This is a genomic window from Diaphorobacter sp. MNS-0, from assembly GCF_019602835.1.
Lineage (GTDB): Bacteria > Pseudomonadota > Gammaproteobacteria > Burkholderiales > Burkholderiaceae_C > Diaphorobacter > Diaphorobacter nitroreducens.
This window is the reverse complement of sequence record NZ_CP080761.1, coordinates 3,873,274-3,920,452: the sequence shown is the minus strand read 5'-3', so window position 1 is coordinate 3,920,452 and position 47,179 is coordinate 3,873,274. Positions and strand designations below refer to the sequence as shown.

Genomic DNA, 47,179 nt, shown 5'->3' with positions numbered 1-47,179 from the left:
TTCAGGTGATTCTTGTTGTGGATAGGAGGAACGGTACAAGGCCCGCGATTCTAGCTTGTCAAGGAGTTATCCACAATCTGAGCGAGGCGGTAAGGGGGCATGCGCGGCGATACATGCACCGGACCGCGAAGTAGGCCGAGACGCCCCAGGCATTGCCAGGATTCACCGAGCCTGCAATAATCCGCGGTTTCCCTGAATGGTGTTCAGGGTGATCAAGCCCGGGCGGCTGCTTTTCGCGCATTCCATGCAGGATGCAGCAGGCCCGGCGGGTGCTGCCGATCGAAGCCGCGCCCGTAACTGAACCTTCAAGGATCGAGAACATGAAACGTACTTACCAGCCCTCCAAGACGCGCCGTGCGCGCACCCATGGCTTCCTCGTGCGCATGAAGACGCGCGGCGGCCGTGCCGTCATCAACGCTCGCCGCGCCAAGGGCCGCAAGCGTCTGGCCGTCTGAGGCCGGGCCGCTCGGCTTTCGGCCGCTTACGGGTTTGCACCGCCAGTTCCCTGCCGGGGACGCTGCACCCATGCATCGGCTGAAAACGCGCCCCCAGTTCCAGGCAGCCATGGCGGGAGGCACCGTCTCCCGCACGGCGCACTTCGCACTGCACCGGCTGGGTTTGCCGCCGGTGGCAACCGATGGAGTTCCGCCAGCCACAGGGCCCCATTCCTCGCCGCAGGCGCAGGGATCGCAGGCCCTGTTTCTCGTGGGGGGGCAGGCGGGCGGCGTGTGGCTGGGCGCCATGGTGCCCAAGCGCTGGGCCCGCCGCGCAGTCACGCGCAACACCATCAAGCGCCAGATCTACGCCGTGGCCAGCGGGTTCGAGGCGCGCATGCCCAGCGGCGCGCACGTGGTGCGCCTGCGCATGGGCTTTGATCGCAAGCAGTTCGTGAGCGCCACCTCCGAGGCTTTGAAGCAGGCCGTGCGCGCCGAACTGGAACAGCTCTTTGCCGCGGCCGAACGCCGCAGTAGGGTGGCCGCGACAGGGGCGCGACCATGATGCGCGCGCTGCTCATGGGGCTGGTGCGCGGCTACCGGCTGCTGCTAAGTCCCTGGATCGGGTCGGCCTGTCGCTTCGAGCCCACCTGCTCGGTGTACTCTCTGCAGGCGCTGGAGCAACATGGTGCCGCGGCCGGCAGCTACCTGACCGTGCGCCGCCTGGCGCGCTGCCATCCCTGGTGCGAGGGCGGGCTGGACCCCGTGCCGCAGGAGCTGCCGCGCGGCATGCGCCTGTTTTCACGGCTCACGCCTTCCGACGACACTCCCTCTTCCTCACGTAAGAAGACTTCATGAACGACATCCGCCGCACCATCCTGTGGGTGATCTTTGGCTTTTCCATGGTTCTGCTGTGGGACAAGTGGCAGATCCACAACGGCAACAAGGCCACCTTCTTCCCCACGCCGCCGACGCAGACGGCCAGCACGCCCGCGGTAGCGGCCTCCGGCGCTGGCGCTGCCGACGTGCCGGTGGCCGCCGCCAGCGCCACGCCGGGCGCGGCGCCGCAGCCGCCCGCAGGCGCCAGCGTGCCGCCTGCCGCCATCCCGCGCGAGCGTGTGACGGTGAGCACCGACGTGCTGCGCCTGAGCTTTGACTCCGAAGGCGGTTCGCTGGTCCACGGAGAGCTGCTGCAGTATCCCGAGATGGAGGACAAGACCAAGCCCTTCCTGCTGCTGGACGAGAGCGCTTCGCGTGTTTATGTCGCGCAGACGGGCCTCATCGGCAACGGCGCCGGCGGCGCCTTCCCCACGCACAAGACCCCCATGGCGGTCGTGCCCGGTCCGCGCGAACTGCAGGACGGCCAGAACGAGCTGACCGTGCGTTTCGAGTCGGCCGACATGGGCGGCGTGAAGCTGGTCAAGACCTGGACGCTCAAGCGCGGCGCCTACGACGTGGCCGTGAAGCACGAGGTGGTCAATACGGGCACGGCCCCGGTATCGCCCCAGCTGTACCTGCAGTTGGTGCGCGATGGCAACAAGCCGGCGGGCGAGTCGTCGTTCTACTCCACGTTCACCGGTCCGGCCGTGTACACCGAGGCGAAGAAGTACCAAAAGGTGGAGTTCAAGGACATCGAGAACGGCAAGGCCGAGATCGACAAGTCTTCCAGCAACGGCTACGTGGCCATGGTGCAGCACTACTTCGCCACCGCGTGGCTGCTGGGCGACGGCGTGCAGCGCGACAACTTCGTGCGCAAGGTGGACACCAACCTGTACTCGGTGGGCATGATCACGCCGCTGGGCGAGATCGCCCCCGGCCAGTCGAAGGCCGTGGACGCGCGCCTGTTCGCCGGCCCGCAGATCGAGACGCTGCTGGAAAAGCTGGCCCCGGGCCTGGAGCTGGTCAAGGACTATGGCTGGCTGACCATCCTGGCCAAGCCGCTGTACTGGCTGCTGGACCAATTGCACAAGGTGCTGGGCAACTGGGGCTGGTCCATCGTGGCACTGGTGTTCCTGTTGAAGATCGCCTTCTACTGGCTCAACGCCAAGGCCTACGCCAGCATGGCCAAGATGAAGGCCATCAACCCGCGCATCATGGAAATGCGCGAGCGCCTGAAGGACAAGCCCCAGCAGATGCAGCAGGAGATGATGCGCATCTACCGCGAGGAGAAGGTCAACCCCATGGGCGGCTGCCTGCCCATCATGATCCAGATCCCGGTGTTCATCGCGCTGTACTGGGTGCTGCTGTCCAGCGTGGAGATGCGCAATGCGCCGTGGATCGGCTGGATCAAGGACCTGTCCTCGCCCGACCCGTTCTTCATCCTGCCGCTCCTGATGACGCTCTCGTCGCTGCTGCAGACCGCGCTGAACCCCGCGCCGCCGGACCCGATGCAGGCCAAGATGATGTGGCTGATGCCGCTGATGTTCAGCGTGATGTTCTTCTTCTTCCCGGCCGGCCTGGTGCTGTACTGGCTGACGAACAACATCCTGTCGATCGCGCAGCAGTGGATCATCAACACCCGCATGGGCGTGCCGCCGCAGTTCAACCTGCCCAAGTTCCGCTGACGGAGCGCGGCCTTCCCGGCCGCAATCCCCTGCTCCCTGCAACGGCCGCTCAGCGGCCGTTGTTGTTTTCGGTACGATGATTGCTACTACGTGATCCGGTAGTAACCATCAACACACAGGAGCCAGACGGATGATTCAACGTACCACCTTCAAACTGGGCTTGCTGGGGGCCGCCGTGCTCGTGGCCATGGGCACCGCCCACGCCGCCACCATGCGCTGGGCCGGCGCCAACGACATCCTCACCGTGGACCCCCACGCGCAGAACCACCAGACCACGCACGCCTTCCTGCAGCAGGTGTACGAGAGCCTGGTGCGCTATGACGACAAGTACCAGATCGAGCCCGCGCTGGCCACCAAGTGGACGCAGGTCTCCCCCACACAGGTGCGTTTTGAACTGCGCAAGGGCGTGAAATTCCATGATGGTGCGCCATTCACGGCCGATGACGTGGTGTTCTCGCTCACGCGTGCCGGCACGGCGCCGTCCAACATGATGTCCGCGGTGCAGAGCGTCAAGGAAGTCAAGAAGGTGGACGAGCACACGGTGGACGTGTTCCTCAAGGGCCCCAATCCCATCCTGCTGCGCGAGCTGACCGAGGCGCGCATCATGAACAAGGTCTGGGCCGAGAAGCACAACTCGGTGAAGTCGCAAGACTACGCGGGCAAGGAAGAGAACTACGCCTCGCGCAATGCCAATGGCACGGGCCCCTTTGTCATGGTGGGCTGGCAGCCGGACGTGAAGGTCACGCTCAAGAAGAACCCCAACTGGTGGGACAAGCCCAAGGGCAACATCGACGAGGTGGTGTTCACCCCCATCAAGTCGGCCGCCACGCGCTCGGCCGCGCTGATCTCGGGGCAGGTGGACTTCGTGGTCGACCCGCCGCCGCAGGATCTGGCGCGCATGAAGGCCAACCCCGACATCAAGCTCATCGAAGGGGCCGAGAACCGCACCATCTACCTGGGCCTGGACCAGTTCCGCGACGAGCTGCCCGGCGCGGGCACGGCCGGCAAGAACCCGCTCAAGGACAAGCGCGTGCGCCAGGCGCTGTACCAGGCCATCGACTCTGCGGGCCTGCACAGCCGCACCATGCGCAACCTGTCGGTGCCTGCGGGCACCATGATCGCTCCCATGGTGCATGGCTGGACCAAGCAACTGGACGAGCGTGCCGCCAAGTACGACGTGGAGGCCGCCAAGAAGCTGCTGGCCGACGCCGGCTACCCGAACGGCTTCTCGCTCAAGCTCGACTGCCCGAATGACCGCTACGTGAATGACGAGGCCATCTGCCAGGCCGTCACCGCCATGTGGACGCGCATCGGCGTCAAGACCAACCTGCAAACCGCGCCCATGGCGCAGTTCGTCACCCGCGTGATGAACAACGACGTGAGCGCCTACCTGTTCGGCTGGGGCGTGGCCACGTTCGACGCGCTGTATTCGCTGGACTCGCTGATGTCTACCAAGGACGGCAAGACCTCGGCTGGCGTCTACAACGGCGGGCGCTTTTCCGACGCCAAGCTCGACGGCATGATCCAGCAGATCAAGGTCGAGATGGATGCCCCCAAGCGCGACGCGCTGATCAACGACGCGCTCAAGCTGGTCAAGGACGAGTACTACTACCTGCCGCTGCACCACCAGATCCGCCCCTGGGCGATGCGCAAGAACGTGGACACGCCGCATCGCGCGGACGATCGCCCCATGCCCGCGTGGACGACCATCAAGTGATCGCGGCAAGCCGAAGGCCTTAAAAACGATAGCTGCCAGCGCTTGGCTACAAAGGTTTTCAGATACAAAAACCCCTGAAACCGACGTTGGACAAGCGCAAGCAGCTATCAAATATGCGTGACCCACGCCCCAGGCCCGCCCCGCGCGGGCCTTCTTCATGGCGCCGGGCGGGGCGCGGCTATCATGCGCTGCCCCTCTCCACCGCACCTGTAAGCCCATGCTGCCGCGCCACTCCGACCCCATCGTTGCCATTGCCACCGCGCCGGGGCGCGGCGCGGTGGGCATCGTGCGGGTCTCGGGCAAGCAGATCGGCGCACTGGTGCAGGCGCTGTGCGGCCGCGCGCTCAAGCCGCGCGAGGCCACCTACCTGCCGTTTCGGGATGGCGCGGGCCAGGCCATCGACCAGGGGCTGGCGCTGTACTTTCCCGCGCCGCACAGCTACACCGGCGAGGACGTGCTGGAGCTGCAGGCCCATGGCGGCCCCGTGGTGCTGCAGCTGCTGCTGGCGCGCTGCCTGGAGGCGGCCACGGGCGGCGTGCTGGACCGCCTGCGGCTGGCCGAGCCCGGCGAGTTCACCGAGCGCGCCTTCCTCAACAACAAGATCGACCTGGCCCAGGCCGAGGCGATCGCCGACCTGATCGACGCCAGCACGGAGGCGGCCGCGCGCGGCGCCAGCCGTTCACTGTCGGGCGACTTCTCGCGCGAGATCCACACGCTGCGCGACGCGCTGGTGCACCTGCGCATGCTGGTGGAGGCGACGCTGGACTTTCCTGAAGAGGAAATCGACTTCCTGCGCAAGGCAGACGCGCGCGGGCAGCTATCGAATTTGCAGCAATCGCTGGCCCGCGTGATGCAGCGTGCCAGCCAGGGCGCGTTGCTGCGCGAGGGTATCAAGGTGGTGATCGCCGGGCAGCCCAACGCGGGCAAGAGCTCGCTGCTGAACGCGCTGGCAGGGGCGGAACTGGCCATCGTCACGCCGATCGCCGGCACCACGCGCGACAAGGTGCAGCAGACCATCCAGATCGAGGGCGTGCCGCTGCACGTGATCGACACGGCGGGCCTGCGCGAAAGCGACGACGAGGTCGAGCGCATCGGCATCGCCCGCGCCTGGGACGAGATCGCGGGCGCCGACGCGGTGCTGTTCCTGCACGACCTCACGCGCTGGGGCAGCGCGCAGTACCAGGACGACGACGCCGCCATTGCGCACACGCTCTCCAACCGGCTGCCCGCGGGCGTGCCGGTGGTCGACGTCTGGAACAAGGCCGACGCCGCCCCGCAGGCGGCGGCGCCTGCGCGCGAGGGTGAGAGCCAGGCGGTGCTGCTGTCCGCGCGCACCGGCCAGGGGCTGGATACGCTGCGTCGGCAATTGCTGCAAATCGCGGGTTGGCAGTCGGCTGCGGAGGGCGTGTACATCGCCCGCGCGCGCCACATCGAAGCCTTGCGCGCCGTGGACGCCCACCTCATGGAGGCGGCCGCGCAACTGGAAAGCGACGGGCCGGCGCTGGACCTGCTGGCCGAGGAGCTGCGCCTGGCGCAAAACGCCCTCAACACCATCACGGGCGAGTTCACGTCCGACGATCTGCTCGGTGTCATCTTCTCCAGCTTCTGCATCGGCAAATAGCCGGCGCGGCGGGCGCGCAACGCCATGTGTAAGTAAGGGTAATGAGTGCTTGTGCAGATGACGGCGGCGCGTTACCGTTCGCGCCCGATGAATGCCATCACCGCTCCCTCCTCCAAAGTCGACCTTTCGGGTCTGATCCAGGCCATCACCCACGCGACGGCGGACGACAGCATGAACAACGTGCTCACCGCCGAGCAGTGGGATTGGCTGTCCGCCTACCTGTTGCCCATCAGCATCCCCTCGGGACAGGTGCTGTTTGCCAAGGGCACCAACGACCGCACCTTGTACCTGGTGGAAAGCGGCTCGCTCAGCGTGCACTTCGAGGACGAGAAGCAGCGGCTGCGCCTGGCCATCGTCGGCCCCGGCTCGATGGTGGGCGAGGGGGCGTTCTTTTCCCATCAGCCCCGCAGCGCCACGGTGCAGGCGGGCGCGCCGAGCAAGCTCTGGAGCCTGCCCGCTCTGCGCTTTACGGAACTTTGCAATCGCCAACCGGCGGTAGCGCTGCACTTGGCGATGGCGGCCGGCGCCGTGCTGGCCAAGCGCCTGGGCAACCGCCGCCGCCGCATCGCGGCGACCTGAGCGCGGCGCGCGAGCGCCACGCTTTGTGACCACAGCGCCCATCGCGGCGCGGCCGACCCTGCAACTGTCACGCCTCGGCCGAGGCGCGCGCAGTACACTTGCCGACGTTTTTTGAGCGCTTCTTCGCGAAGGCAAGCATGTCATTGTTCAGCTGGTTCACCCGCAAATCCAAGCCTCCGGTCGCGCGTGCGCGCCCCGCACCCGCCGCTGCTGCCCAGACCAACGGCGCGGCCCCGGCGCGCGCAGGCAAACCCCTGCTGGAGCCCCAACCCGCCGCGGCCCCCGAGCCCGCCACAGGCCGCAAGAACGAACGCATGGAGCGCCGCGAGCTGCTGTACACCGTGGTGCGTGACGCCATGGTGCGTGCCGGCGTGCTGTCGGCGGGGTACAAGTTCAAGGTGCTGTCGCTGGACCAGCGTGGGGCGCAGTTCCTGGTGATGATGGACTTGGCGCCGGAGTATGGGCGGGACATGGCGCGGCTGGGCGAAATCGAAACCCTGGTGACGCAGACCGCCCGTTCTCGCTTCGACATCCTGGTGACCGCCGTGTATTGGCGCACCAACGACCAGATCAGCACGGGCGTGCAGCCGCGCACCCCGGCCGCCCAGGCGCCCGCGCCGCAGGCTTCTGCCACCCCCGCATCGCCCATCATTTCCGGGACGCCCCGGCCCGCCGCTGCCGCGTCGCAAGGAGCGGCACTACCCTCGCGTCCAGCGCCGCTGGTGCCACCCGCGCCCGCGCGCGCGGCGCCGCGGTTCGAGCCTATCGAGGCCGACGAGGTGGCGGCGTTCAAGCAGGCGCTCACCAGCGCTGTGGCGCGTGCGCCCGCGGCCGCGCCGGCTCTGGGTGTTACCACGCGCAGCGGCCCGCTGCTGCCGCCAAGCCCCGCGCCCACGGGGTTCGAGGACACTGTCATGCCGGGGCAGGACGGCCGGTCGTCCGACCTCAGCTCCACGCAATACGGCGACCTGCGCTGAAGAACCGGCTGCGGGGACTGCAGCAGCCCAGCGGTCTAGGGCCTGTTCACACTATTTTTGCCAGTGCGAATGGCGTGAAAACCGCGCCAATCTAGGCGCGTGACGACGCCAAGGCCGGGGCCTTGGCTAGGAGGGCAACGACGAATGGCGCGGTTTTCACTCCGTTCCCTCCGGGTTGCGATCAAAAAGGGCCATTCGCGGCGTTGCCAAGCCTCGCTGGGGTAGCACCCCAGCTTCGTTTGGCGCCTTGCGCCTGGCCCTTTTTGATCGCAACGCATCTGGCAAAAATAGTGTGAACAGGCCCTAGTGGCCGCTGAAGTCCACCAGCGTGTACAGCGGCAGTCCGCTGGCACGCAGGCGTGCCGAGCCGCCGAGTTCCGGCAAATCCACGATGGCGGCGCCCTCCATGACGGTCGCGCCCAGTTTTTCCAGCAGTTTCTTGCCGGCCATCATCGTGCCGCCGGTGGCGATCAGGTCGTCGATCAGCAGCACCCGGTCGCCGGGCTGGACCGCGTCCGCGTGCAGCTCCACGGTCGCGCTGCCGTACTCGAGTTCGTAGGTTTCCTCGACGGTGGTGAAAGGCAGCTTGCCCTTCTTGCGAATGGGAACGAAGCCCACATTCAACTCATAGGCCACCACCGCGCCCAGGATGAAGCCGCGGGCGTCCAGTCCGGCCACCACGTCGGGGCGCAGCGCGCGGTCCATGTAGCGGTGCACGAAGGCGTCGATCAGCACGCGGAACACTTTGGGGTTTTGCAGCAGGGGCGTGATGTCGCGGAACTGCACCCCCGGCGCGGGCCAGTCAGGGACGGTGCGGATGTGCTGGCGCAGGTAGTCGTTGACGCTAAGGGCTGTCATGGGTGGGGCAAAAGAGAGAACGATTCGGATGTGCAGACCCTGCCGGGCACCGCCAGGGCGCACAGTGTAATCAGCCGCGCAGCAGCTTCTCCTCTGCCAGGCCCAGGGCGGTGGGATGGCCGGACAGCACCAGCGTGTCGCCTTCGGCCAGGGGCGTGCGGTCGTCGGGCGGGGACATGGCGCCGCTGGCGCGACGCACGTTGACCAGACGCACGCCGATGCCATGCAGGGGCAGATCGGCCAGCGGCTTACCCACCACGGCGGCGCCCGCGGGCAGGGACAGGGAGTACAGCCGCTCCTGGTCGCGTTCGGACGGCGTGTCGTCGTCCGCCCCGTGGAAGTAGCCGCGCAGCAGGCCGTAACGTGCATCGCGCTGGTCTTGCACCAGGCGCAGCACGCGGCGCATGGGCACGCCCACCAACGCCAGTGCGTGGCTGGCCAGCATCAGCGAGCCCTCGATGGCCTCGGGCACCACCTCGGTGGCGCCGGCCTCCTGCAATTTCTCCAGTTGAGAGTCGTCCTGGGTGCGCACGACCACGGGGAGCTGTGGCGCGTGGGTGCGCGCATGGTGAATCACCTTGAGCGCGGCGGGAGTGTCCAGGTAGGTGACGACCAGGGCGGCCGCACGCGCCAGGCCCGCTGCCTTGAGCGCCTGCAGGCGCGTGGCGTCGCCGAACACGACCGAGTTGCCCGCGGCGGCGGCCTGCCGCACGCGGTCGGGGTCCAGGTCCAGCGCCATGTAGGCGATGCCTTCGCGCTCCAGCATGCGTGCCAGATTCTGCCCCGAGCGGCCGTAGCCGCAGATCAGCACGTGCCCGCTGGTGTTGATGGCCTGGCGCGCGATGGTGGTCACCTGCAGTGACTGCTGCAGCCAGTCGCTGGCCACCAGCTTCATGACGATGCGGTTGCTGTACTGGATGAGGAATGGCGTAGCCAGCATGGACAGCACCATGGCCGCCAGCACCGGGTTCATCAGTGCGGGCTGCAGCAGGCCGTGGACCTGCATGAGCGACAGCAGCACGAAGCTGAACTCCCCTGCCTGCGCCACGTACAGCGCGGTGCGCAGCGATACGCCCGTTGTCGTCCCCAACCCGCGGGCCAGCGCGACGATGATGGCCGTCTTGATCAGCAGCGGCGCGGCCAGCAACACGAGCACCAGCGACCAACGCTCCACCAGCACGTGCCAGTCGAGCATCATGCCCACCGTGATGAAGAACAACCCCAGCAGCACGTCGTGGAAGGGGCGGATGTCGGTGCCCACCTGGTGCCGGTATTCGGTCTCGGACACCAGCACGCCGGCGATGAAGGCGCCCAGGGCCAGCGAGAGGCCTGCCAGTTCGGTCAGCCAGGCCAGCCCCAGCGTGACCAGCAGCAGGTTGAGCATGAACAGTTCGTCGCTCTTGCGCCGCGCCACCTGCGTGAGCCACCAGCGCATCACGCGCTGGCCGCCAACCAGCAGTACCGCCACGAGTACTGTGGCCTTCAGCAGGGCGACCGCCAGCGCCGTCAGCAGTTGCTCGGGCTCGGACCCCAGCGCAGGCACCAGCACCAGCATGGGAACCACGGCCAAATCCTGGAACAGCAAAATACCCAACACCCTGCGCCCATGCTCGCTCTCCAGCTCGCCGCGCTCGGACATCAGCTTCACGACGATCGCTGTACTGCTCATTGCCAGCGTTCCGCCCAGCGCCAGTGCGGTCTGCCAGCCCATGTCCCACACGCCGCCGGTCAGCCGCGCCAGCAGCAGCAACCATGCGGAGAAGGCCGCCATGCACGCCAGCACCTGCAGCAGGCCCAGGCCGAACACGTGGCGGCGCATGGCACGCAGCTTGGGCAGGTTGAATTCCAGGCCGATGGTGAACATGAGGAACACCACTCCGAATTCGCCCAGGTGGCGCACGCCTTCGGAGTTCTGCGTCAAGGCCAGGGCATGCGGGCCGATGAGGATGCCCGCCGCCAGATAGCCCATCATCGGCGGCAACCGCAGGCTGCGGCATGCCACCACGCCCAGCACGGCGGCCAGCAGGTAAAGCAGGGTCAGGGCGAGAGAGGACATGTTTCATCGTAGCCGAGCCGCAGGTGGGCCGACCGATAGAATTCATCCATGCCTGTCGCTCCTGCCGCTTCCTCGTCTTTCAATGCCGAACAGGCCCTGCGCCTGGGACGCGAGACCGTCCGCACGGAGGCCGAGGCGCTGCATGCCATGGGCGAACGCCTGGGCGGCGGCTTCGTGCAGGTGGTGCAGCGCGTGTTGGCAACCACGGGCCGCGTTGTGGTCATGGGCATGGGCAAGAGCGGCCACGTGGGGCGCAAGATCGCCGCTACCTTGGCCTCCACCGGCACGCCCGCGTTCTTCGTGCACCCCGCCGAGGCCAGCCATGGCGACCTGGGCATGGTGACCAACGGCGACCTGGTGCTGGCGCTATCCAACAGCGGCGAAAGCAGCGAGATCACCGTGCTGCTACCGGTGCTCAAGCGCCTGGGCGTCCCGCTGATCGCGATGACGGGCGGGCTGCAGTCCACCCTGGCGCGCCACGCGGACCTGGTGCTGGACTGCAGCGTGCAGCGCGAGGCCTGCCCGCTGAACCTGGCGCCTACCACCAGCACCACGGCGCAGCTGGCCATGGGCGACGCGCTGGCGGTGGCGCTGCTCGACGCGCGCGGCTTTCGTCCCGAGGATTTCGCGCGGTCGCACCCCGGCGGTGCGCTGGGCCGCAAGCTGCTGACGCATGTGCGCGACGTCATGCGCGCGGGCGCCGACGTGCCGCACGTACCGCCCCATGCCAATTTCAGCACCCTGATGCGCGAGATGAGCGCCAAGGGCGTGGGCGCCACCGCGGTGGTAGACGATGCGGGCCGGCCCGTGGGTATCTTCACGGACGGCGACCTGCGCCGGCGCATCGAGGCCGGCGTGGACCTGCGCGAGACGCGCGCCCAGGACGTCATGCATGCCAGCCCGCGCACCATTGCAGCCGATGCCCTGGCGGCCGATGCGGCGCAGGCCATGGAGCATCACTCGATCACCAGCGTGCTGGTCACGGACGACGACGGCGTGCTGGTGGGCGTGGTGCACATCGGCGACCTGATGCGAGCCAAGGTGATCTGATGTCCCAGTCCAACGCCACGCCGCTGCCCCCCCTGCAACCGGCCCTGCAGTTCGATCCGCAACTCCTGCTGCTGGCGCAGCCGGTGCGCGTCGCCTTCTTCGACGTGGACGGTGTGCTGACCGACGGCGGCTTGTATTTCTCTGAAGTGGGCGAGACCCTCAAGCGTTTTCATACGCTTGACGGACACGGCATCAAGCTGCTGCAGCAGGCGGGCATCACGCCCGCGGTGGTCACGGGGCGTGATTCACCGGCGCTGCGGCTGCGCCTGAAGGCGCTGGGGGTGATGCATGCGCGTTTCGGCACCGAGGACAAGCGCCCGGCGGCCGAGTCCATCCTTGCCGAGCTGGGCCTGTCGTGGCCTCAGGCCGCCGCCATCGGAGACGACTGGCCCGACCTGCCGGTGATGCGCCGTGTGGCCTTCGCCTGCGCGCCCGCGCAGGCCCACATCGAGGCCCGCGCCGTCGCCCACCATGTCACCGCCGCGCCGGGTGGCGCGGGTGCGGCGCGGGAGTTCTGCGACCTGCTGCTGGTCGCCAGTGGCCGTTACGCCGGTCTGTTGGCCGCGCATGCCGCATGACCTCACGCCTACACCTGGCGTGGGAACGCCTGTCGCTCTACCTGCCCGTGCTGCTCATGGGGCTGCTGGCGCTGGGCTCCTGGTGGCTGGTGCGCAACGCGCCGCGGCCGCAGCAGCCGGCGCAGGAGCGCCCCGTGAGCCACGAGCCCGACTACTACATGCGCGACTTCGCGGTCAAAAGCTTTGATGCCACGGGCCGACTGCAGAGCGAGATCCGCGGCACCCTGGCGCGCCATTACGCGGACAACGACACGCTGGAGATCGACCAGGCGCGCATGCGCTCGGTGAACGAGGAGGGGCGCGTCGTCACCGCCCGTGCGAATCGTGCCCTGTCCAACGGGGACGGCAGCGAGGTTCAGCTCTACGGCAATGCCATCGTTACGCGCGAGGCGTCTGCCCCCGAAGGCCGCGCTCCGGTGCCGCGGCTGGAGTTCCAGGGGGAGTTCCTGCATGCATGGGTGAATGAAGAGCGCGTGCGCTCCGACCAGCCCGTGACACTCAAGCGCGGCGCCGACACGTTCACCGCCGACAGCATGGACTACGACAACCTGGAGCAGGTCATGCAACTGCGCGGCCGCGTGCGGGGCACGCTGATGCCGGCACCCGTGCGCCGTTGACCGAGATGTCACGTTCGGCTCCGCAAGACCGCCCGCTGGTGTTGATCACTGGAGCCTCCAGCGGCATCGGCCAGGCGCTGGCCGAGCGCTACCACCGGGCAGGGTGGCGGTTGGCCCTTGTGGCGCGGCGCGTCGATATGATCGAATCTTGGGCTAGGGCAGTAGGGATAAGCGCAAGTAGCTATGAAATATATAGCGCAGATGTAGCGCAGCCTGACAGCGTCATCGCGGCGTGCCACGCTTGTCTGGAGCGCCAAGGGCTGCCCGATGTGGTGGTGGCCAACGCGGGAATCAGCGTCGGGGTGGACACGGCGCAGCGCGGCGACCTCGATGTCATGGCGCAGACCTTTGCCACCAACACCCTGGGCATGGCGGCCACCTTTCATCCGTTCATCGATGCGATGGTCCGCCGCGGCGGCGGGCGGCTGGTGGGAATCGGCAGCGTGGCGGGTATCCGGGGCCTGCCTGGCCATGGAGCTTATTGCGCGAGCAAGGCGGCGGTGATCAGCTACTGCGAAAGCCTGCGGGGGGAACTGCGCGGCACCGGCGTGCAGGTGGTGACGATCTGCCCGGGCTATGTGGATACGCCGCTGACGCGGGAGAACCGGTATGCCATGCCCTTCCTGTTGCCGCCGCAGGCTTTTGCGGACCGCGCGTTCCGTGCCATTGAGGCGGGGGCGACATACCGGGTGATTCCCTGGCAGATGGGCGTAGTGGCCAAACTGCTGCGCATATTGCCGGATGCGTGGTTCGACCGGCTGCTGGCGGGACGGCCACGCAAGCATCGCGCGGGGCAGGGCCGATCTTCCAATCCCTGAGGCCTGGAAGGACAAAAGGCTCCCGAGGGAGCCTTCTGATGGTGGAGCGCGCTTTTACCCGCGCCTGCCAAAATCAATATCCGTTGTTGCCGCCACCGCCGTAGCCGCCACGGCCACCGCCGCCGCCACGTGGACCGGAGCCGTAGGGACTGCGAAAGCCGCCTTCGCTGCGGCCACCACCGCCGCCGCCGTAGCCGCCACCACCGCCGCCGTAGCCGCCACCACCGCCGCTGCGGCCGCCGCCGTAGCCGCCGCCACCACCACCAAAGCCGCCACCGCTGCGGGGGGGGCGCGCTTCCATGGGACGGGCTTCATTCACGACAATGCTGCGGCCGCCGAGGGACTGGCCGTTCATGCCATTGATGGCCTCCTGGGCTTCGGCATCGCTGCCCATTTCCACGAAGCCAAAGCCTTTGGAGCGGCCGGTGTCGCGCTCCATCATGACCTTGGCGCTGGTCACCGCACCGAACTGGCTGAAGGCTTGCTCCAGATCTTGGTCACGCACCGAGTACGGCAGATTGCCGACGTACAGTTTGTTGCCCATTAAGGGACTCCTCAAAAACAATGGAATGAGCGACGGAGTCCCGAACCCGCAGCCAGTTAATCACAATGACGCCCTATGCGCGAAAACTCACGGATCACCGCAACCTCTACGAGGCAATAGCCTCGTCAAAACATTATGCGCCAGAACCTTTGTAAAGATGCAAGGGGTTTTCAACGCACGTGTCGTCAATCTGACGCAAAAAAAGGAGCCCTAAGGCTCCTTTTTTTGACTCAGCGGAATATCAATAGCTGGAGCGGCCGCCACCGTAGCCGCCGCCATAACCACCGCCACCGCCGCTGCGGCCACCGCCGTAGCCACCACCGCCACCAAAGCCGCCGCCGCTGCGGGGCGGGCGGGGTTCCATCGGACGGGCTTCGTTGACCACGAGGTCGCGGCCGCCGTAGTTCTGGCCATGCGCGCCGTGGATGGCGGCCTGGGCTTCAGCGTCGCTGCCCATTTCGACAAAGCCGAAACCTTTGGAGCGGCCGGTGTCGCGTTCCATCATGACCTTGGCGCTTTGCACGGCGCCGAATTGGCTGAAGGTCTGCTCCAGATCCTGGTCGCGGAAGGTATAGGGCAGGTTGCCCACGTAGAGTTTGTTGCCCATGATCGGACTCCTAGAAAAAACATGAAATGCGATGGAGCCCGACGCAATCAACAAACCTGTGACGACTTCAAAGACGCGAAACTGACCAGACACCGCAGCGTGCACTTCCGCATGGCAGAACTGCAGGGCCATTATCAAGCATTGCCATAACCCCAAGGATGTCGTAATTGCGCGCCAGCAACACTTTCCAGGGTAACTACTGTGTCTAGCTGGGCAAAAAGGTGCCTTCTTCCGCCGGATACAATCCTCCGCTGTCTTTGGGGAGTAGCCTGCCCCGCGCTAGTCCGCTGCGACTGCGACGCGAGAGGATGCATGCATCAACAGACTTGGGGCCCTTGGGCGCCATGGTGCATGGGACCCGCTGCCACAGCGGGTCGGGCGAGACCATTGACCGCGTACCGATCCATCAGGCCGGAGTCGGGGCGTGGTCAATGCTGTCCGATGTACTTCCGGCCGGAAATCTATTACGACCGCCCCATGGAAGCCTTCCTCGTCTCCACCGCCATCGTCACCCTTGCCGAGATGGGTGACAAGACCCAGCTGCTGTCGCTGGTGCTCGCCGCACGCTTTCGCAAGCCCTGGCCCATCGTGCTGGGCATTTTCGTGGCCACGCTGGCCAACCACGCGCTGGCAGGCGCGGTGGGGTCGTGGGTGACTACCGTGCTGGGGCCGCAGGTGCTGCGCTGGGTGCTGGGTCTTTCCTTCATTGCCATGGCGGTGTGGATGCTGATTCCCGACAAGCTGGACGACGACGGTGACGGTGCGGCGCCGCGCTTCGGCGTGTTCGGCACGACGCTGGTGGCGTTCTTCCTGGCCGAGATGGGCGACAAGACGCAGGTCGCCACCGTCATGCTGGCTGCGCAGTACAGCGCCTACTTCTGGGTCGTGGCGGGTACTACGCTGGGCATGATGCTGGCCAATGCGCCCGTGGTCTGGCTGGGGGATCGGCTGGTGAAGAAGGTGCCGATCCGCGTGGTGCATCTGGTGTCTGCGTTGATCTTCCTGGTCTTGGGCCTGCTGGCGCTGTTTGCGGGAGATGCGACGCCTTTGGCATAATGGCCCGCAGACGCGCCGATTTGCACCGCTTGCGGGCGCTTTACAAATCCAGCTAAAGACGTGACCGATCGACACGCCTGCCACCCCAGCACGCACCCGGACCCGGCCTCGTTGTTTAGCGAAGCCGGGCTTTATCATGTCGTTCATCGCCACACCGCAAACCATGCACTTCGCCGAGCCCCTGCCGCTGCAGTCGGGGGCCTCGATCCGCGACTACACCTTGGCCTACGAGACCTACGGCACGCTCAACGCCGACCGCTCCAACGCCGTACTGGTATGCCATGCGCTCAATGCCTCGCACCACGTCGCAGGCAGCTACGCAGGCCAGCCCAGGAGCGAGGGCTGGTGGGACAACATGATTGGGCCGGGCAAGTCTGTCGACACCAACCAGTTCTTCGTCATCGGCGTCAACAACCTGGGCTCGTGCTTCGGGTCCACGGGGCCCATGCACCGCCACCCGGACACGGGCGAGGTCTACGGTGCGGACTTCCCCGTCGTCACGGTGGAGGACTGGGTCGATGCGCAGGCGCGCCTGCTGGACCGCCTGGGCATCGCGCAACTGGCGGCGGTAATGGGCGGCAGCCTGGGCGGCATGCAAGCGCTTTCCTGGACGCTGCAGTACCCCGAACGTATGCGCCACGCCGTGGTCGTGGCCAGCGCCCCCAACCTCACGGCCGAGAACATCGCCTTCAACGAAGTGGCGCGCCGGGCCATCGTCACTGACCCGGACTTTCACGGCGGGCACTTCTACCGCCACGGCGTGATCCCCAAACGCGGGCTGCGCATCGCGCGCATGATCGGCCACATCACCTATCTGAGCGACGACGTGATGAACGAGAAGTTCGGGCGCCAGTTGCGCGAGGGCATGGACCTGAAATACAGCACGCAGGACATCGAGTTCCAGATCGAGAGCTACCTGCGCTACCAGGGCGACAAGTTCAGCGACTATTTCGACGCCAACACCTACCTGCTCATCACGCGTGCGCTCGACTACTTCGACCCCGCGCGCCAGCATGGCGGCAACCTGGCCCAGGCGCTGGCCGTGGCGCGTGCCAAGTTCCTGCTGGTGAGTTTCACCACCGACTGGCGCTTCTCGCCCCAGCGCAGCCGCGAGATCGTGCACGCGCTGCTGGAGAACCGCCGCGACGTGAGCTACGCCGAGATCGACGCCCCGCACGGGCATGATGCGTTCTTGCTTGATGACCCCCGCTACATGGGCGTGGTGCGCTCTTATTTCGATGGTATTGCCAAGGGGCTGCAGGGAGGACAACCATGAGCGACCACGCCACCATGCAAGCCATTGCGCGCCTGGTGCCCGAAGGCGCGCGCGTGCTCGACCTGGGGTGCGGTGATGGCGCGATGCTGGACTACCTGCAGCGCGAACGCGGCTGCAGCGGCTACGGCATCGAGATCGCCGACGCCAACGTGCTCGCCTGCGTGCGCCGCGGCGTGAACGTGATCCAGCTCAACCTCGACGAGGGGCTGGCGATGTTCGGCGATAACAGCTTCGACGTGGTGCTGCAGATCGATACGCTGCAGCACCTGCGCAATGCCGAGGTGATGCTGCGCGAGACTGCGCGCGTGGGCAAGAGCGGCATCGTCGCCTTCCCCAATTTCGCACACTGGCCCAACCGCGTGTCGGTGCTGCGCGGGCGCATGCCCGTCACCCGGCGCCTGCCCTACCAGTGGTACGACACGCCCAACATCCGCGTGGGCACGTTCAAGGACTTCGAGGTGCTGGCGCACAAGAACAAGCTGCGCATCCTGGACGCCTTCGGCCTGCAGGACGGGCGCGAGGTGCGCTGGCTGCCCAATGCGCGTGCGGGCACGGCAGTGTTCCGTTTCGAGCACGACTGATCGCACCGTCCAGCCCGGCGCGCAGGGGACATTTCTCGCCGGCGGGGTTTGTTGCTATTGAAAATATAGCTGTTAGCGCTTGATGGATAAGCGCTAGAGGCCAAAATTCCTCTGTTCCCGATGCCGGGCCTCTGGGCGGGATGCGTGGTACGTGAGACCGCGTAAGGGATATTGTGAATAGATGTAACGGCAGGCCTGCCGTAGATTTCCAGACAGACCGGGACGACCCGGCGCACCCCTTTTTCTGGAGACATGCATGGCCGCCGATTCGCTTGCCCACCATTCCGTTGCCCGCCGGGTCACGCTGACCGCCCTGGGGCTTGTGGCCCTGGTGCTGGTGGGCGTGGGGCTGGCCCTGGCGGTTCTGACCGAACGCAGCACGCGGGCGCAGCTGGTGCAGAGCATTGGCGGCACCACCCAGGCCGTCGCCCATTCGCTGGATGCGGCGGACAACACCAACCGTGAGCTGGTCCAGGCCACCATGCGCGGCTTTCGCCGCTACTTCGAGGCCACCATGCAACTCGACGAGGGCGCGGGGGAGCTGCGCAGCTTCGGCGCGCTGGTCAACGAGGACTACAGCGCGGTGGACAAGTTCGCCAACGAGACCGGCGGCGTGGCCACCGTGTTTGCGCGCAAGGGCGACGACTTCGTGCGCATCACCACCTCAGTGAAAGATGCGCAAGGTCAGCGCCAGCAGGGCATGCCGCTGGACCGTGCCGATCCTGCCTACGCGGCAGTCGTCAAGGGCGAGCCCTACACCGGCATCACCGTGGTCGCAGGCAAGCCCTACATGGGCCACTACCTGCCGGTCAAGGACACGGCGGGCAAGGTGGTGGCGCTGCTGTTCATCGGCAATGACGTCAGCATCTTCCACGCCATGCTGCAAAAGCAGGTGGAGCAGACGCGCTTTTTCGAGCACGGCGGCGTGTACGTGATCAACCCCGGCGCCGGGCTGGAGCAGGCCGGCTTCGTGTACCACCCCACGGCGCGGGGCCAGCGGGTGCTGGAGGCCTTCCCCCAGTCACGGGCCTTCTTCGAGGCGTTGGTGGCTGTGCCAGAGGGCTTCGTGCGCGACGCGGCGGCGGTGTATTCGCCCGGCGCGCAGGACCCTTGGGCGCTGCTGCGCAAGACACAGGGCGGATGGTGGGTGGTTGCCGAGGTGCCGGACGCCGAGGCCATGGCCGGCCAGCGCCACGTCACCTGGGCCGTGTGGGGATTGATGGCATTGGCCGTCGGCTTGCTGGGCGTGGGTCTGTTCGTGATGCTGCGCCGCGGCGTCAGCCAGCCGCTGACCGGGCTCACGCAGGCCATCACGCTCGTCGCGCAGGGCGACCTGACGCAGAGCTTCGAGACCACGCGGCGCGACGAGATCGGCACGCTGGTGCGGGAAGTGGAAGGCATGCGCCTGCGCTACGTGCAGATGCTGCAAGAGGTGCGCACGGCTGTGGACAGCATCGACACCGCCAGCGCCGAGATCGCCAGCGGCAACCAGGACCTGTCGGCACGCACGGAGGCCACCGCCGGCAGCCTGGCGCAGACGGCGCAGAGCATGGACCAGCTCACGGCCACCGTGCGCCAGTCCGCCGATGCGGCCCACCAGGCCAACCAGCTCGCGGCCTCCGCCGCGCACGTGGCGGCCCGCGGCGGTCAGGTGGTGGGCGAGGTGGTGACCACCATGGACGACATCAACCAGAGCTCGCGCAAGATCGCCGACATCATCGGCGTGATCGACGGCATTGCCTTCCAGACCAACATCCTGGCGCTGAACGCCGCCGTGGAGGCTGCACGCGCCGGCGAACAGGGCCGCGGCTTTGCCGTGGTGGCGGGCGAGGTGCGCAGCCTGGCGGGCCGCAGCGCTGAGGCGGCGCGCGAGATCAAGCAGCTCATCCAGGCCTCGGTGGAGAAGGTGGAGACGGGTGCGCGCCTCGTGCAGGACGCCGGCAGCACCATGGGCGAGATCGTGGGCAGCGTGCAGCGCGTGGGCGACATCATTGGCGAGATCACGGCCGCAGCGTCCGAGCAGGCCGGCGGCATTGGCCAGGTCAACCAGGCCGTGGGCCAGCTGGACCAGATGACGCAGCAGAACGCCGCGCTGGTGGAGGAGTCCGCCGCCGCCGCGCACAGCCTGCGCGAGCAGGCGGCGCGCCTGGCCGCGGCCGTGCAGGTGTTCAGGCTGGGGCCGGCCCTGGGCGACGCGTCCCTGATTGGGGCACCTGCGCATGCACCCGCGCCAATGGCTGAGGTGGCCGACCTGCGCGTGGGGGCCCTCGCGCTTAGCTGAGTGCGGGCCCCGCCGGGGGCGGGGCGGTTATCCTCGCGCGCTGCTCGCCTGGCCCGGGGCGCGCCCACCCTTGCCGTTTCCATGCCATTCCTCGATGTGCCCACCATGCTGCTGATGACCGGGGCGGCTTCCCTCACCATGGCGGCATCCCTGGGCGCAGTGCGGCCGGGGCGCCGCGAGGGCATCAGCCTGTGGGCGCTGGGGCTGATGATGCACACCTGCACGTACGTGCTGTACGCCCTGCGCGGCCTGGTGTCCGACTGGGCCAGCATCGTCCTGGCCAACACGCTGCTGTCGGGCACGTTCGCCATGGTGCTGGCGGCCGTGCACCAGTTCCAGGGGCGGGCGTTGCCGTGGCGCCGCATGGCGGTGCCGGTCGCGGCGACAGCGCTGTTGTTTGCGTTCTTCATTGACGACTACCGCGCACGCATCGTCACCGCGGGCGTGGTGCCGCTGCTGCAGCTGGGCATGGTGCTGTGGTCCCTGTGGCGCGAGCGGCCGGCTGCGTCCCTGCGCGGCGCGACGCTGCTCAGCGTGGGCCTGGTGATGGAGGTACTGCTGCTGGGGGTGCGCGGAATGCTCGCCGCCACGCGCGACATACCGGCCGAGGGGCTGATGCAGGGCAACGCCATGCAGTCCATCACCTTCATGGCGGCCTTCGTGGTGGTGATCCTGAGTTCGCTGGGCTTCATCCTCATGGGCAAGGACCGCTCCGATGCCGACAACCGCTATTTCGCCGCGCACGATGCGCTCACGGGGCTGGTCAACCGCCGTTCGCTCATCATGGCGCTGGAGCGCGATGTGGCCCGCGCCGTGCGCCTGCGCGAGCCTTACGCGGTGATGCTGGTGGACATCGATCACTTCAAGTCCGTCAACGACAGCCATGGCCACCTGGCGGGCGACAGCGTGCTGCGCCATGTGGCGGACCTGCTGTGCACGCGCCTGCGGGCGCAGGACCTCGTGGGCCGCTACGGGGGGAAGAATTCATGGTCCTGTTGCCGCACACCCCGCTCGGCGGGGCCCTGGAGCTTGCCGAGACGCTGCGCCGCACCGTGGAGCGCTTGCCCTGTGTGGGCGGCGGCAAGGAGATACCGGTGACCGTGAGCATCGGCGTGTGCGGCGGGCCCCTGCAGCCCGCGGACGGCTGGGACAGGCTCGTTCAGGGGGCCGACGAGGCGCTGTATGCGGCCAAGCTCGCGGGGCGCAACCGGGTGGAGTCCACGGCGCTGGCGGCACAGCGCCCCGCGCCCGCACCGGCGGTGGACTAATAGGGCGCCGTGCAGATCGCCGTCGCCGGGCGGCGGGTGTTGGCGTATCCTGCGCCTTTTGCGCACCGATAGAGGTTCCGCCATGAACGACCGCCTGCCCGCCGCCGCCCTGGATACCGCACTCGCGCTGGAACGCGTGGGGCGGGTGTGGGACGAAGACATCCTGCGGCAGCTCACCGACTACATCCGCATTCCCGCCAAGTCGCCGGGCTTTGCGCCCGACTGGCGCGAACAGGGCCACCTGGAGACTGTGCTGCGCAACGCCGCGCAGTGGGTCGAGGCCCAAAAGGTGGCCGGTCTGCAGTTGGAGATCGTGCGCCTGCCGGGGCGCACGCCGGTACTGTTCTTCGAGGTGGCGGCCACCCAGCCGCAGTCCACGCAGACCGTGCTGATGTACGGCCACCTGGACAAGCAGCCCGAATTCGAGGGCTGGCGCAGCGACCTGGGCCCGTGGACACCCAAGTACGAGGACGGCAAACTCTACGGCCGGGGCGGCGCCGACGACGGCTACGCGGTCTACGCCAGCGTGGCCGCGGTGCAGGAGCTCAAACGCCAGAACGTGCCGCACCCGCGCATCGTGGGCCTGATCGAGACCTGCGAGGAGAGCGGCTCCGCCGACCTGCTGCCTTACATCGACGCGCTGAAGACCCGCCTGGGCGACGTGGCGCTGGTGATCTGCCTGGACTCGGGCGCGGGCAACTACGACCAGCTGTGGCTCACCACCAGCCTGCGCGGCATGGCCAGCGGCACGCTCAAGGTCCAGATCCTCACCGAGGGGGTGCACTCGGGCGACTCATCGGGTCTGGTGCCGTCGTCGTTTCGCATCATGCGCCAGGTGCTCGACCGGCTGGAGGACTCGGCCACGGGCCGCCTGCTGCCTGCGCACTTCCACTGCGAGGTGCCACCCGACCGCCTGGCGCAGGCGCGGGCCACCGCCGCCATCCTGGGCGAGGAGGTCTACAAGCGTTTCCCCTGGGCGCATGCCGACTGCGGTGGCAGCACGGTGTTTGCCCTGCCCACCACCACCGACCCGGTACAGGCGCTGCTCAAGCGCACCTGGGAGCCCACGCTCAGCGTGACGGGGGCCGAGGGCTTCCCCGCCCTCCAGGATGCGGGCAACGTGCTGCGCCCCTACACGGCCTTCAAGCTGTCGTTGCGCCTGCCGCCGCTGGTGGACGCCGCCGCCTGCCTGCAGGAGATGAAGGCCGTGCTGGAGGACAACGCACCCTACCAGGCCAAGGTCACCTTCGCCCCCGATGGCGCGGCCAGCGGCTGGAACGCCCCGGCCATCACGCCGTGGTTCGAGCAGGCGCTCAACGCCGCGAGCCAGGCGCACTTCGGCGCGCCTTGCGGCTACATCGGCCAGGGCGGCACGATTCCGCTCATGAACATGCTGAGCCGCGGTTTCCCGACGGCGCAGATGATGGTCTGCGGTGTGCTCGGCCCCAAGAGCAATGCCCACGGCCCCAACGAGTTCCTGCACGTGCCCTACGCCAAGAAGCTCACCGCGGCCGTGGCGCAGGTGATCGCCAGCATGCCGGCCTGAAAACGCGCACGGCCATGCAGGAACTGAGCGAACCCACGCTGCGCCCCTTCACCGCCAGCGACGGCGAGAACCTCGCCGTACAGGACTGGCCGTTGCCCGCGCAGGAGCGCCGCGGCGCCGTGCTGCTGGTGCACGGCCTGGGCGAGCACGCGGGGCGCTACGAGGCCCTGGCCCAGCGCCTGAACGGCTGGGGCTTCAGCGTGCGCGGCTACGACCACTACGGCCACGGCGACTCCGGCGGGCCGCGAGGCGGCCTCACCAGCGACCTGCGCCTGCTGGCCGACCTGGCGGACCTGGTGGACGCCACACGCACGCGGCTGCGGCCCGGCGAGCCGCTGGTGCTGCTGGGCCACAGCATGGGCGGGCTGGTGGCGGCGAGCTTCGTGGCGCGGGGCGTGCGCCCCGTGGATGCGCTGGTGCTCTCGTCGCCCGCGCTGGCCACTTTCATGAACCCGCTGCAAAAGCTGCTGCTGGCCACGCTGCCCCGGCTGGTGCCCAACCTGCGCGTGGGCAACGGCCTGAACCCTGAACACCTGTCGCACGACCCGGCCGTGGTGGCCGCCTACCGGGCCGACCGGCGTTGCCACGACCGCATCAGCGCGCGGTTGGCGCGCTTCATTGCCGATGCCGGCCCCGCCACGCTGGCGCGCGCCGCGCGCTGGACGGTTCCTACGCTGCTGCTGTGGGGCGAGGACGACCGCATCGTCAATCCCGCGGGCAGCCGTGCCTTCGCGGCAGCGGCGCCCCCGGCCGTGGTGCATGCCCAGGGTTTTGCAGGGCTGTACCACGAGATCTTCAACGAGCGCGACGCGGCGCCCGTGTTCGCGCAACTGGAGTCGTGGCTGGAGCAGCGCTGCCCGGTGCGCCGGGCGCAGCCCGTGGCGGCTTGAGCCAAATCGGCTTGCGGCGCTTGTGTAGTAAGCGCTAGCAGCTACTTTTTTAGGAGCAAACCCGCCCTCAGTGCGCGAGCAACACGCGGTTGCGCCCCAGGCGCTTGGCGCCGTAGAGGGCCGCGTCCGCGCGCTGCAGCAGCGCGGCGGTGCTCTCGCCGGGGGCCAGTTCCGCCAGCCCGACCGACACCGTCAGAGACAGCTGCGTGCCGCCTGGCAGGGCCACGGGCGTGGCGGCCACGGTGGCGCGCACGCGCTCCAGCAGACGCGTGCCGTCCGCCGGGTGGGTATTGGCCATGAGTAGCAGGAACTCCTCGCCGCCCCAGCGCGCCAGGAGGTCGCTGGCCCGCACGCAGCCGTGCACCGTCTGCGCGAACGACTGCAGCGCCACGTCGCCGGCCGCATGGCCGTGCGTGTCGTTCACCGCCTTGAAATGGTCCAGGTCCAGCTGCGCCAGCAGCAGGGGCTGCCGGCTGCGCTGCGCGCGCGCATGCTCCAGCCGCATCATCTCCAGCATGTAGCGGCGGTTGGGCAGGCCTGTGAGCTCGTCGCGGACGGCCAGTTCGCGGATCTGCTCCACGGCGGCGGCCAGCTCGCGCTGTTGGCTGCGCAGGCGGGCCCGCGCGCTGTGCACGCGCGTGGTGAGAAAGGTGCTGCTGGCCAGCACCACCGCGATCATGACCAGGTAGGCCGCCGACAGCGCCGGGGGCTGGCTGTCGGGCGATAGCCAAGCCGGATGCCACCACTGCACCACGGCGCCCGCTGCACCAAAGGCCACCAGCCCGTAGAGCGCCACGCCCACCATCTGGCGGGGGGTGAGCCCGAAGACGCCGAACATCATGATGACCGCGAGAATGGGCGGCGCAATGCCGCGCGCGGGGCCGGCGATCACATAGGCCGCCGCGTTGCAGGCAATCGCATAGACGATCTGGAACAGCGTGAGCGACGGGTCGGCAAAGCGCCGGCTGGCGCCGCTGCGGATGAGCACGAACACCGTGGTGATGCCCGCGCCGCACGCCAGGGTCCACCAGTACACCGGCACGGGATAGGTCAGGCCGGCGGCGGCCACCAGGTGCATCGCCCCGATGCAGCCCAGCATCAGCAGCGCCGACACCCCCGCCATGGCCAGGCGGATGCGCTGATGGGGATCGGTCGTGATGAGTGCATCCAGCGTCCGCTGGGCAAGGCCGCGGCGGCCCGTGGCCTCCTGGTTCACGCAAGCTCCTTTTCTCAGAGGCGCGGGGCTGCGGACCGCGCACGCTGTGTGCACTGTAAGCGGCCCGCGCGCGGTCTGAGAATAGGTAGTTGCCGTGAGCTGGAGGTCTGGCCTGCCAGGGGGCGATGAGTTGTCCCGATGCCCTGTCGTGGGACCGCGTTGACGGGCGGTACCGGCCGCTGTGCGGTGCGGCGCCGGATGCGCTACAGCCAGAATTCCTGCTCAGCTTTGTGGCCTTGGGTTTGCAACGCGGTGCACAGGGTGCGCAGCGTGGCTGGCAGGTCGGGGTCGGCCTGCAGGCGCTGCAGCCAGGCATGGTCGTGTGCGCTCAGCGGGAGGCGCGGGGCCGCGCCCCAGTCCTGCGGCTGCATGCGGTGGGCCTGCCAAGGCAGGCCCCCCCACCGCATGCCACAGCGCACCTGCGGCCAGCGCGATGGCCACGCCCGCGGGGTCAGGGTCGCAGCTCACATCGGCTGGTGCGGGGGCTTGCTGTAGCAGCCACTGCATCGCCTCCCGCCAGCTCTGCGGCGGCTGGCCGGGCAGCCAGACCACGCAAGTGCCGGGCGCGGCCGCCAGTGCCTGGCGCTCGAAGCTTGCACGGTTCTCGATCAGCCAGTAGCGGCGGGGCGCCCGCACCCGAGCCGGCGCGCCAAACAGACGCGTGGGCAGGCCGCACAGGCCGGCAGCCGCCACATCGATGCAGCCCCCGGGCGTATTCAGAGTGAGCGAGCCGCCCAGCCACAACAGCGGCGCGAAGCGGGCGATGCCCAGCGCTTCCAGCGGCACATGGGCTTGCAGCCATTTCCATTCAGTCGGGGTGATGGCCTTGGTGGTGCCGCGCGCGTGCTGGGCGAAATCCTGGCGCAATCCGAAGCGCTGGTCGGCCTGCCAACTGGCCAAGGCTTGCAGCAACTGCAGGCGCGCCTGGCGCAGCGTCTCGCCCTGGCGGCTGTCCAGACAGTGGCGCACAGCGCTTTCTAGCCAGGGCTCCTGCTCGCCCAGGGCCTGCAGTTGTGCTGCCAACTGCTGGCGAGCGCTCTCGCGGGTGGCTGCGCTGCGCAGGCCCACGGCCTCCTGCAGCACGGCCACATCGCTCCACACGATGCGTTCGACGCGCCACTGGGCGTGGATGAAGCGTTCCTTGGTGTGCAGCGCACCGGCATGCAGCAGCAGATCCAGGAGACCCTCGGCCAGCTCCAGCCGCTGCGCGCCCGCAATGTCCAACAGGGACTGCCATTGGCGTTCTGCCGCGTCGGCGCGCAGCCAGTCGCACAAAAGTGCCTGTTGGGCGGGGCGCAACGTTGGCAGGCTCGTCCACGGTGCGCCGTGCCGCGTACGGCGCCTGTTCCCGTTGGGTTGCGTGCGCAGGGCGGTCATGCGCTGAGGGGTTTGAGCTCCGGCACGCCGCGCCGCTTGGCCACGGCGATGGGCGGCGCCCAGCGGCTGCCGGCGGGCTTCTTGCTGGTCACGAGGGTGATCTCGGCGGGCTCGAACACCTCCAGGTTGTGCGTGATCGGCGTGGTCAGCACGTACTGCGCGCGCGTGCTGCGCAGGAAGTGGCCCACGAGCTGGATGTTGCGCACGTCCAGGTGGGCGAAGGGCTCGTCGATGAAGACGAAGCCGCCCGAGCCGCTTTCCTCGTCTTTCAGCAGGCCCACCAGCAGGATCAGCGACTTGATGACCTGCTGCCCGCCCGAGGCCTCGCCGTCGTTCAGCCCGATGCTGCCCTTGCCGTCGAAGGCGAAATGCACCTTCAGGCCCGCCTGGGCGAGCACGGTGTCGTCGTTCTCCAGCAGGGGGAGGTCGGCCGCCACTTCCACACCGGCCAGCTGGCCCAGCTCCTGGATGTTCTTGCGGTAGCGGCGCACCGTGCTGCGCAGCACCTCGATGTAGCTCTCGCGCGCGTTCAGCACCGCCGTGGCGGCCTGGGCGTTCTTGACCTGGTGGTCCGACAGGCTGGCCGCCTGCTCGCGCACCGTCACGTCCATGCGGCGGTGGCGTTCTTCCACGGTGGCGTCCTGCTCCCAGGTGCCTTGCTCCAGTTCCTGCTCCACGGCATGCAGGCGCAGCTTGGCCTGGGTGTCGTTCACGTATTCGTCGACCAGCGCGCCCATGGCGGCGGGCGTGATCCAGCGCGCCGGGAACTGCGCACGCTGGGCCTGGCTGCGGGCCACGGCCCCTTGTTGCTGGCGGCGGCGCGCGCTCCACTCCTGCGCGGCGCGCTCGCTGTCGCCACGCGCGCGCTGCAGCTGCGCCTCCAGGCGCTTGTGCTCCTCATTGAAGGCGCGGTGGCGGTCGTGGGCGCGGGTGGATTCCTGCTCCAGGCGCTGCCACAGCTGGGCCGCGGCCACGCGCGCCTGCTTGGCGGCGGGCAACTGTTCGCGCGCCTGGCCAAACTCGTCGCTGCGGCGCGCCAGCTCCTCGGCGGCGCTATGGCCTTCCAGGGCGCGGCGGGTGTCGGTGATCTGGCGCTTGAGGGCCATGAGCTGGTCCAGCACGGGTGCCAGCTGCGCATCGATGCGGGCCAGGTCGCGCTCGGCCGCGCTGCGGCGTGCCTGCACGGCACTGGCGCCGAACTGGTGCTCATGCGCCTCCACCCACATGGAGCGCGCGCCGCGCCCGTCGTGCATGTAGGCCTGGGGTGTGATCCAGGTGCCGCCCAGCTTCTTGCCCTCGCGCGGGTCGGCCACGCAGCGCAGGTTCTGCAGTTGCTGCACCAGCCAGCGCGGCACGGGCCCGGTGAAGCGCACATGCTCCAGCAGCGTGCCGCTCTCGCCCTTCAGCGCCACGCTGCCCGGCTCGACGATGTAGTGGCGGTAGCGCTCGCGCTCGCCCAGCTCCCAGGCCTCGGCCAGGTCGTTGGCCTGGTCCAGCAGCACCACCCAGCGGTGGCCGCGCAGCACGCCCTCGATGGCGGCGCGCCAGCGCTCGTCCTGCACTTCCACGGTTTCGGCGACGAAGCGGTGGCCGATGCCGGCGTTGGCCAGTTGTTTGCGAAAGCGCAGCACCTCGGGCGGCAGCGGCGGCAGGCTCTGGCCTTCAAGCGCGGCGAGCTGCGCGGCGGCCAGCTTGCGCCGCTGGGTGAGTTGGCTGCGCTCGTCCTGCAGGGCCGACTCCTGGTCCTGCAACTGGGCCAGGTGGGCCTGCAATTCGTCGGCATTGCTGCCCTTGTCCACCAGCGCCAGCAGCTCCTGCTCGCGCTGGGCCAGCTTTTCCAGCGGGGCCTCGTGGCGTGTGGCCTCGTCCAGCTGCGTGCGCGCCTGGTCGCGCTCTGCGCGCAGCTGCTCGGCTTGCTGCTGCGCGCGCGTGCCTTCCTCCAGCAGGTGCAGCAGGCGCTTGTTCTGCACCGCCTGCTCCGCCAGGGCCGCGCGGTGCTGGGCCTTCTGGCGGCGCAACTCGCGCGATTGTTTGGTGAGCTGCTCGCGCTCGCCCCACCAGCCGAGCACGGGCAGCACCTCGGTGGCCAGGCGCTCGCGCTCGGCCAGGCGCATCTGCCAGGTCTTGTAGTTGGTCACGCGGTTGTGCAGTTCGGAGAGCTGCGCGCGGCTGTGGTCCAGCTCGCGCTCGGCCTGCGCCATCTCGCGCGCCAGCTGCTGCTGGTGCTCACGCGCCTGGTCGTAGGCGTCCAGCACCTGCTGGTCGCCGAACACGTCGAACACCAGGCGCAGCAGCTCGCGCGGGCTGAATTCGCACAGCCGGTCGGTCTGGCCCTGCTCCAGCGAGAGCACGCGCGCAATCGCCGGCGACAGGCCGGCGGCGGCCAGCACGCGGCCCCAGGCCTCCACGCCCATGAAGCCCAGGTCCTTCTCGGGCATGTCCAGCAGCTGCTCGATGGAGACATCGCCCTCCACCAGGCAGTAGCGGCGCTGCCAGTCGCCCCCGTTCTTGTCGATGCGGCAGGCCAGCGTGACCTGGTCGCTGTAGAGCAGGCGGCGCGCAAACGGGCGGCTGGAGCTTTGCCGGCCCTGCGGCCGGTTGTCCACCACGGCGCGCAGCCAGGCGGTCTGCGCGCCGGCGTGGCGCGCGTAGGTGCGGTAGTCGCGCGGGGCCGAGCAGCGCAGGCCCAGCAGGGTGCGCATGGCGTCCAGCAGCGTGGTCTTGCCCGAGCCGTTGGGGCCGGCAATCGTGATGATGGAGCCGTCCAGCGGCAGCGACACGCGCTGGCAGTAGTCCCAGTGAACGAGTTCCAGGGTTTGCAGGTGGAACATGGCGGTCAGTTCTCCTGCACCGTGGATGCTTCGTTATTCATAGCTGCTGGCGCTTGCTGTTCGGGCGTTAGAGGCTGATTTGGCTCGTATTCCGGCGCAGCCGCGCGCTCGCGCAGCAGTACGTCGGCCAGCGCGCCGTCCAGGATGCGCGGGGCGAGCACGTCGTAGTCCAGCAGCACGTCCAGCAGCGGCCCCTCGGCGATCTCGTCCTGGCGGCGCAGGATGAAGCCGTGGCGCTCCAGCAGCTTGAGGTTGGCGTCCAGGCGCAGCTTCTTGCCCAGCTGCGGGCCATAGTCCTCCAGCAGCGCCTTGTACGACAGCACGGGGCTGGCCACGCTGGCCTGGGGCAGGGGCTTGGCACCGGGGAAAAAGTCGTTCTGCCCCGCGTCGGCCTCCTGCACGCGGCTGGTCTGGCGCTCGCGCTTGGGCAACACGATGAGCGCCCACAGCACGATGAGCAGCGCCTGCGCGTCGCGCGGCAGCTCCAGGTTGTTGTTGGCGTTCAGGCCGGACTCGCCCATCACCCCGTTCTGCGCGGCGCTCAAGAGGGCCACGCTCACGTGGTCGGCGTAGATGCTGTCCATCCAGCGCAGGCCGGATTGGGCCAGGCGTTGCTCCACCTGGGCAAAGAGTTCGGCATCGACCAGCGCGCGCTTCACACGCGGGTGGCTGCGGGGCAGCCAGCGGCGCGTGAGCAGCTCGGCGATCAGCAGGGCGGCGTCATCCATTCTTCACTTCCTCGGTGCCCTGGGGGCTGTCGGGTTCGGCCGGTATCAGCCGGCCACGGCTGAGCAGCTCCACCTGGTGGTGGTCCAGCGGCTCGGCCTGCGGCTGCCATTCGATGCGCCACGGCTGGCGCGCCAGCTCGCCCGTCAGGCCCGGCAGCACGGCGGCCTGCGGATCGCCCAGCAGGGGCATGAGCTGGGCCTTGTAGGCCAGCTGCGCGTAACGCGTGGCGCCGGGGCGCGGGCCCAGCAGGGCCTCGGCCGCGGTGCGGGCGGCATCGGCATGGCCGCCGTCGCGGGCCCATTCGGCGAGCAGCGCATTCAGGTCGCCCAGCTCGCGCGGCAGGGCCACGGCGGTCAGCGTGCCGGCCGGGGCGCTCTGCGCGTTGGGCAGGGCCTCGGCCAGCGCGGGCTGGGGGCGGTCGCGTTCGAACTCGGCCTCCACCACGTCCAGCAGCTCGTGCGGGGCCAGCGTGGCCAGTTGCGTGGGCTGGGCCATGGCGCCGTCCAGCAGGCGGTGCAACTGCGGCGCGGCCTGCAGCCAGCGCTTCACGTCGGTGCTGGTGATGCCGGTGGTGCCCAGCGTCACGCGCTGGCGGTCCATCTGCTGCAGCGCACGGTTGAACTGGCTGGCCATGGCCAGCAGGCGCGACTGCGCCTGGCCCAGGCCGCGCGCCGCGCGCTCCAGCAGCAGGTGGCCGTGGCTGTTGCCGATGATGGCGGTGATGGCATCGGAGGCGCGGTCGATGAGCTGGGCTGCGCGGTCGTAGCGCTTGCGCGCCTCGCGCAGGCGGAACTCGGAGCCGCTGGCGATGGCGTCGGCAAACTCGCCGTGCAGGCGCGCCAGCTGCGCCTGCAGCAGCTGCACCTGGCCGGCATCCACGCTGCCCAGCTGGTTGGCGCCCACCACCTGGCCCAGCAGGGCGGCGAGTTCACCGCCGTCGGCGTGGTCGTCCTCGGGCGCGGGGCTGGTCAGCGGCGCCAGCAGGCCGGCCACGCGCTGGGCCAGCGCGGGCAGGTGGTAGCTGCGCTGGGTCTCGTCCCAGGCGAGCAGGCCCACGTCGCGCAGGCGCTTGAGCACCGTCTCCAGCGCTTCGGGGCGCAGCGCGTGAAAGAGTTCGTCGATGCGTTCGCGCGGTAGTTGCGCGTCGCCCTGCGCCGCCAGCTGCAGGAACACCCACACGCGCAGCTGCACCAGCGCCGCGGGGCCGTGGAACAGGCCGCTCAGCGCCTGCGTGAGCGGCTGCTGGCGCGACAGGTGCCACAGCAGCGGGGAGTCCTGCGCGGTATCGTCAAAACTGTAGGCGTCGCGAAAGAAATCCGCGATGGCGCCCATGCCTAGGCCCATGCCTGCGCCCACGCCGTTGTCCAGCGCGTCATCGCCGACCTGTGGCGCCAGGTCGTCCGGGGCCAGTGCGCGCATCAGGCCAGCCCCAGCAGCGCCAGTGCCGCCACCGAGGCAGTTTCCGCCCGCAGCACGCGCGCGCCCAGGCTGGCCGGCGCAAAGCCCTGGGCCAGCGCGGCGTCTTCCTCCTGCGCGGTCAGGCCGCCCTCGGGGCCGTGCAGCACCCAGACGGCACCGGCCTGGGCCGCGGCTTCCCGCAGCGGGCGGCTGCCGCTGCGCAGCGACAGCAGCAGGCGTGCGGCGTCCGGTGCGAGTGCGTCGGCAGGGGGCTGGCGCAGCCAGTCGGCCAGGGACAGCGGCGCGTGCACGGAGGGCACGCGGTTGCGCCCGCATTGCTCGCAGGCCGCCACGGCGATGGCCTGCCAGTGCTGCTGGCGCTTGGCGGCGCGCTCGCCGGACAGCTTGAGCACGCTGCGTGCCGCGGCAATCGGCTGGATGCTCGCGGCACCCAGCTCGGTGGCCTTTTCCACCAGCCAGTCCATGCGCTCGTTGGCGGGCATGCCCACCACCAGGTGCACGGCGCGCGCGGCCTCGCGCTCCACGGCGCTGTGGCTGCCGACCTGCACCTGCACGTCGCTGCGGCCCATGTGGGTGACGGTGGCGCTCCACTCGCCGCCCTCGCCGTTGAACAGCGTGACCGCGTCGCCCGGCTGCAGGCGCAGCACCTGCACATGGCGCGCGGCCGTCGGCGGCAGCGTGAGCTGCGCATCAGCGGCCAGGGGCAGGGGGCAATGAAAACGGGGCATAGCTTTCAAAAATAGTAGCTGCCAGCGCTTGATGGGCAAGCGCTGGAGGTTGATTTGGCTTGTAAACCTACACGCGCCCGAAGGCGTAGCCCATGGCGGCCTGGGTGCCTTCCAGTTCGTCCACCAGCCGCAGCAGCGGCGACAGTTCGCGGTAGCGGCCGGCCGTCTGGCGGATGTAGGCGATGAAGCGCGGTGCGTCGGCCAGGTACTTGGGCTTGCCGTCGCGCAGCGTCAGGCGCGCGAAGATGCCGGCCACCTTCAGGTGGCGCTGCAGCGCCATGAAGTCCACCGCGCGGTAAAAGTCGCCGAAGTCCGCACCCCAACCGCTGCCGCTCGCGGCGCCGAGAATGCCCGCACGGCGGGCCTTCTCCCAGTAACGCACGGTAATGTCGATGACGAAGTCTTCTTCCCAGCTGATGAAGGCGTCGCGCATCAGGCTGGCGATGTCATAGGTCACGGGGCCGTAGACCGCGTCCTGGAAGTCCAGCACGCCCAGGCGCTCGTCCGCACCCACCATCAGGTTGCGCATCATGAAGTCGCGGTGCACGTACACGCTGGGGGCCGCCAGGTTCTGCGCCACGATGGCGTCGAAGGCGCGGGCCAGCGTGGTCTGCTGCGCATCGGTCAGCGTGGCCTGGCGGTGGCGGGCGATGTACCAGTCGGGAAAGAGCTGCAGCTCGCGGCGCAGCAGCGGCTCGTCGTAGGCCGGCAGCACACCGGGGCGCGAGGCGCGCTGCCAGTCGATGAGCAGGTCCACGGCCTGCAGGTACCAGGCGTGTGCGGCGGCCGGGTTGGCGGGGTCCAGGCGCTCGATGGCGGTCTGCGCGCCCAGGTCGGACAGCAGCATGAAACCGTGCGTTTCGTCCCAGGCCAGGATCTGAGGCACGCGCAGGCCGGCGGCCTGCAGCAGCGCCTGCACCTGCACGAACGGGCGGCAATCTTCCTTGTCGGGCGGCGCGTCCATGACGATGCGGCTGGTGCCATCAACAGCGTCCAGGCGCAGGTAGCGGCGAAAGCTCGCGTCCGCGGACGCCGGGCGCAGGGACCCGGGCCGCAACTGGAGCGAGGCGGCCAGCGGGCCCAGCCAGGCGTTGAAGGCTGCCTGGCGGGCCGGGTCGGTCCAATGCACGGCGCTCGCATGCACGGCGCTCGCATGCACGGCGCTCGCATGCACGGCGCTCGCATGCACGGCGCCCGTATGCACGGCGCCCGTGGCCGGCTCGGATGTGCCCGCCGGAGTGGGGGAAGAGGGGTGGCTCATGGATAATCGGATTCTACAAACCCGGCCTTCCCCGGCGGGGTGGCCCGCGGTGCCCGTGCCTAGCGGCCCGCCGTCCGTCGCAATCCATGGATCGTCTCCCCTTGCCCCACGCCCTGCACGTCCCGACGCACCGCCCATTCGCCGCGCCCCTGCCTCCGCGCCGCATGCTGGCGCGGCTGGCGGCCCTGATGCTGTGCGGCGTGCCACTGGCCGTGCTGGCCCAGGCACAGCCGTCCCAAGATGCTGCGCCGGCCGAGCCACCGCCGGCGCTGCGCTCCAGCCCGCGCTTGCAGGAGGTGCTGCCCTACGGCATCCGCCAGCAACTGCCGGTGTTCGTGCGCGGAGACCGCGTGACGGGCCAACCGGACATCCAGGCCACGATCGAGGGCAACGCCGAGCTGCGCCGCGGCGACACGGTGGTGCATGCCGACCGCATGCAATACGACGTGGCCGATGACCGCGCGCGCGCCAGCGGCAACGTGCTCATCAACCGCGCGGGCAACCGGTATGAAGGCTCGCAGCTGGACCTGCGCGTGGAGGCCTTCACCGGCTTCTTCAGCGACGCGCGCTACCGCTTCCTGGAGACCGCGGCGCATGGCCAGGCCTCGCGCGTGGACTTCCTCGACCGCGACCGTTCCGTGGTGCACAACGCCACCTACACCACCTGCGAGCGCACCGACGAGGCCAGTTGGCAGCCCGACTGGATCCTGCGCGCCGAGCGCATCCACCTGGACCGCGTGGAGGACGTGGGCACGGCCGAGAATGGCGTGCTGGAGTTCAAGGGCGTGCCGGTGCTGCCGATTCCGCGCATCACCTTCCCGCTGTCGGACCGGCGCAAGTCCGGCCTGCTGCCGCCCACGCTCGGGCTGGACAGCGTCAGCGGCTTCGAGTACGCGCAGCCGTACTACTGGAACATCGCGCCCAACCGCGACGCCACCATCACGCCTACGGTCATGACGCGGCGCGGCGTGGCCCTGGGCACGGAGTTCCGCTACCTGGAGCCGCGCTACAGCGGCGAGCTGACGGCCGACTACATGCCCAACGACCGGCTGCGCGACCGCGACCGCTGGGCCTACGGCATCAAGCACCGCGCCACCTTTGACACGCCCGCAGGCGGCGTGGGACTGGGCATCGACATCAAGCGCGTGAGCGACGACAACTACTGGCGCGATTTTTCCCAGCGCAACAGTGGCCGCAGCGGCGTGAACGACCAGCTCACCCAGCGCCTGCTGCCGGGCGACGCGACGCTGAACTGGGCGCGCGGCGAGCATTCGCTGCTGCTGCGCACCCTCAAGTGGCAAACGCTGCAGGACGTGAACGCGCCCATCATCCCGCCCTACGACCGCATGCCGCAGCTGCGCTGGGAGTACCGGCCGCTGCAGCTGGCCGGCGGGCTGGATGCGAGTGTCGAGGCCGACTACACCAGCTTTCACGCCGACCGCGCCTACACCGGCCAGCCCAACGCCAAGCGCAGCTACACCATGGCGCAGGTCAGCCGGCCGTTCCTGGCGCCGGCGGGTTTCATCACACCGCGCGTGCAGTTGCACAGCACGCACTACGAGTTCGATGCGCCGCTGGCCAACGGCCAGCGCACCGCCAGCCGCACGCTGCCCACGTTCAGCCTGGACAGCGGCCTGGTGTTCGAGCGCGACGCCCGCTATTTCGGCCGCGACTTCCTGCAGACCCTGGAGCCGCGCGCCTTCTATACCTACACCCCGTACCGCGACCAGCGCCTGCTGCCGATCTACGACACCGCGGTGAACGACTTCAACTTCGCGTCGATCTACACCGAGAACGCCTTTGGCGGACAGGACCGGCTGGCCGACAACAACCTGCTCACGCTGGGCGTGACCACGCGCCTGCTCGACCCCGACACCGGCGCCGAGGCCGCGCGCTTCGGCGTGGCACAGCGCGTGCGCTTCTCCGACCAGGAAGTCACCATGCCCGGCGGCTCGCCGGTGAACGAGCGGCTGTCGGACGTGCTGCTGGGCGCGGGCATCAACTGGACGCCGCAGTGGGGCTTCGACTCCACGGTGCAATACAACCCCAAGACCGGCCGGTCCCTGCGCACCACGGTGGGGGCGCGCTATTCGCCCGGCAACTACCGCACGGTGAGCGCGGCCTACCGCATGCAGAAGGTCACCGGCCTGATCACCGAGCCCAGCGAGCAGATCGATGTGGGCTGGCAGTGGCCGCTCAACGACCTGTGGGGCGACCGCGGCGACAAGCCCTCCTCTGCCGGGGGGCGCTGGTACAGCGTGGGGCGGCTGAACTACAGCCTGCAGGACCGCAAACTGGTGGACACCGTGGTGGGCCTGGAGTACGAGAGCTGCTGCTGGATCGGCCGCGTGGTGCTGGAGCGCCTGCAGCGCAGCGTTACGTCGTCCAACACCCGGCTCATGTTCCAGATCGAGTTCATCGGCTTCTCGCGCCTGTCGCTGGGCTCCAACCCGCTGTCCAGCCTCAAGCAGAATGTGCCGCGCTACCAGTTCCTGCGCGAAAGCGTGTCCACACCCAGCCGCTTCACCCAGTACGATTGATTGCCTTGCGCGCCGCCCCGCTGGGGCGACGCGCCGCCTTGCACCATGAATTTGCACCACGCCATGAAACACCGTGCCTTGACCCTGGGCCTGGTCTGCCTGACCGCCGTCGCACCGCTGGTGCCCATGAGCGCCCATGCGCAGGGGCTGCGCCCGTCGGCCACCGGCCAGCCGCGGCTGCCCTCCGCAGCGACGCTGCTGCCGCCGGCCGGGGCGACGGCCTCCAATGCGCCGCGGCAGGCGGATTACATCGTCGCCGTGGTCAATTCCGAGCCCATCACCAACAACGAGGTGCGCCAGCGCACCGAGCGCGTGGTGCAGCAGATCGCCAGCCAGGGCGGCAAGGTTCCGCCGCAGGAGCTGCTGGCCAAGGAGGTGCTGGAGCGCCTGATCCTGGAGAAGATCCAGGTGCAGCAGGCCAAGGAGACCGGCATCAAGGTGGACGACTATGCCGTCAGCCAGGCCGAGCAGTCGGTGGCGCGGCAGAACAGCATCAGCGTGGACGAAATGCACCGGCGCCTGGCCGCCGATGGCATCAGCAAGGAGCGCTTTCGCGAAGAACTGCGCAACCAGCTGCTGGCGCTGCGCCTGCGCGAGCGCGACGTGGAGTCGCGCGTGCGTGTGAGCGACCTGGAGGTGGACCAGTACCTGCGCGAGCAGCGGCAGGCCGCCGGCCCGGGCAAGCTGGAACTCAACCTGGGCCACATCCTGGTGAAAGTGCCCGAGAACGCCGGCCCGGGCGAGGTGGCCCAGCGCTCGGCGCGCGCGCAGGAGGCGCTGGCCAAGGTGCAGGCGGGTGGCGACTTTGGCGCCGTGGCGCGCGAGTATTCCGATGCGCCCGAAGGCGCCAACGGCGGACTGCTGGGCCTGCGCCCGGCCGACCGCTATCCCGAGTTGTTCGTGAACGCCACGCAGCAAGCCAGCGTGGGCAGCGTGGTCGGCCCGGTGCGCTCGCCCGCGGGCTTTCACATCCTGAAGGTGGTGGACAAGACCCAGAGCGGCGTGCCCACCACGGCCGTGCAGAGCCACGCGCGCCACATTCTGCTGCGCACCAATGCCAACCTGTCGGAACGCCAGGCGGCCGAGCGGCTGGAGGATCTGCGCGATCGCGTCGCGCGCGGCGGCGCCGACTTCGCGGCGCTGGCACGCGAGTATTCGCAGGACGGCAGCGCCAAGGACGGCGGCGACCTGGGCTGGGCATCGCCCGGGCGCTACGTGCCCGAATTCGAAGAGGCGCTCAATGCCCTGCGCCCTGGCGAGATCAGCCGCCCCGTGGTGTCGCGCTTTGGGGTGCACCTGATCCAGCTGCTGGAGCGCCGCGAGGCCAAGCTCACCCCGCGCGAGCAGCGTGACATGGTGCGCGACACCGTGCGCGAAAAGAAGCTCGACGAGGCCTTCGCCACCTGGATCCAGGAAGCCCGGGGTCGGGCCTACGTGGAATACCGCGACGCTCCGCAATGAAGCACATCCCGCGCAAGCGCTTCGGCCAGCACTTCCTGAGCGACCAGGGCATCATCGATGCGATCGTGCGCGCCATCGCGCCCGAGCCCGGGCAGCCCATGGTGGAGATCGGCCCGGGGCTGGCGGCGCTGACCCAGCCGCTGGTCGAACGCCTGGGCCGGCTCACAGTGGTCGAACTGGACCGCGACCTGGCCGCGCGGCTGCGTCAGCACGGGCAGCTCGATGTCATCGAGTCCGATGTGCTGAAAGTGGACTTTGCGCAGGTAGCGCAAGCGCTGAATGCTCCCAAAATAAGAGTAGTCGGCAACCTGCCCTACAACATCTCCACGCCCATCCTGTTCCATCTGCTGGCGCACGTGCGGGTCATTGCGGACCAGCATTTCATGCTGCAAAAGGAAGTCATCGACCGCATGGTGGCCGCGCCGGCGACCAGCGCCTATGGCCGGCTGTCGGTGATGCTGCAATGGCGCTACGCCATGGAGAACGTGCTGTTCGTGCCGCCCGAGAGCTTCGATCCGCCGCCGCGCGTGGACAGTGCGGTGGTGCGCATGGTGCCGCACGAAGCGCCCGAGGCGCTGTCGATGCCCGTGCTGGAGGAGTTGGTGCAGGTGGCCTTCAGCCAGCGGCGCAAGCTGTTGCGCCACACGCTGGGCCGCTGGCTCGAAGCGCGGCAGTTTGCCGGCACGTTCGACACCCAGCGCCGGGCCGAGGAGGTGCCAGTGAGCGAGTACGTCGCATTGGCGCAGGAATGCTCCTGAAATAGGAGCTGCTCGCGCTTATTGGTAGGGCGCTAACGCCCGATTTGATTCAAAGCGCAAAATCGTGACCGGTCGGAGCAGGGCTGCGGCCGGTCATGCTTCATCACGCGGCCGTGAGCCAGTAGCCAGCGTTGAAGGGGCTGCTCATGCGCAGCGCCATGGGGGAGACGTCCACCAGCTTGTCGGTGGGCATCTTCTCGCCCACGGGATCGATCGCGATCTCTATGGCCTGGGAGGCAGCACTGCCGTGCTCCTCCTGCGCCCGTTCCGCCTGGCCGGCGGTTGCAGAACGGGCTACAGAAAAGAATAGAAGCAGCGGAACGGGATCTTGCGGTCGCCCCAGTAGTCGGCGGCATCGCGGAAGATGTCCAGCAGCTGCTCGCGGGCTTCCTTGTCGAACTTGGCCGTGATCGGGATCTGCTCCAGCACCACGATGAAGCCCGGCTGCGGGCCCGACTTGTGCAGCGGATCGGTCATGCAGTCGTACAGCGCGTCGAAGTTCTTGCCGAAGTGCGCCGGGAAGGTGAACTGCGTGGCGATCAGGTCCAGGATGTCCTGCTTGGACTGCGCATGTGCCAGATTGGCATACAGGAAGTGGTGGCCCATGGCGCGCGCCGTGTCCTGCAGGTCGTGCACCCGGAAGGCACGGATCGACTGCACGATATTGGGGCGCACACCGCGCAGAAGCGTTTCCTGGTCTTTACGAAGTGGCGTTTCCATCTCCGTTGCTCTTTCTTTTAGAGGTCCACGAATAAGAAGTATCCGACAGCCTGGCGAAGGCGGCTAGCGGAAGAAAAACCGTTGGTGCGATGCATCAGGGGCCTTGCCAGGGGATTTGCCGCAAGGGGCATTCCTGGCGTTCATTCCCTGATTTCTCGAAAGCTCGCGTAATGGTCGCTGGTGAAATAGCAGGCGTCCGGTGTGCGGGGAGCGCCCCCGCACACGATGCGCCGCGCTCCCCGGTGGCGCACGCCGGGCGTGCGCACCGTGTATTCGCGGTAATAGCCGCGTTTCTTCAGGGGGAGCAGACGCTCGCGGTTGCCGAATACCGAACCATCCTTGTCGTACGGGAACGGCCCACCCTCATGGATCAGCGCATAGGTGGCCCGCCCCTGCGGGGGGAGCTCAGCCAGCGAGATGGGAGGATTGGCGGCAGTGTCAGGGAGCTGCCGCGCGGACACCACCACGGGCGCAAGCGTGACCGCAGCACCCAGAACGCACGCCCCCATTGCCTTATACGCCCGGATGGCGACAGCCTGCAACATCCACTACACCTTTCAGAAACTACGGGTTAACCCGAAATTTCGACCCGCTAGTGTGACAAAAAGGCGCACATAAGGCAAGCGCCTGCCCAAAAAATGGGCAGGAACGAAGGGCAATTGTCAGCGCCCACTCGTAGAGCGGCGCTTGTCATGGCCGTTATCGGGCCGCGTTGGCATCCGCCACGGTGAGGGCGGTCATATTGACGATGCGGCGCACCGTGGCGCTGGCGGTGAGAATGTGCACCGGCTCAGCCGCGCCCAGCAGCACCGGGCCAATGGCGATATTGCCGCCAGCGGCGGTCTTGAGCAGGTTGTAGGAGATGTTGGCCGCGTCGATGTTGGGCATGACCAGCAGGTTGGCGTCGCCCGCCAGCGTGCCATGGGGCATGAGGGCCGAGCGGGCCTTGCCGTCCAGCGCCACGTCGCCGTGCATTTCGCCGTCCACCTCCAGCCAGGGCGCCTGTACGCGCAGCAGGTCCAGCGTCTGGCGCATCTTCACCGCGCTGGGTTGGTTGCTGGACCCGAAGTTGGAGTGCGACAGCAACGCTGCCTTGGGCTTGATGCCGAAGCGCATCATCTCCTCGGCCGCCATGATGGTGATCTCGGCGAGCTGCTCGGCCGTGGGGTCGTAGTTCACATGGGTGTCCACCACGAACACCTGGCGATCGGGCAGTAGCAGGCCGTTCATGCAGGCGTAGGTGTTCACGCCGGCGCGCTTGCCGATCACCTGGTCGATGTACTGCAGATGGTGCGATGTGTGGCCCCAGGTGCCGCAGATCAGGCCGTCGACCTCGCCCTTGTGCAACAGCATCGAGCCGATCAGCGTCAGGCGCCGGCGCATCTCGATCTTGGCGATGGGCACCGTCACGCCCTTGCGCTCGGTCATGCGGTGGTAGGTTTGCCAGAAGTCGCGGTAGCGGTGGTCCTGCTCCACGTTGACCACGTCGTAGTCCTGGCCCTCTTTCAGGCGCAAGCCGAATTTCTCGATGCGCTGGGCGATGATGGCCGGGCGGCCGATGAGCGTGGGGCGCGCGATCTTCTCGTCCACCACGATCTGCGCGGCGCGCAGCACGCGCTCTTCCTCGCCCTCGGAGAAGGCTACGCGCTTCTTGGGAGCCACCTTGGCCGCCGTGAAGATCGGCTTCATCGTCGTGCCGGAGGCGTAGACGAAGGTCTGCAGATGGTCGCGGTAGGCGTCCATGTCGGCCACGGGGCGCTGGGCCACGCCGCTGTCGGCCGCGGCCTGCGCCACCGCCGGTGCGATCTTCATCATCAGGCGCGGGTCGAACGGCTTGGGAATCAGGTAGTCCGGGCCGAAGGCCAGCGGCTCGCCGACATAGGCGGCAGCCACCACTTCGCTCTGCTCGGCCTGGGCCAGCTCGGCGATGGCATGAACGGCGGCGATCTCCATCTCGGTGGTGATCGTCGTGGCGCCGCAGTCCAGCGCGCCGCGGAAGATGTACGGGAAGCACAGGACGTTGTTGACCTGGTTCGGATGGTCGGTGCGGCCGGTGGCGATGATGGCGTCGTCGCGGACCGCCTTCACGTCTTCGGGCGAGATCTCGGGGTTGGGGTTGGCCAGCGCGAAGATCAGCGGGCGCGCGTTCATTTTGCGGACCATGTCTTGCTTGAGCACGCCGCCGGCCGACAGGCCAAGGAACACGTCGGCACCCTCGATCACCTCCGCCAGCGTGCGGGCGGACGTCTTCTGGGCGTATTGCACCTTGTCCTCGTCCATGAGCTCGGTGCGTCCTTCGTAGACCACGCCGGCCAGGTCGGTCACCCAGATGTTTTCCCGTGGAATGCCCAGCTTGACCAGCAGGCCCAGGCAGGCCAACGCGGCCGCGCCGGCGCCCGAGGTCACGAGCTTGATCTTCTTGGGGTCCTTGCCGGCCACCTTCAGGCCGTTGAGGATGGCGGCGCCCACGACGATGGCCGTGCCGTGCTGATCGTCATGGAACACCGGAATGCTCATGCGCTCGCGCAGCTTGCGCTCGATGTAGAAGCAGTCTGGGGCCTTGATGTCTTCCAGGTTGATGCCGCCGAACGTGGGCTCCAGCGAGGCAATGATCTCGATGAGCTTGTCCGGGTCCTTCTCGTTGATCTCGATGTCGAACACATCGATGCCCGAGAACTTCTTGAACAGGACGCCCTTGCCTTCCATCACCGGCTTGCCGGCCAGCGGGCCGATATCGCCCAGGCCCAGCACGGCCGTGCCGTTGGTCACCACGCCGACCAGGTTGCCGCGGGCGGTGTAGCGAAAGGCAGCGGCGGGGTCCTTGACGATCTCTTCGCAGGGCGCGGCCACGCCGGGGGAATAGGCCAGTGCCAAGTCATGCTGATTGACCATCTGCTTGGTCGCAGCAATCGTGATCTTGCCGGGCTGGGGAAACTCGTGATATTCGAGTGCGGCACGACGCAGCAGGGCGCGCTTGTCGGACGTGGGGGGGGCCGCGGGGGTATCGGGCATTGAGGCGTCTCCAGCTCAAAAGTCAGGGGGCTGACGCCGCGCCCGAACCGCCGGGGCGGGTTGTCAGCTGATCGCGAGCCTGCCGCGATCGCCTGCCGGCCTTCAAGGGCTGCGAAGCAGGAAAGGAGCGCAAACAGGCTCTGAGGGGCCGCGATTGTAGGGGAGGCTTGCGTGGAAACCCTGGTACGCAGACATGCGTATGTGGGTGAAACAGTTTTACCGCAGGTTGCGATCGGACCTTGTATGCCCGACGGCTCAGGCCATCAACGTGCTGTCCGCCGTTTGCTCGGTGGGAGGCCTGGCACTACTGGTCACGCGATTGCGGCCGGCCTGTTGGGCGGCGTACATCGCCTGGTCGGCGCAAGCGATGAGCGCCTGGGGCGTATCGCCTTGGTCCGGGAAGGCCGCCACGCTGCAGGACAGGGTGGCAGTCAATTCCGCGCTTGGAGCACGGATACGCAGCGCTTCGAAAGCCCGCCGCAGTTCCTGTGCGCGCTCGATCGCCACGGCCAGTGGGGTGTTGTCGAGCACCACCACGAACTCCTCGCCTCCCAGGCGGCAGGCTGCGTCCTCGGGGCGCACATGCTGCAGCAGCAACTGCGCCATTGCCTGCAGCACCAGGTCGCCGGTGCTATGGCCATGTGCATCGTTGATGCTCTTGAAATGGTCGATGTCGAGCAGCAACAGCGACAGCGGCTGTCCTTCGCTGCGGCAGCGTTCCAGCGTGGCCGCCAACACGGTGTCCAGTTGGCGGCGGTTGGACAGCCCGGTCAGTGGGTCGCGCAGGGCTTGTTCGCTCAACTGGACCTGCAGCGACTGGATTTCCTCGAACTGTTTGCGCAACTGCGCATGCACCCTGTGCTGGGCTATGGCGCGGTGATAGCCATCGCTGGCGAATGCGAACAGATACAGCCCCATGGCCGTTATGCAGAGCAGGGAGGTGCGCAGGTCCGTGTCGGGCTTCTACGTCAGCGGGGCCACTATCGTCGCCAGTGCAACGCCGGTGGCAATTCCCACAACGAGGCGAATACCCCCTCGGGCGCCGTGGAAGACCACGACGTTGATGCAGCCCGATGCGACCAGCATGAAGGTGATCCACAGCGGGAAGCCCAGGATGCCAGCCCACAGGCCAAACAGGACGACGTCGGTGTCCAGGTTCTGCATTTCTGCGCGCAGCGGGTCGACCGCGTGTCGTGCCCGCCAGTAGGCGGCCTGGGGAAAGACCAGGTAGTTCAAGGCCAGCAACACCCACGTCCATCCTGGCGCGTCGGTGACGAGCAGATGCGAACCCAGCGCCAGAAAAAGCAACGGGTAGAAGATCGTGCGATCGCGCCGGTTCATGCGCACGGTCCAATGCACGCTGCTGCGGGAAGAGGGATCGGGGGGCAGCTTCATGGGCAGACAAATTGTTGTGAACAACTGTAATAGCGATGCCGACGCCTGCCCAGCAGCCGCATTTCTCAACCCCCGCCGTGCCGTCAGCGGCTGCTCGGGAAGCTGAACACCGCCCCCTCGCGTACGCCGGCCGAGGGCCAGCGCTGGGTGATCGTCTTGCGCTTGGTGTAGAAGCGCACGGCATCCGGCCCATAGGCGTGCAGGTCGCCGAACAGGCTGCGCTTCCAGCCGCCGAACGAGTGGTAGGCCACCGGCACGGGCAGCGGCACATTCACGCCCACCATGCCGACCTGGATGTGGTCGGTGAAGTAGCGGGCGGCTTCGCCGTCGCGCGTGAAGATGCAGGTGCCGTTGCCGTATTCGTGGTCGTTGATGAGCTGCATGGCTTCCTGCAGCGTCTTCACGCGCACCACGCCGAGCACGGGGCCGAAGATTTCTTCCTGGTAGATCTTCATGCCGGGCTTGACGTTGTCGAACAGGCAGGCGCCCAGGAAGTAGCCTTCCTCGTGGCCCGCCACCTTCACGCCACGGCCATCCACCACCAGCGTGGCGCCCTCGGCCACGCCGCTGTCCACATAGGCCTTCACTTTCTCGAAGTGCGGCTTGGTCACCAGCGGGCCCATGTCGTTGCTGTTGTCGGTGCCGGGGCCCACCTTCATCTTGGCGATCTCGGTCTTCAGGCCGGCGATCACGGCGTCACCCACTTCGTCGCCCACGGCCACCAGCAGGGGGATGGCCATGCAGCGCTCGCCGCAAGATCCATAGGCCGCGCCCATCAGCGCGCTCACGGCGTTGTCCACATCGGCGTCGGGCATCAGCACCGCATGGTTCTTGGCGCCGCCCAGGGCCTGCACGCGCTTGCCGTGCTTGCAGCCTTCGGCGTAGATGTATTCGGCGATGGGCGTGGAGCCGACGAAGCTCACGGCCTTGACGCGCGGGTCTTGCAGCAGCGTGTCCACGGCCAGCTTGTCGCCGTTGACCACGTTGAGCACGCCGGGCGGCAGGCCGGCTTCCAGCGCGAGCTGGGCGATGAACAGGGTGGACGAGGGGTCGCGCTCGGAGGGCTTGAGCACGAAGGTGTTGCCGCAGGCCACGGCCATGGGCCACATCCACAGCGGCACCATGGCCGGGAAGTTGAAGGGCGTGATGCCGGCGGTGATGCCCAGTGCCTGGAACTCGCTCCACGAGTCGATGCCGGGGCCCACGTTGCGGCTGTGCTCGCCCTTGAGCAGCTCGGGCGCGTAGCTGGCGTATTCCACGTTCTCGATGCCGCGCTGCAGCTCGCCGTGCGCGTCGGCCAACACCTTGCCGTGCTCGGCGGTGATCAGGGCGGCGATCTTGTCGGCGTTTTCTTCGAGCAGCACCTTCAGCTTGGCTAAGACGCGCGCGCGCTTGAGCGGCGGCGTGTTGCGCCAGGCGGGGAAGGCGGCCTCGGCCGAAGCAATGGCGGCTTCCACCGTGGCCTGGCTCGCCAGCGCCACGCTGGTGGTCGATTGGCCGGTGGCGGGATTGAACACGGGCTGCGTGCGCTCGGTGTCGGCAACAAGCTTGCCATCGATCAGGTGGCCGACGGTGGTGGTGACGTTCTTGTCGTGGTGCATGATGTTCTAAGCTAAAACGGGCTCTAGCGCTTATCCATCAAGCGCCAGCAGCTATCAAAACAGGAGTTCAAGCGGTCTCGTGCAGAGCGTCGCCCAGGGCGCTGACCAGTCGGTCGATCTCGGCCTGGGTGCTGATGAACGGGGGGGCGAGCTGGATGGTGTCGCCACCGTAGCGCACGTAGAAGCCCTTGTCCCAGCACTTCATGGCGATCTCGTAGGGGCGCTTGGCGGGTTCGCCGGGCAGGGCGCTGATGGTGATGCCGGCGGCCAGGCCGTAGTTGCGGATGTCGGCCACGTGCTTGGCGCCTTTCAGGCCGTGTACGGCGTTCTCGAAGTAGGGCGCCAGCGCCTTCACGCGGCCGGGCATGTCTTCCTTTTGCAGTATGTCGAGCACCGCGTTGCCCGCCGCGCAGGCCACGGGGTGGGCCGAGTAGGTGTAGCCGTGCGGGAACTCCAGCATGTACTCGGGGCCGCCCTGCGCCATGAAGGTGTCGTAGATCTCCTTGGTGGCGATCACGCCGCCCAGGGGCTGGGCGCCATTGGTCACCTGCTTGGCGAAGTTCAGGATGTCGGGCGTCACGCCAAAGGCCTCCGCCCCGGTCCAGGTGCCGCAGCGGCCAAAGCCGGTGATGACCTCGTCAAAAATCAGCAGGATGTTGTTCTGCGTGCAGATCTCGCGGATGCGCTCCAGGTAGCCCTTCGGCGGGATCACCACGCCGGCCGAGCCCGAGAAGGGCTCCACGATCACCGCAGCGATGTTGCTCGCGTCGTGCAGCGCGATCACGTCGAGCAGCTTGTCGGCCAGCGCGCGGCCGCCGTCCTCGGCCATGCCCTTCTGGAAGGTGCCGGCCGGCGGCTGGGTGTGGGGAATGTGGTCCGCCTCCACGCCCTGGCCGAACAGCTTGCGGTTGCCCACGATGCCGCCGACCGAGATGCCACCGTAGTTCACGCCGTGGTAGCCCTTCTCGCGGCCGATCAGGCGCGTCTTGGTGCCCTGGCCCTTGGCACGCCAGTAGGCGCGCGCCATCTTGAGTGAGGTGTCGGCCGACTCGGAGCCGGAGCCGGTGAAGAACACATAGTCCAGCCCGGCGGGCGTCAGTTCCTTGAGCTTGTTGGCCAGCGCGAACGACGCGGGGTGGCCGAACTGGAAGGCCGGCGCGTAGTCCAGCGTGGCGGCGGCGCGGCCGATGGCCTGGGCCACCTCCGTGCGGCCGTGGCCCAGGCCCGAGCACCACAGGCCCGAGAGGCCGTCAAAAATCTTGCGCCCTTCGGCGTCGGTGTAGTAGGCGCCCTGGCCGCTCACGATCATGCGCGGCTGGGCCTTGAAGTTGCGGTTGCCGGTGAAGGGCATCCAGTGGGCTTCCAGCCAGGCGGCGTCGGTGCGTACGGCGGCTGCGGGGTTGGGGTCAATGACGGCGAAGCTCATGGCGATCTCCTGAAGGGAATGCGCGCATTGTTGGTCACGGTAATAATCCGTTGAAGCAACAAATATCCACATTCACTTAGCAATCCATGCAAGTAAAAAACGCCCGCCGTCCGCGCGCCGTGCTGGGGCAGCTGTCCGACATGGACCTGCGCCTGCTGCAGGTGTTCAAGGCCGTGGTCGAGTGCGGCGGCATGGCCGCGGCCGAGCTGGAGCTGAACATCGGCACCAGCACCGTGAGCCGCCATGTGAAGGACCTGGAGACGCGCCTGGGCCTGACGCTGTGCCGGCGCGGGCGCGCGGGCTTTGCGCTCACGCCCGAGGGACAGCGGGTCTATGAGGAGACGCTGCGCCTGCTGGCCTCGGTGCGCGGCTTTCTGGGCAGCATCGACGACATCCACGACCGCATGGGCGGACAACTCGCTGTGGCGGTGTTCGACAAGACGGCGAGCAACCCGGCCGCGCGCATCGGCGACGCCATCGCCACTTTTACGGCGGAAGCGCCCGACGTGCAGCTGCAGCTGCATGTGGGGTCGATCAACGCCATCGAGCGCGGCGTGATCGACGGCAGCTTCCAGGTGGGCATCATCCCCGCCCACCGCAGCTCGCAGAGCCTGGTCTATTCAGACCTGTTCGGCGAGACCATGCTGCTGTATTGCGGCGCGGGCCACCCGCTGTTCGGCGCACCCCACGACGATCTGGACTGGGACGCCGTGCGCCGCTACCCGTTCGCGGGGCTGGGCTACCACTCGCCCAACATGGAGCTGAGCCACGAGGCGCGCCTGACGCG

The 47,179-nt window shown here is 68.2% G+C and carries 40 protein-coding genes and 1 pseudogene (1 of these 41 cut by a window edge); 23 read left to right on the top strand and 18 right to left on the bottom strand.

Annotated features, from left to right (window positions below):
- Window positions 1-320: 320 nt before the first annotated feature.
- The 8 genes from rpmH to K2L43_RS18460 all read left to right on the top strand — a co-directional run bounded on the left by rpmH (window position 321) and on the right by K2L43_RS18460 (window position 7,892).
- Complete coding sequence (rpmH, locus tag K2L43_RS18495; protein WP_005798102.1) at window positions 321-455, top strand: 50S ribosomal protein L34; 135 nt, start codon at window positions 321-323, stop codon at window positions 453-455.
- Between the two features lie 70 nt (window positions 456-525).
- Complete coding sequence (locus tag K2L43_RS18490) at window positions 526-999, top strand: ribonuclease P protein component (protein WP_220638218.1); 474 nt, start codon at window positions 526-528, stop codon at window positions 997-999.
- Complete coding sequence (yidD, locus tag K2L43_RS18485) at window positions 996-1,292, top strand: membrane protein insertion efficiency factor YidD (RefSeq protein WP_011807217.1); 297 nt, start codon at window positions 996-998, stop codon at window positions 1,290-1,292. Before K2L43_RS18490 ends, yidD begins: the two co-directional genes overlap by 4 nt.
- Window positions 1,289-2,998, top strand: a complete 1,710-nt coding sequence (gene yidC / locus K2L43_RS18480) for a membrane protein insertase YidC (RefSeq protein WP_220638217.1) — start codon at window positions 1,289-1,291, stop codon at window positions 2,996-2,998. Before yidD ends, yidC begins: the two co-directional genes overlap by 4 nt.
- Before the next feature lie 130 nt (window positions 2,999-3,128).
- Window positions 3,129-4,715 carry an ABC transporter substrate-binding protein gene (locus tag K2L43_RS18475; protein ID WP_220638216.1) on the top strand — a complete coding sequence of 529 codons (1,587 nt, stop codon included), beginning with the start codon at window positions 3,129-3,131 and terminating at the stop codon, window positions 4,713-4,715.
- 217 nt (window positions 4,716-4,932) lie between these two features.
- On the top strand, window positions 4,933-6,336 hold the full coding sequence (gene mnmE / locus K2L43_RS18470) for a tRNA uridine-5-carboxymethylaminomethyl(34) synthesis GTPase MnmE (protein ID WP_047349217.1): 1,404 nt from the start codon (window positions 4,933-4,935) through the stop codon (window positions 6,334-6,336).
- 87 nt (window positions 6,337-6,423) lie between these two features.
- Window positions 6,424-6,915 (top strand): Crp/Fnr family transcriptional regulator, encoded by a 492-nt coding sequence (locus K2L43_RS18465; protein WP_041839105.1) that lies wholly within the window; start codon window positions 6,424-6,426, stop codon window positions 6,913-6,915.
- A 137-nt stretch (window positions 6,916-7,052) separates the two neighbouring features.
- Window positions 7,053-7,892: a hypothetical protein gene (locus tag K2L43_RS18460; RefSeq protein WP_220638215.1), complete on the top strand. Its 840-nt coding sequence runs from the start codon at window positions 7,053-7,055 to the stop codon at window positions 7,890-7,892.
- 303 nt (window positions 7,893-8,195) lie between these two features.
- Here the strand turns inward: K2L43_RS18460 and K2L43_RS18455 are convergent, their stop codons facing one another.
- Both K2L43_RS18455 and K2L43_RS18450 read right to left on the bottom strand, forming a co-directional pair.
- A complete protein-coding gene (locus tag K2L43_RS18455; protein WP_015914697.1) occupies window positions 8,196-8,750 on the bottom strand; it encodes an adenine phosphoribosyltransferase in 555 nt (184 codons plus the stop codon).
- A gap of 70 nt (window positions 8,751-8,820) precedes the next feature.
- Window positions 8,821-10,806 (bottom strand): monovalent cation:proton antiporter family protein, encoded by a 1,986-nt coding sequence (locus tag K2L43_RS18450; RefSeq protein ID WP_011807210.1) that lies wholly within the window; start codon window positions 10,804-10,806, stop codon window positions 8,821-8,823.
- Between the two features lie 48 nt (window positions 10,807-10,854).
- Between K2L43_RS18450 and K2L43_RS18445 the strand changes: the two genes are divergently transcribed.
- Genes K2L43_RS18445 through K2L43_RS18430 form a run of 4 tightly spaced genes read left to right on the top strand, consistent with a single transcriptional unit; the run spans window position 10,855 to window position 13,869 of the window.
- Complete coding sequence (locus tag K2L43_RS18445) at window positions 10,855-11,856, top strand: SIS domain-containing protein (RefSeq protein WP_088888012.1); 1,002 nt, start codon at window positions 10,855-10,857, stop codon at window positions 11,854-11,856.
- Window positions 11,856-12,434: an HAD family hydrolase gene (locus K2L43_RS18440; protein WP_015914694.1), complete on the top strand. Its 579-nt coding sequence runs from the start codon at window positions 11,856-11,858 to the stop codon at window positions 12,432-12,434. The genes K2L43_RS18445 and K2L43_RS18440 overlap by 1 nt, the downstream gene beginning before the upstream one ends.
- Entirely contained in the window at window positions 12,431-13,051 is a 621-nt protein-coding gene (gene lptC / locus K2L43_RS18435; protein ID WP_088888014.1) for an LPS export ABC transporter periplasmic protein LptC, read from the top strand. Before K2L43_RS18440 ends, lptC begins: the two co-directional genes overlap by 4 nt.
- Window positions 13,052-13,056: 5 nt before the next feature.
- A complete protein-coding gene (locus tag K2L43_RS18430; protein WP_220638214.1) occupies window positions 13,057-13,869 on the top strand; it encodes an SDR family oxidoreductase in 813 nt (270 codons plus the stop codon).
- Window positions 13,870-13,942: 73 nt separating this feature from the next.
- Here K2L43_RS18430 and K2L43_RS18425 read toward each other — a convergent pair whose 3' ends face one another.
- On the bottom strand, window positions 13,943-14,413 hold the full coding sequence (locus K2L43_RS18425; RefSeq protein ID WP_220638213.1) for an RNA-binding protein: 471 nt from the start codon (window positions 14,411-14,413) through the stop codon (window positions 13,943-13,945).
- 241 nt (window positions 14,414-14,654) lie between these two features.
- Complete coding sequence (locus K2L43_RS18420; protein WP_011807204.1) at window positions 14,655-15,020, bottom strand: RNA-binding protein; 366 nt, start codon at window positions 15,018-15,020, stop codon at window positions 14,655-14,657.
- Window positions 15,021-15,497: 477 nt separating this feature from the next.
- On the opposite strand from K2L43_RS18420, the gene K2L43_RS18415 reads away from it, so the two are divergent.
- From K2L43_RS18415 to K2L43_RS18385, 7 genes and pseudogenes are all read left to right on the top strand, one after another.
- Window positions 15,498-16,076, top strand: a complete 579-nt coding sequence (locus K2L43_RS18415; RefSeq protein ID WP_015914689.1) for a TMEM165/GDT1 family protein — start codon at window positions 15,498-15,500, stop codon at window positions 16,074-16,076.
- Window positions 16,077-16,212: 136 nt separating this feature from the next.
- Window positions 16,213-17,352: a homoserine O-acetyltransferase gene (locus K2L43_RS18410; RefSeq protein ID WP_011807202.1), complete on the top strand. Its 1,140-nt coding sequence runs from the start codon at window positions 16,213-16,215 to the stop codon at window positions 17,350-17,352.
- Window positions 17,349-17,933 carry a methionine biosynthesis protein MetW gene (metW, locus tag K2L43_RS18405; RefSeq protein ID WP_011807201.1) on the top strand — a complete coding sequence of 195 codons (585 nt, stop codon included), beginning with the start codon at window positions 17,349-17,351 and terminating at the stop codon, window positions 17,931-17,933. The genes K2L43_RS18410 and metW overlap by 4 nt, the downstream gene beginning before the upstream one ends.
- Window positions 17,934-18,189: 256 nt before the next feature.
- Complete coding sequence (locus K2L43_RS18400; protein WP_220638212.1) at window positions 18,190-20,214, top strand: methyl-accepting chemotaxis protein; 2,025 nt, start codon at window positions 18,190-18,192, stop codon at window positions 20,212-20,214.
- 81 nt (window positions 20,215-20,295) lie between these two features.
- Window positions 20,296-21,482: pseudogene (locus tag K2L43_RS18395) on the top strand (GGDEF domain-containing protein).
- Window positions 21,483-21,564: 82 nt separating this feature from the next.
- A complete protein-coding gene (locus K2L43_RS18390; RefSeq protein ID WP_220638211.1) occupies window positions 21,565-23,028 on the top strand; it encodes a M20 family metallopeptidase in 1,464 nt (487 codons plus the stop codon).
- A gap of 14 nt (window positions 23,029-23,042) precedes the next feature.
- On the top strand, window positions 23,043-23,918 hold the full coding sequence (locus K2L43_RS18385) for an alpha/beta hydrolase (protein ID WP_015914684.1): 876 nt from the start codon (window positions 23,043-23,045) through the stop codon (window positions 23,916-23,918).
- 67 nt (window positions 23,919-23,985) lie between these two features.
- On the opposite strand, the gene K2L43_RS18380 is transcribed toward K2L43_RS18385, so the two are convergent.
- The 7 genes from K2L43_RS18380 to K2L43_RS18350 all read right to left on the bottom strand — a co-directional run bounded on the left by K2L43_RS18380 (window position 23,986) and on the right by K2L43_RS18350 (window position 33,479).
- Window positions 23,986-25,134, bottom strand: coding sequence for a sensor domain-containing diguanylate cyclase (locus K2L43_RS18380; RefSeq protein ID WP_255580499.1), 1,149 nt, complete (start codon window positions 25,132-25,134; stop codon window positions 23,986-23,988).
- A gap of 222 nt (window positions 25,135-25,356) precedes the next feature.
- A complete protein-coding gene (locus K2L43_RS18375; protein WP_255580498.1) occupies window positions 25,357-26,433 on the bottom strand; it encodes a hypothetical protein in 1,077 nt (358 codons plus the stop codon).
- Window positions 26,434-26,507: 74 nt separating this feature from the next.
- A complete protein-coding gene (locus K2L43_RS18370; RefSeq protein WP_220638210.1) occupies window positions 26,508-29,342 on the bottom strand; it encodes an ATP-binding protein in 2,835 nt (944 codons plus the stop codon).
- Window positions 29,343-29,347: 5 nt separating this feature from the next.
- Complete coding sequence (locus tag K2L43_RS18365) at window positions 29,348-30,070, bottom strand: hypothetical protein (protein WP_123675451.1); 723 nt, start codon at window positions 30,068-30,070, stop codon at window positions 29,348-29,350.
- Entirely contained in the window at window positions 30,063-31,490 is a 1,428-nt protein-coding gene (locus K2L43_RS18360; RefSeq protein WP_220638209.1) for a hypothetical protein, read from the bottom strand. Before K2L43_RS18360 ends, K2L43_RS18365 begins: the two co-directional genes overlap by 8 nt.
- Complete coding sequence (locus K2L43_RS18355; protein ID WP_220638208.1) at window positions 31,490-32,218, bottom strand: 16S rRNA (uracil(1498)-N(3))-methyltransferase; 729 nt, start codon at window positions 32,216-32,218, stop codon at window positions 31,490-31,492. Before K2L43_RS18355 ends, K2L43_RS18360 begins: the two co-directional genes overlap by 1 nt.
- A 67-nt stretch (window positions 32,219-32,285) precedes the next feature.
- Window positions 32,286-33,479, bottom strand: coding sequence for an aminoglycoside phosphotransferase family protein (locus tag K2L43_RS18350; RefSeq protein WP_255580497.1), 1,194 nt, complete (start codon window positions 33,477-33,479; stop codon window positions 32,286-32,288).
- A gap of 86 nt (window positions 33,480-33,565) precedes the next feature.
- Between K2L43_RS18350 and K2L43_RS18345 the strand changes: the two genes are divergently transcribed.
- From K2L43_RS18345 to rsmA, 3 genes are all read left to right on the top strand, one after another.
- Window positions 33,566-36,019 (top strand): LPS-assembly protein LptD, encoded by a 2,454-nt coding sequence (locus K2L43_RS18345; protein WP_047349231.1) that lies wholly within the window; start codon window positions 33,566-33,568, stop codon window positions 36,017-36,019.
- A gap of 63 nt (window positions 36,020-36,082) precedes the next feature.
- On the top strand, window positions 36,083-37,480 hold the full coding sequence (locus K2L43_RS18340; RefSeq protein ID WP_255580496.1) for a peptidylprolyl isomerase: 1,398 nt from the start codon (window positions 36,083-36,085) through the stop codon (window positions 37,478-37,480).
- The gene (gene rsmA, locus K2L43_RS18335; RefSeq protein ID WP_047349233.1) at window positions 37,477-38,238 is read left to right on the top strand and encodes a 16S rRNA (adenine(1518)-N(6)/adenine(1519)-N(6))-dimethyltransferase RsmA; all 762 of its coding nucleotides are present in this window, start codon (window positions 37,477-37,479) and stop codon (window positions 38,236-38,238) included. Before K2L43_RS18340 ends, rsmA begins: the two co-directional genes overlap by 4 nt.
- Window positions 38,239-38,532: 294 nt before the next feature.
- Here rsmA and K2L43_RS18325 read toward each other — a convergent pair whose 3' ends face one another.
- The 7 genes from K2L43_RS18325 to K2L43_RS18300 all read right to left on the bottom strand — a co-directional run bounded on the left by K2L43_RS18325 (window position 38,533) and on the right by K2L43_RS18300 (window position 46,392).
- The gene (locus K2L43_RS18325) at window positions 38,533-38,958 is read right to left on the bottom strand and encodes a barstar family protein (RefSeq protein ID WP_011807186.1); all 426 of its coding nucleotides are present in this window, start codon (window positions 38,956-38,958) and stop codon (window positions 38,533-38,535) included.
- Between the two features lie 140 nt (window positions 38,959-39,098).
- Window positions 39,099-39,503, bottom strand: coding sequence for a ribonuclease domain-containing protein (locus tag K2L43_RS18320; protein WP_011807185.1), 405 nt, complete (start codon window positions 39,501-39,503; stop codon window positions 39,099-39,101).
- Between the two features lie 154 nt (window positions 39,504-39,657).
- Window positions 39,658-41,970 (bottom strand): NADP-dependent malic enzyme, encoded by a 2,313-nt coding sequence (locus K2L43_RS18315; protein ID WP_047349234.1) that lies wholly within the window; start codon window positions 41,968-41,970, stop codon window positions 39,658-39,660.
- Between the two features lie 255 nt (window positions 41,971-42,225).
- Window positions 42,226-42,888, bottom strand: coding sequence for a GGDEF domain-containing protein (locus tag K2L43_RS19140; RefSeq protein ID WP_255580495.1), 663 nt, complete (start codon window positions 42,886-42,888; stop codon window positions 42,226-42,228).
- Window positions 42,889-42,933: 45 nt separating this feature from the next.
- On the bottom strand, window positions 42,934-43,365 hold the full coding sequence (locus K2L43_RS19135) for an MASE2 domain-containing protein (RefSeq protein ID WP_255580494.1): 432 nt from the start codon (window positions 43,363-43,365) through the stop codon (window positions 42,934-42,936).
- 83 nt (window positions 43,366-43,448) lie between these two features.
- The gene (locus K2L43_RS18305; RefSeq protein WP_220638206.1) at window positions 43,449-44,966 is read right to left on the bottom strand and encodes a CoA-acylating methylmalonate-semialdehyde dehydrogenase; all 1,518 of its coding nucleotides are present in this window, start codon (window positions 44,964-44,966) and stop codon (window positions 43,449-43,451) included.
- Between the two features lie 67 nt (window positions 44,967-45,033).
- The gene (locus tag K2L43_RS18300; RefSeq protein WP_047349237.1) at window positions 45,034-46,392 is read right to left on the bottom strand and encodes an aspartate aminotransferase family protein; all 1,359 of its coding nucleotides are present in this window, start codon (window positions 46,390-46,392) and stop codon (window positions 45,034-45,036) included.
- Window positions 46,393-46,478: 86 nt separating this feature from the next.
- On the opposite strand from K2L43_RS18300, the gene K2L43_RS18295 reads away from it, so the two are divergent.
- Window positions 46,479-47,179, top strand: the 5' portion of a protein-coding gene (locus tag K2L43_RS18295; RefSeq protein ID WP_220638205.1) for a LysR family transcriptional regulator. Its footprint extends 238 nt past the window's final position; the window shows 701 of its 939 coding nt (coding positions 1-701); its start codon is at window positions 46,479-46,481; its stop codon lies off the right edge, out of view.

Coding starts and splice junctions, on each gene's coding strand:
- rpmH (WP_005798102.1), top strand. CDS start 321: ATGAAACGTACTTACCAGCCCTCCAAGACGCGCCGTGCGCGCACCCAT.
- K2L43_RS18490 (WP_220638218.1), top strand. CDS start 526: ATGCATCGGCTGAAAACGCGCCCCCAGTTCCAGGCAGCCATGGCGGGA.
- yidD (WP_011807217.1), top strand. CDS start 996: ATGATGCGCGCGCTGCTCATGGGGCTGGTGCGCGGCTACCGGCTGCTG.
- yidC (WP_220638217.1), top strand. CDS start 1,289: ATGAACGACATCCGCCGCACCATCCTGTGGGTGATCTTTGGCTTTTCC.
- K2L43_RS18475 (WP_220638216.1), top strand. CDS start 3,129: ATGATTCAACGTACCACCTTCAAACTGGGCTTGCTGGGGGCCGCCGTG.
- mnmE (WP_047349217.1), top strand. CDS start 4,933: ATGCTGCCGCGCCACTCCGACCCCATCGTTGCCATTGCCACCGCGCCG.
- K2L43_RS18465 (WP_041839105.1), top strand. CDS start 6,424: ATGAATGCCATCACCGCTCCCTCCTCCAAAGTCGACCTTTCGGGTCTG.
- K2L43_RS18460 (WP_220638215.1), top strand. CDS start 7,053: ATGTCATTGTTCAGCTGGTTCACCCGCAAATCCAAGCCTCCGGTCGCG.
- K2L43_RS18455 (WP_015914697.1), bottom strand. CDS start 8,750: ATGACAGCCCTTAGCGTCAACGACTACCTGCGCCAGCACATCCGCACC.
- K2L43_RS18450 (WP_011807210.1), bottom strand. CDS start 10,806: ATGTCCTCTCTCGCCCTGACCCTGCTTTACCTGCTGGCCGCCGTGCTG.
- K2L43_RS18445 (WP_088888012.1), top strand. CDS start 10,855: ATGCCTGTCGCTCCTGCCGCTTCCTCGTCTTTCAATGCCGAACAGGCC.
- K2L43_RS18440 (WP_015914694.1), top strand. CDS start 11,856: ATGTCCCAGTCCAACGCCACGCCGCTGCCCCCCCTGCAACCGGCCCTG.
- lptC (WP_088888014.1), top strand. CDS start 12,431: ATGACCTCACGCCTACACCTGGCGTGGGAACGCCTGTCGCTCTACCTG.
- K2L43_RS18430 (WP_220638214.1), top strand. CDS start 13,057: ATGTCACGTTCGGCTCCGCAAGACCGCCCGCTGGTGTTGATCACTGGA.
- K2L43_RS18425 (WP_220638213.1), bottom strand. CDS start 14,413: ATGGGCAACAAACTGTACGTCGGCAATCTGCCGTACTCGGTGCGTGAC.
- K2L43_RS18420 (WP_011807204.1), bottom strand. CDS start 15,020: ATGGGCAACAAACTCTACGTGGGCAACCTGCCCTATACCTTCCGCGAC.
- K2L43_RS18415 (WP_015914689.1), top strand. CDS start 15,498: ATGGAAGCCTTCCTCGTCTCCACCGCCATCGTCACCCTTGCCGAGATG.
- K2L43_RS18410 (WP_011807202.1), top strand. CDS start 16,213: ATGTCGTTCATCGCCACACCGCAAACCATGCACTTCGCCGAGCCCCTG.
- metW (WP_011807201.1), top strand. CDS start 17,349: ATGAGCGACCACGCCACCATGCAAGCCATTGCGCGCCTGGTGCCCGAA.
- K2L43_RS18400 (WP_220638212.1), top strand. CDS start 18,190: ATGGCCGCCGATTCGCTTGCCCACCATTCCGTTGCCCGCCGGGTCACG.
- K2L43_RS18390 (WP_220638211.1), top strand. CDS start 21,565: ATGAACGACCGCCTGCCCGCCGCCGCCCTGGATACCGCACTCGCGCTG.
- K2L43_RS18385 (WP_015914684.1), top strand. CDS start 23,043: ATGCAGGAACTGAGCGAACCCACGCTGCGCCCCTTCACCGCCAGCGAC.
- K2L43_RS18370 (WP_220638210.1), bottom strand. CDS start 29,342: ATGTTCCACCTGCAAACCCTGGAACTCGTTCACTGGGACTACTGCCAG.
- K2L43_RS18365 (WP_123675451.1), bottom strand. CDS start 30,070: ATGGATGACGCCGCCCTGCTGATCGCCGAGCTGCTCACGCGCCGCTGG.
- K2L43_RS18360 (WP_220638209.1), bottom strand. CDS start 31,490: ATGCGCGCACTGGCCCCGGACGACCTGGCGCCACAGGTCGGCGATGAC.
- K2L43_RS18355 (WP_220638208.1), bottom strand. CDS start 32,218: ATGCCCCGTTTTCATTGCCCCCTGCCCCTGGCCGCTGATGCGCAGCTC.
- K2L43_RS18350 (WP_255580497.1), bottom strand. CDS start 33,479: ATGAGCCACCCCTCTTCCCCCACTCCGGCGGGCACATCCGAGCCGGCC.
- K2L43_RS18345 (WP_047349231.1), top strand. CDS start 33,566: ATGGATCGTCTCCCCTTGCCCCACGCCCTGCACGTCCCGACGCACCGC.
- K2L43_RS18340 (WP_255580496.1), top strand. CDS start 36,083: ATGAAACACCGTGCCTTGACCCTGGGCCTGGTCTGCCTGACCGCCGTC.
- rsmA (WP_047349233.1), top strand. CDS start 37,477: ATGAAGCACATCCCGCGCAAGCGCTTCGGCCAGCACTTCCTGAGCGAC.
- K2L43_RS18325 (WP_011807186.1), bottom strand. CDS start 38,958: ATGGAAACGCCACTTCGTAAAGACCAGGAAACGCTTCTGCGCGGTGTG.
- K2L43_RS18320 (WP_011807185.1), bottom strand. CDS start 39,503: ATGTTGCAGGCTGTCGCCATCCGGGCGTATAAGGCAATGGGGGCGTGC.
- K2L43_RS18315 (WP_047349234.1), bottom strand. CDS start 41,970: ATGCCCGATACCCCCGCGGCCCCCCCCACGTCCGACAAGCGCGCCCTG.
- K2L43_RS19140 (WP_255580495.1), bottom strand. CDS start 42,888: ATGGGGCTGTATCTGTTCGCATTCGCCAGCGATGGCTATCACCGCGCC.
- K2L43_RS19135 (WP_255580494.1), bottom strand. CDS start 43,365: ATGAAGCTGCCCCCCGATCCCTCTTCCCGCAGCAGCGTGCATTGGACC.
- K2L43_RS18305 (WP_220638206.1), bottom strand. CDS start 44,966: ATGCACCACGACAAGAACGTCACCACCACCGTCGGCCACCTGATCGAT.
- K2L43_RS18300 (WP_047349237.1), bottom strand. CDS start 46,392: ATGAGCTTCGCCGTCATTGACCCCAACCCCGCAGCCGCCGTACGCACC.